Here is a 55784-nt window from a genome sequence, read left to right on the forward strand (position 1 = left end):
CGAGGTGCGCTACACCGGCAATCCCATGCCGGTGCGCAGCCCGTGGGGCGGCCTGGGCTGGGAGGAGCTGGCCGACGGTGCGCTGGTGGCCAGCCAGCCGGTCGGTGCGCCGTCCTGGTACCCCTGCAATGACCGGCCGGCCGACAAGGCCTCCTACCGGGTGGCGATCACCACGCCGTCCCCGTACGCCGCGATCACCGGCGGCCGGCTGCTCAGCCGCACCACCCGGGCAAGCAGCACCACCTGGGTATACGAGCAGCCCGCCCCGACCTCCGCCTACCTGGTGAGCGTCTCCCTCGGCAGGTACACGGCCGTGTCGCTCACCGGCCCGGCACCGGCGGACGGACAGAGCCCGCCGGTGACGCAGACCGCCCACCTGCCCGCGCGGCTGCTGCCCGAATTCACCGAGGACTTCGCCCGGCAGACCCGCATGATGCGGTTCTTCGAGGAGGTCTTCGGGCCGTATCCCTTCGGGGAGTACACGGTCGTGATCGCCGACGAGGAACTGGACGTCCCGGTGGAGGCCCAGGCCATGGCTACCTTCGGCACCAACCATCTCGACGGCGCACGCACCTGGGAACGCCTGATCGCCCATGAACTGGCCCACCAGTGGTTCGGCAACAGCGTCTCGGTCGCCGACTGGCGGCACATCTGGCTGAACGAGGGCTTCGCCAAGTACGCGGAGTGGCTGTGGTCGGAGCACGCGGGAGGCGGTACCGCGGTCGCTCACGCCACCGTCGCGCACCAGCTGCTGGCCACGCTTCCGCAGGACCTGCTGCCGGCCGACCCGGGCAAGCAGCTGATGTTCGACGACCGGCTCTACGAGCGGGGAGCGCTGACGGTCCATGCGCTGCGCTGCGCCCTCGGCGACGACGCCTTCTTCCGGATGCTCACGGACTGGACCCGCATCCATCGCCACGGCTCCGTGAGCACCGCCGACTTCACCGCGCACGCCCAGCAGTACGCAGCCGTGCCCCTGGACGGCCTCTTCGACGCCTGGCTGCGAGAGCCCTCCCTGCCCCCGCTACCGCAGCCCACGGGGCCACACCATGCCGCGAACTTGCAGATCAACCCACTGTCGCCGGACTGACTGCTCATGAGGCAGATTCCGGAAACCCGTTGACTCCGCATTCACGTGGACAGCCCACCACGGTGACCCGTTCGGAACGCGTGGCCGCGCCCGCCGCTGCAGCGGGGTGAACACTCAGGTGCTGTAGGTCTCACGGAAAGCGAGAACACCATGGCAGCATTTCCGGTCCCCGGCTCACGGCGTCGAATACGTCGCACACACGTCATCGCGGCCGGGTGCGCCATAGCCCTGTGCACGTCCGTGGCGGCACCTGCCACCGCGGACGGCGGCACGACCACGACCACGGCCAAACCCACCATCGTGCTGGTGCACGGGGCGTTCGCGGACGCCTCCAGCTGGAACGGGGTCGCCGAACGGCTCGAACAGCGCGGTTACGCCGTCATGGCCCCCGCCAACCCGCTCCGCGGGCTGTACAGCGACTCCACCTACATCGCCTCCGTGCTGGACAGCATCAAGGGTCCGATCGTGCTCGTGGGCCACTCGTACGGCGGCTCCCTGATCAGCTCGGCCGCCGCGGGCAACGGCCGGGTGAAGTCCCTGGTGTACGTATCGGCGCTGATGCCCGACGTGGGCGAGAGCGGTATGTCCCTGGCCGCCAGGTTCCCCAGCGAACTCGGCACTGCCACGAAGTCCGTTCCCTACCGGGCCGGCGGCGTCAGCGGGACCGACCTCTACCTCAAGCCCGGCAAGCTCCACCAGGTATTCGCCGCGGACCTGCCGGAGAGCACCACAAGGCTCATGGCGGTGACCCAACGGCCCGTGGCCACGACCGCGTTCTCTCAGAAGGCCAAGGTGGCGGCCTGGAGAAACCTGCCGTCGTGGTTCCTCGTCGCGAAGCAGGACAAGACCATCAACCCCGACCAGGAACGCTTCGAGGCGAAACGTGCGGGTTCCCACACGGTGGAGATCGACTCCTCCCACGTGGCCATGCTCTCCCACCCCGAAGCGGTCACCGACCTCATCCTCCAAGCCGCCACTGCGGCCGAGTCCACCCGTCCCGCGCTGCCCGCCACGGGGGCTTCCCGTGATGCCCGGGCCGCGACCGCACTCACCGGCATCGCCGCCGCCTCGCTGATCGCCGGCGCAGGAGCCCTCCTCCTGGGCCGCCGGCTGAGACGCCCCGCCCCCTGACGGCGCACGCCGCCGCGCCGCCTCGCGGCTGGGGCGTGCCCGGCGGCTCGGGAGCGTCCCCGGCAGTTCCCGACAAGGAACCGCGGACCCGATTTTGCCTAGCAGAGCTTGATATTCACCCATAAAATGGGCACTGCCGGCGCACCGGTGTGCCGGACAGGCATGTGAGGCCGGTGCGGACGGGCAATCGGCTCGGGGACGGTGATCGACCCGGGGACGGGATGCCTGTGGAGCAGACCGCCGGTCCGGTGCGGACCGTCATCATGACCGTCGACGACGATCCGGGCGTGTCCCGGGCCGTCGCCCGCGACCTGCGGCGACGCTACGGCGCGTCGTACCGGATCGTCCGCGCGGAGTCCGGCGAGTCCGCGCTTGCCGCACTGCACGAGCTGAAGCTGCGCGGCGGCCCCGTCGCGGTGATCCTGGCCGACTACCGGATGCCGAAGATGAACGGCATCGAGTTCCTTGAGCAGGCTCTCGACATCTACCCCGGCGCCCGGCGGGTGCTGCTGACCGCGTACGCGGACACCAACGCGGCCATCGACGCGATCAATGTCGTCGACCTCGACCACTACCTCCTCAAGCCCTGGGAGCCACCCGAGGAGAAGCTGTACCCCGTCCTCGACGACCTGCTGCAGTCCTGGCGGACCACCGACAACCGGCCGGTGGCCGTCACCAGGGTCGTCGGGCACCGCTGGTCGGCGCGTTCGTCGGCCGTACGGGAGTTTCTGGCCCGTAACCAGGTGCCGTACCGCTGGTACTCGTCCGACGATCCGGAAGGCCGGCGGCTGCTGTGCGCCGCGGGCGAGGACGGGCTCCGGCTCCCGCTGGTGATCACTCCGGACGGCACGGCCCTCGTCGAGCCCGAGGACCAGGAGCTCGCCGCCCGGGTCGGTCTCGCGACGACCCCGGCCACCGACTTCTACGACCTCGTCGTCATCGGTGGCGGACCAGCCGGTCTGGGTGCGGCGGTGTACGGGGCCTCCGAGGGCCTGCGCACCGTGCTCGTGGAGCGCTCCGCGACCGGAGGCCAGGCGGGCCAGAGCTCACGCATCGAGAACTACCTCGGCTTTCCGGACGGTGTGTCCGGGGCACAGCTCACCGACCGGGCCCGGCGGCAGGCGGCGAAGTTCGGTGCCGAGATGCTGACCGCGCGCGAGGTCACCGGGCTGGAGGTCAACGGCGCCTCGCGCGTCGTCCGGTTCTCGGACGGCTCCGCGGTTGCCGCGCACTCCGTGATTCTCGCGACCGGCGTGTCGTACCGACAGCTGGACGCGCCCCGGGTGACCGAGTTGACCGGCTGCGGCGTGTTCTACGGTTCGGCCCTGACCGAAGCGGCAGCGTGCCAAGGCCATCATGTGTATATCGTCGGCGGCGCGAACTCCGCGGGCCAGGCCGCGATTTACCTGGCCCGGAGCGCCAAGTCGGTCACCGTACTGGTACGTAAGCCCTCCTTGACCACGTCGATGTCGCACTACCTCGTCCAGCAGGTCGACGAGACGCCCACGATCTCGGTGCGCACCAACACGGTCGTCGACGCCGCCCACGGTGCGCATCAGCTGGAACAGATCACCCTGCGCGACACCGTGACCGGCCACACCGAACTCGTCGACGCCCAGTGGATGTTCGTCTTCATCGGCGCGGCCCCGCTGACCGACTGGCTGGAGGGCACGGTGCTCCGGGACTCCCACGGGTTCATCCTGACCGGCCCCGATCTGACCGCGGACGGGCGCCCGCCGGAGGGCTGGGAGCTGGACCGGCCGCCGTACCACTTGGAGACGAACGTCCCGGGCGTGTTCGTGGCCGGGGACGCCCGCGCCGAGTCCGCCAAGCGTGTCGCTTCCGCAGTGGGCGAGGGAGCCATGGCGGTCATGCTCGCCCACCGATATCTGGAGCAGTCATGAACGGCCGGCCGATGCCGTGCAGCCAGGAAGAACTCGCCTCGCTGTTCCTGTTCGAGAAGCTGGCCCCCGACCAGATCGCCCGGCTCTGCCGCGAAGGCCGTGTGGAGGAGTTCCCGCCCGGGCCGGTGTACGGGGAGGGCGACGCCGCCACGTGCTTCTATGTGCTGCTCGAAGGGACCCTCGCGCTCTCGCGCCGGATCGGGGACTACGACGTCGAAATCACCCGGAGCTCCAGCCGCGGGGTGTACGCGGGAGCCTTCCAGGCCTACCTGGGTGACCGCCTGCGGCAGGTGTACAACAGCTCCCTGCGGGTCATCGAGCCCGCACGCTTCTTCGTGCTGCCGGCGGAGACCTTCGCCGCGATCATGCGCGAGTGGTTTCCCATGGCCGTGCACCTGCTGGAAGGCCTCTTCTTCGGGGCCAAGAGCACCCAGGAGGCCGTCGGCCAACGGGAACGGCTGCTGGCTCTCGGGTCGCTGTCCGCGGGGCTGACCCATGAGCTCAACAACCCCGCCACCGCGGCCGTGCGCGCCACGTCCGCACTCCGCGAGCGTGTGGCCGGGATGCGCCACAAGCTCGGCCTCATCGCGGCACGCCCGTACCGGAGCGAAAACCTGCAGACGCTCATCGAAGTCCAGGAACGCACGGCCGAACGCGTCGCCAAGGCCACCTCCCTGAGCCCGCTGGAAGCCTCGGACCGGGAGGACGCCCTCTCCGACTGGCTGGACGACCACGGCATCGGGGACGGATGGCAGCTCGCGCCGACCTTCGTCCAGGCGGGCCTCGACACCGACTGGCTGGACCGGATCGCGGCAGCGGTGGACGCGGACACCCTCGAAGGTGCCGTGCGGTGGCTCAACTACACCGTGGAGACCGAACTGTTGATGAACGAGATCGAGGAGTCGACCCACCGCGTCTCGGCACTCGTCACCGCGGCCAAGCAGTATTCGCAACTCGACCGGGCGCCCCACCAGGTCGCAGACGTGCATGAACTGCTGGACAGCACCCTGCTGATGGTCTCCGCGAAGATCGGCCCCCGCATCACCGTGGTCAAGGACTACGACCGCAGCCTGCCGAAGATCCCGGCCTACCCCAGCGAACTCAACCAGGTGTGGACGAATCTGATCGACAACGCCGTCTCGGCGATGAACGGCACGGGCGCCGACGGCACGCTGACCGTACACACCGCCCGCGAGGGAGACCATCTGCTCGTCGAGTTCCGCGACACCGGCCCCGGAGTCCCCGAGGAGATCCGTGACCGCGTCTTCGACCCGTTCTTCACCACCAAACCGGTGGGTGAGGGTACCGGTCTCGGTCTCGACATCTCATGGCGGATCGTCGTCAACAAGCACAACGGGGACCTGCGGTTCCACTCCGTCCCCGGCGACACCCGCTTCCAGGTGCGCCTCCCGCTGGCCTCCGCCGACTCCTCTCCCCCACAGGAACCGACATGAATTCCCGGACGGAATCTCCCCTTGGTTCCCTCCGGCAGCACCTCCGCCCCACGCCGACCCGGCCCTGAAAAACGCGTACGGTCCGGATACCGTCCTGCCATGACAGACGAAGACCCTGATGACATTGCCTTTCACGTCGCCGCATGCTCCTTCACCCCGCGTCTGGTGGAGCAGATCGCCGGCCTGGCGGAACTGCCGTTGGGCGACTGGGCGGTCTCCGAGGCGGCGATGCGGCGTCTGGGCTGGTGCGAGGCGGGCGACGACGTGCCGTGGGAAGACACGTTCGTCACCGCCGAGGGGCACCTCGCCCATCTCGGGGACGCCCTTGCCGTGTCCTTCGCCCACTTCTACTGGGTCGACGACGACGCCTGGAACGAAGACTTGTGGGGCTCGTTGCCCGGCTGGTCCGGCCAGGCAAACGCCGAACGTGAGGTGTTCGACGCGCACATCGACGCGACTGTCGCCGCGTTCACCCAACGGCTCGGTCCACCGGAGCAAGACGTCACGATCGAAGGCGGCACGTCGGCCATGGGAGACGGCGGCTGGCGCCACGCCGCCTGGCGTTGCGGGGACAACCTGCTCGTCATCGGCCCACGCCATGAAGGACTCTCTTACTTCCAGTTCGAGGAGGCCATCGTCTATATAGGCTCGATCGAGGCGGCCGCTCCATTGCCCGCCCTCTGCGACTTCGTCTCCCCCTGACCACCCTCCGGCGCCCTGCCTTCCCCATCCCCCGCAACAACCCTAGGGCTCTCTCCCGAAACGTTGAGCCAGAAGGACCATGCCCTCATGGAAGCATGAGGCCCACGAAGGGCCCCTGCGGCGTCAGGAAAGCGGTCGGCAGAGCAGGGCGTCGGGGCGGCCCCGGTGTCCGGGGCGGTGGGTGTAGGCGATACCTGCCGCGTAGGCATCGGAGGGGCACTGGCCTTTGTAGTGGCCGTAGGCGAAGTCGCCGCCGGGGGCGCCGGGCGGGCGGTGGTCACCGCGGTCGAACCACAGGGTTTGGGCTGTGGTGCCCAGGGAGGTGCGGGCGGGCGTGCACAGCGCGGCGGAGACCGTCTCCCCGCGCAGGCTGTATCCGGTGAGGAAGTGATCTGCGGGGCACTGCAGTTTGCTGTAGCCGGGTGCCCAGTCGCCACCGGCCGGGACGTACCGCTCATCGCGTACGACCTCGGGTGTGCTCCCGGGAGTGCGCAGATCCCGGGCCGCGGGGGCGTCGGTGCACAGGCCGCGGCCCTGGGTGTGGCTGATGCCGATCAGCCGTTCTCCGTCGGGGCAGGCCGCTTTGCGGGCTCCGCCGTCCCAGTCGCCCAGGGCTCGGGTGCTCAGCGACTGGACGAAATCGCGGTGATCGAGGGTGAGTTGGTGCCAGGCCGGAGTCGGTGGCACAGGGCCGGTCCGTTGTGGTGCCGTCAACAGCCGGTTCCACGCCGTCGTACGCCAGTCGTTGCCGTCCAGGATTCCGCTGCGGCGCCCGGCGCGGTCGTAACGCAGCATGGCCCAGTTGTCCCCGGCAGGGCGGCCCTGGGCGTCGGTGCTCCAGCCGACGAGCGGCCAGTAGGCGAAGTCCGTGTCGTTGTCGGCGAGGACATCCGTCAGGTGGGCGAACCAGGCGCGGGCCGCGGCGCCCGGCTCGTCGGCACCGATGCCGAATTCGCTGATCCACAGGGGCGCGGTGAAGTGCTGTCCGGACTCGGCGGAGACGAAGAACGCCTGATCGTGCAGTACGGTGCGCAGCTGGTCGCGGGCCAGGTCCTGATAGCGGGGGTCGCTGGTCTCCCCCACGCCGGTGGCGCCGCTGTGGTGCGGGCCGGTGTAGCCGTAGAAGTGGGCCGAGTAGACGAGCTTCCCGGAGCGGACGAGGGTGTGCGAGAGCGTACGGACCGGGGTGAGGGTGGGGCGGCCGTGCGGCAGGCCGTCCACCGGCAGTCCGGTCCAGTTGATGCCTTCGATGATGAGGAGAAGCCGGGGGTTGGCCTCGGTCTGGATCCGGTCCGCCGCTTCCTGGGCGGCGGCCTGCCAGTCGTGGTTGTCCCCCAGGCCCCAGTTGGGGTCGTCCCAGATGTCACGGCGCACTTCGTTGTAGAGGTCCGCTCCCACGACACGGCGGTTGTCCTGGTAACGGCGGGCCAGGAAGACCCAGTCGTCGGCCCATTGACGAGTGCTCTGGCGGCTGTTCCACCGCTCGTTGCCGTCGAGGCCGCAGCACCAACGGGTGGTGTTCGTGTGGTTGTTGAGGATGACGGCGAAACCGTCCGCGGTCAGGGCTGCGACCACGGCGTCGAAGACCTGCAGCGGTGTTCTGCCGCGTAGCTGCGGGTTGGCGGCCACCGCGGCATCCGGCACCGGGGCGTCGGAGTGGATCATCTCGTTGGAGAACGGCAGCCGGATGCTGTTGAGGCCCAGGGCCCGGAAGTCGTGCAGCAGCGAGGCGATGCCCACGCGGTCGAGGCCGAGCGGTATGCCGTGGGAGTTCTGACCGCTGTGGTGTGCGGCGGCGTCGTTGATGTCGCCCGAACCGTTCCACGAGCCCTGCGCGCCGTCCCAGTTGCCCGACTTCAACCGGAACCGCTTGCCGTCGGCGTCGACGATATAGCGGCCTCTGGTGGACAGCGGTGCCGTCCATGCGGCGGCGGGTGCGTGGGCGGCCGACGCCCGCGCGGCGGTGCGGACGGCCGACCCCGCGGCGGGTATGCGGACGTCCGACGCAGCGGAAGCGTCCGGCCCGGCAGGGGCAGCGGCCGCGCCGGGGACCGGGCTGCCCGTGAGGACGAGGGCGAGGCACAGCGCCGCGGCACCGCACGCCGAGCGTAAGAGAGGCTTCACGTCATCCGCCTGCTTCATCGGGGGTGCCCGTCGGGTCGGCCCGGCGAGCAGCCCCGCGGCAGACGCACCGCCGGCGGGGCACCGACAAGTTACCCGTGAGTGGCCGGCGGGGCCATACCTCTGCGGCCGTTTCCGGCCCGGTCGTACGGCGGCCCGGCCGCTTGCCGTACGACCGGGGCACGAGACCGCATCTGCCCGTCAGATCCCAGAGCTCGTGGCTCACGGACTCAGGGGCTCAGATGCGGAGGCGCGGACGCAGGCGTGTGCCCAGGCGCAGGCGCAGACGCAGGCGTCGTCCAGGAGCGGAGCGCGGCTGCCACCTCCTCGATGTCGGGGGCGGTCCAGGCGCGGGCGATATAGCCGTCCGGGCGGATCAGCGCGGCGGACAGCCCCGACCACGGCAGGGCCCTGGCCACCTCGACTCGGGCCGAGTGAAGCGGCGCGAAGACGGCGTCCGGTGTGAAGTCGGCGAGCAGGAACCGGTCGACCGTCAGCCGGCGGTGCAGGGTGCCGTCCGACAGCTCGAGGTCGGGAGCGCGGCAGCCGTCCAAGGGATGCCCCGGGACAGGAGGGGGATAGGACAGGCCGAGTCCGGACAACCAGGCGGTCAGGTCGTCCGCGGTGTCGCCGCCCTTGGCGATCAGCCCACTCATCAGGTCGCGCAGCGCGGCACCCGCCGGGGTGAAGGTGGTCATCAGGGCTGCCTGAGCCAGGGTGTTGTCGGCCAGTCCGGCGGCGACGGGGGCACGCTCGCTTTCGTAGCCGGCCGCGCCACCGGTGATCACGGGCGGAGCCCAGGCGTGGATCTCGGCGGCCAGTTTCCACGCCAGATTCGCGGCGTCCTGCAGGCCGACGTTCAGCCCCTGGCCGCCCGCGGGCAGATGGACATGCGCCGCGTCACCGGCCAGAAAGACGCGGTTCGCGCGGTACGTCACGGCGTGCCGTGTCGTGTCGTTGGCCGTGGACAGCCACAACACGTCACGCAGTCCGTGGTCGCTGCCGGTCATCCGGCGCAGGATGGCGCGCAGTTCGTCGAGGGTCAGGGAGCGCGCCTGGCGTGCGCGTACCTGGTCGGAGGTGAGTTGGGTGTCCGCGGCTTCGGTGCCGAACACGCGGTACGTACCGTCGGGGAGGCCGTACGTACCGTCGGGGAAGGGGAGGAAACTGAGCTGGCCGTGCCGGTGGTCCCAGTAATGCATCACCCCGTCCGGAGGGTCGGTCAGGGTGACATCCGCGACGAAGCCCACCAGGGAGGGCGGGGTCCCCGGGAAGTCGATGCCTGCGTGCCGTCGTACGAGGCTGTGCGCCCCGTCGGCGCCCACCAGATAACCGGCCCTGCGCACACCGTCGTTGACGGTCACCTCGACCCCGTCGGCATCCTGGGTGAACCCGGTGACGTCGTGTCCGTGGTGCACAGCTATGCCGCGCCGGCGAAGGTGAGCCGCCAGCACTCGCTCGGTGGTCGTCTGCGGGACCATCAGCACAAAGGGATAGGGCGTGTCGAGCTGCGCGTAGTCGAGCAGGTCGGGTAGCACGGCGAAGTGCGCCTTCGGTACCGGGCGCCCCAGCGAGACCAGTACATCGGAGAGCCGCCGGTCGTCTTCGGTGCGCAGCAGGGTGAGGACTTCCAGGGTCCGGGGATGCATCGTGATGGCCCTGGCCTGCTCGCTCTGACCGGCCCTGCGCTCCAGCACCTCCACGGTGACCCCGGCGGCATCCAGCAGGGCGGCGGTCAGCAGCCCGACCGGCCCGCCGCCCACCACGATCACCTCGACGCTCATCGACTCCCCCGCTCGGGACGCAGCAGCCAGATACCCGCGGCGAGACCGGTGGTGGAGGCGATGTGCACCGCGAGCGCCTTCTCGTTGGGCGCCCAGACACCCGTCGTGGGGCCTCCGGACCACATCGCCGCCGCAAAACCGGCACCGGCGGCCGCCATCGCGCCCCACAGCGGCCGGCCGCGCCGCGGTCCGGCGAGCACGCCGATCCCGATGGCCGCCAGGCTGCCCGCAGCGATCAGGGCCTCGCGGGCCATGTGGTACTGCACATGGCCCGCGCCGTCCCGCACCTCGGGCGCCCGGTAGGTGTCATCCGTGATGTGGGTGACGGTCTGCCAGACCGACGGCAGCGCCGCCGCCATACCGGCGACGGTGACGACTCGGCCGAGCTTTTCACGCCTGGTGGGCGCCATGTCTTCTCCCCTTTCGCTGGGCGGTACGCCATACGCGGCAGGTGTGAGGCGTGAGGCGTACGCGATTCGCTTAACGTGAAGATAATTAATGTTCGCCTTTTTGTCAACGCGCTGATAGGATCCACCGCGTGACCGAAAGCTCGCCCCGCGACCGCGTCGACGGCATGATCGACGTCATCTCCGGCGCACACGACCTGGCCGACCTGGAATCCAAGGCACTGGTGTACCGCCTGCGGAGGGTGGCTCACCACATGGAGACCGAGCTCAAGCGCGAACTGGCGCAACACGGGATCGAGTTGTGGGAGCTGGAACTGCTCGCCTGCCTGCGCAGGGCACCACACCACCGCCTCAGCGCCAAGGACCTGCTGGAACAGATGCAGCTCACCACCGGAGCCGTCACCAACCGCGTCTCACGACTCGAAGCAAAAGGGTGGGTCAGCAGAGAGCTCGACCCCGCCGACCGCCGAAGCGTTCTCGTCACCCTCACCGAGGGCGGCCTCAACCGCGCTCTGCAGGTTTTCGCCACCAAGACCGAGGCCGAACGCACCTTGCTCTCCGCGTTCACACCGGAGCAACAGCGCGAGCTCAATGGCACCCTGCGCACGTTGCTGATCAGCCTGGAGGGCCAACACCCCTGAAAGGGGCCGGGCGGCCTACAACCACAGGGCCGCGCGGGCTACAACCCACCCCGATCCGACCCGGCACAGCGCAGCCACTACCGAAACAGCACGATCGAGCACATAGAGTAACCGCTCCATTGCGGGATCGGGTGCCCCCGGCCACCCGGCCGCACCGGAGAAAGGGACCTGCATGCGCGCTCGCCCTCTCGCCACCGCTGCCGTTCTGGCGCTCACCACCGCTGTTCTCGCAGCCACCCCGGCCCCGGCACGTCCTTCCGCCACCGCACCCTCCGGCAGCAGCCGGCCCGCGGCCGCCCGCCTCGCCGGAAACACCGAGGTTCCCGTCGAGGGCGGCTCGGCACGCTTGGCCGTACCCCCGGCTCTCCTCACTGCCCTCCACACCCGCGGCGTGGCGCTCGCGGAGATCGACACCCAAGGCCGGATCAGCCCGCACTTCTCCACGGGAGACGTGCAGCTGGGCATCAGGAGCGGTGCGGTCACCAACAGCGGCGGCAAGGTCGGCGGCGAGCTCCGGTTCACCCGGGCCGGGATCGCGCTGATCAACATCAAGACCGACAAGGCCGTGAAGCTCACCGGCTTCGTCGGTGATCTCAGCCAAGGCAAGCTCAGCGCCGTCATCGACCGGGGCCCGAGAATCGCCCTGGGTACGTTCCCCCGGCCCCGCACCGCATCGTCCGTCGACACCGAGCCCGCCGCACTGCACATGAACACTGCCATCACGGTGTCCGCGGTCGCCGCCGCCCGCCTCAACGCAGCCCTCGGCGCCGCCTGCTTCACCGGTGGCGGATCGCTGCTGCATGTCCGTATCGACGCCGCACTCGACCCGTCCGTCGACCTCGGCACCGCCCTCAACCTGAGCCATCGCACGCGCGGGGGCAACGACGGTCGCCGGACGGACGACGACGCACAGGGATGACGAAGACGGCCGAGCCACGTGCCGTTACCCGCCGCTCGTCCACCGCAACGATCAGGGGCTTTGCCCCAGGTGACGTTGTCCCAGGCGTGCCGGGGGCATCCCCAGCCGTTGTCAGGCCGAGGCACTGAGGCCGGCCTGCCTCGGAGCGGTGCGGGGGCTGCCGGCCTGTCGGCGTCGTACCAAGAAGCACGCGAGGGCGCCGACCGCGATCACGATGATGGGCAGTGCCAGGGTCGGCCGCATCGCGTGCACGACCCCCTGTTCGAACGTGGCGGCCGCCACCTGCTCGATGTGGTGGACCAGACCCGTCGGCGTTCCCTGCGGCGGGTGGACCACCACGCCGCTCTGCCCGACGCCGACCAGAAGGCCAGGCATACCAGCGTTGCCGCGGCGAGCAGGACGCCCCCGACGTCCAGCTTCCGGCGGCTGCCGTGCCGCTCGTCCGCCATGGGCGCTCGCCACAGCCCACCGTGCGTCACCGGGGAGCCACCGGGACGCTACGGGGGCGCCACCGAGGGGGCGGACCCTGGCGACGGGCAATGGGTGTGCCCAGTTCCGGGCCCGTTCAAGTTCTGGTCACGCCCGCCGCCCAGGATCTGGAATGAGACATTCCGCTTGGTGACACCGCTGTGGTCAGGTACGCCGGCCACGGCACGGAGGGCCTCATGGCCGGTACTGAAACCCACATCCCCACCAACCGTCGTCGCTTCCTCCTCAGCTCCGGTGCCGCCGTCGCCGGAGCCGGTGCCGCATGGGCACTGCCGAGCCGGCGCAGCAGCAGCGGGGCCCCGGGCACCGCACACGCACAGCCCCTCACCTCTACGTCGCCGGCCCGTCCCGGTGGGCGACGCGCGGCCCCGTTCGGGACCACCACCCTCGACACCACGGCCCGCCTCGTCGGCAGCGGCGGCTACCGCCGGATCACCTCCGGTCCCGGATGGCCCCTGGTCGTCCGGGGTGAGCTCGCCTCCGCCGCGTCCGGACGCCAGGACCGGCGGACCGCCCTGGCGTGCTTCGTCCAGTTCACCGACCTTCATGTGGCCGATGTCCAGAGCCCCTTGCGCACCGAGTACCTGCGCGTCGGATCGCCGGGATCGTGGCGGGCGCAGGAGGCGCTGTCGGTGGCCGGTGCGGTATCGCTGGTGGAGCAGGCCAACGCGGTCCGCAAGGGACCGCACACCGGCCGGCCGCCGGCCTTCGTCATGTCCACGGGCGACAACATCGACAACCACTCCATGGTGGAACTGGAGTGGTTCCTGACCCTCATGAGCGGTGGCCGCATCACACCCAACACCGGTGACCCGACGTCGTACGAGGGTGTACAGAATTCCGGCCTCGCGCTGTACTGGCATCCGGACAACAACCTGCGCGACCAGGACAAGAGACGCGGCCTGCCGCCGATCCCCGGCTACCTCGAAGCCGCGATGCGCCCGGTCATCAGCCCCGGCCTGCGACTTCCCTGGTACTCGACTCCCGGCAACCACGACGATCTGCCGGGTGGTTGTCTGGCCCCGCAGGACCCCGTGCTGACGGAGCACATCACCGGGGCACGCAAGCTGTTCTCCGTACCGGATGCCGATGTGGCCGCCTTCCGCAAGGTGCTGGACAGCGGCGACGACCCCAAGAGCACCGTGCTCAAGGACATCCTCCGCCGTAACGCCTCCCGCGCCCGCACCGTGACCGCCGACGAGCGCCGCCGGATGTTCACACCCCACGACTACCTGCGGGCACATCTGAACCCGGCCTTCGCCGGAGCGGGGCCGGTCGGACACGGCTACACCGACAACCACCTCGACGGTGACCGGATGTACTACTCCTTCACCATCGCCGAGGGTGTCATCGGCATCAGCATCGACACCACCTACCGCAGCGGCCACTACGAAGGGTCCCTGGGCACCGAGCAACTACGGTGGCTGGAACGGACGTTGGCCGCCCACAGTTCCCGCCATTACGACGAGGACGGACGGCTGGTGCGCAACACCGGTGCCGATGACGCGCACATCCTGGTGTTCAGCCATCACCACAGCCCGAGCATGACCCGGCGCCCCGACGCGGCCCGATCGGAGGAGAAGCGGCACGACGGCGAAGAGGTCATCGCCTTGCTGAACCGGTTCCCGAACGTGGTGGCATGGATCAACGGCCACAGCCACATCAACCACATCACGCCGCATGCCCACCCGACGGCCGCCCGCTCCTTCTGGGAGGTCAACACCGCCTCACACGTGGACTATCCACAGCACGCGCGGATCGTCGAACTCGTGGACAACCACGACGGGACGCTGTCCCTGTTCACCACCCTCATCGAATCCGCCGCCCCGCACCACACGGACTTCGACGACCTCTCCTCGGTCGGCCTCGCCTCGCTCTACCGAGAGCTGTCCTACAACGCTCCCGGCCTCGCCGCGGGCCTGACCGACGGCGTCCACGAAAAAATGGCGGGCACCGCGGCGGACCGCAACACCGAACTCCTCGTCCGCCGGGCGTGAGACGGGAGCCACCCCACGGGCCTCGGACCGGCTTCCGCCGGCCGCCACCGATCCCAGCAATCCCACCAATCCCACCGACCGCCTTCACCGATCCCCGCTGCCCCCGGGCCGATCCTCCCGAATGCGACCTATCGCGCCCGTTCGTCGTGCTTAACCGCGGCGTCCCGAGGGCACGGGCAGCGGGCCCGCCGCACAGGTCACGTCATGGTCCGGAGCGGCTTTGCCGAGGAGATAGGCGTTCACGATGCCGTCCACACACGCATTGCCGTTCTGGTACTGACCATGATCGCCCCCGCCCGTCACCGTGACCAGCCGTGAGCCGCGCAGCGCACGGTGTGCCGCACGTGCGCCCTCGTAGTACGTGGCAGGGTCGTGAAGCGAGTTGAGCATCAGTGTGGTGGGCAGACCCCGGCCGGTGACCCGGACGCGCGGCGCGTCGGAGACCGGCCAGGCCGCGCAGGTCGCCGCGTAGGCCAGCTCGCGCGCCCCGACGAGCGGAGAGGCGGCGGTGTCCTTCGCGCTGCGGTCGAGCCAGTAGTCGAGGTCGCCGTGCCACGGGGTGTCGTTGCACGTCACCGAGGAGTACACGGCGGCGAATCCCGGTGACAGGTAGCTCGCGAAGAGCTTGGCGACCCGGGTGCGCTCGGCCGGTGTGGTGGACGGCCAGTGATCGAGGGCCCTGAGTGCGGCCGCCAGCTGCGGGAACTGCCGCGCGTTGTACATGCTCTGGATCGTGGTGTTGTCCAGCTGATTGGGCCCGATCGTCAGCGCACCGACGGTGAGCGGGTGCTCGTGCAGGGCGCGACGGCGTGCCTCCCACCTCGCCTTGGCCGCGGCCGCCGTGCGTCCGTAGTGGTAGGTCGTGTCGTAGCGTGCGATCCAGGGCAGGAAGTCCTGCTCGAAGCGTCGCTGGAAGCTATGCGGCAGACCGCCTTGGGCGTGCTGCCATGTGCCGCTGAAGTCCTCGTTGCTGTCCAGTACCGCGCGCTCGATACGCTGCGGGAATTCCGTCGCGTAGTAGGCACCCAGCCAGGTGGCGTACGAGGGTCCGTAATAGGAGATCTTGCGCACGCCCAGCAGTGCGCGGAACAAGTCCATGTCGCGCACGGCCTGGTCGGTGGTCAGCCGGCGGACCAGATCGCCGCTGCGCCGCAGGCAGCCGGCGACGAGCTGCCGCGAGCGGGCCAGGACACCGCGGAGGGCCGCGGGCGAGCGATCGCGGAAATCGTGAGCGTAGAAGTCCCGGAACTCGGCCTCGGTCTGGCATTGCGCGGGCGTGCTGCTGCCGACGCCGCGCTGGTCAAAGCCGACCACGTCGTACGCGGCCCCCACGGTGGGCGAGCGCGCGACGAAGTCCGCGGGCCGGGTGAGTCCCGAGGCCCCGGGCCCGCCCGCCGCCATCATCAGCACCCCGCGCCGCCGGGAGGTGCCGGCCGCACGGTGCCGGGACACCTCGACGGTGAGGTCGGCCCCGGTACCCGGATGGTGCCAGTCGCGCGGCACGGTCATGCGTGCGCACTCCAGTGAGGGTTTCGCCGCGCATGGCTGCCAGTGCAGCTGCTGATGGGCGTAGCGCGCCGGCACCGGCGGCCCGGTCCGGTCCGCCGCCCGGGCCGGCGGCACGGTGGGCGGCACCGCCGAGATCAGCACGGCGGCCACCGTTCCGGACAGGGCGGCCACCGGCCACCGCGGTTTTCTCCACGCGGACATCGATCCTCCCGTCGGCGCGCAGGGTGCGCTGCCATGAAAGGGATCCTCGGGGGTCAGGGGTCCGGTTTCGATCACACTGGTGCCCCCTTCCGGGGTGGCACCAGGACCACCCCCGACGGGCCGGTGCGCTGGAGCGTCCGGGGGACCGCGGGGTCCCCCGGCCGACGCCTGCGGCCCCGTGGTGGCGGTGAGCAGTACCTTCAGGGGGATATAGCGGTAGATACACGACAGATCAACACCATCGGTGGAGTCTGCATGTCCCCCTCCGTCACCCCTCGGACCTCCCGCGGGCGCCTCGCCAGATCCCTGGGCATTCTGCTGGCCGTCGGTGTCGTCCTCACCGGTCTCGTCCAGGTCGCGCCCTCCCCCACGCCCCCTGCGCTCGATCCGCGGATCACTTCGATCATGCGGAAGCCGGATTACCGGTATGCACGGTGGGGGCTGCTCCAGCGGGACCCGAAGACCGGCAAGATGACGCAGTCCCGCAACGCCGACCAGTTCTTCATCCCGGGGTCAACGGCCAAACTGTTCAGCGTCAGCGGCACCTGGCACACCCTTGGCGGCGACCACCGCTTCCTCACGCCGGTCCACGCCGTCGGGCAGCGTCACCACACGACGCTCAAGGGCAATCTGGACCTGGTCGCACAGGGCGACCTGACCCTCGGTGGCCGGACACGCAAGAACGGTACCGTCGCCTTCACCGCCATCGACCACACCTACGCCAACGATGTCCCGGGGGCCACCCTCACCCCGCAGGATCCGCTGGCCGGCATCGACCAGCTGGCCCGGCAGGTACGCCACTCGGGGATCCGCCGGGTCGACGGCGACGTGGTCATCGACGCGCGCCTGTTCCGGCCGGATCCGGTCCTCGCGCCGACCCCCACACCGCTGATCATCAACGACAACGTCATCGATCTGCTGACGTCCCCCGGCGCCAAAGCGGGCGCCCCGGCCGGCCTGGACTGGCGCCCGAAGGTCGCGCCCTACCACGTCACGTCCTCCGTCCGCACCGTCGCGGCGGGCACACCGGCCGACATCAGTGTGAGCAGCTCCGCCGACGGCACCCGGATCCGCCTGTCCGGCACCATCGCCGCCGGTTCGGCTCCCGCCCTCCGGGTGTCCGCCATCAAGGACCCGAACGCCTTCGGCCGGACCGCGCTGATCGAGGCACTGAAACGGGCCGGGGTCGAGGTCCGCGCCAAGGCGATCGGGCCCAACCCGGTCCGGCAGTTGCCGAAGTCCTACCGGGGGGTGCCCACGGTGGCCCGGTACACCTCACCTCTCTACGCCGAGTACGCCAAACTCATTCTCAAGGTGAGCCACAACCTCGGGGCAAACCTGGGGATCTGCCTGATGGCCACCAGTAAGGGAAGCACTACCTGCGAGGACGGCTTCCCCGTACTGGCCACCTTCCTGGACCGTGCACGGGTGGAACGCAAGACCGTGCAGCTCGCCGACGGCCGCGGCGGCAACCCGGCCGACCGGACCACACCACGCGCCCTGGCCCAGATCCTGACGTACTGGCAGCACACCTGGGAGGCGCAGCGCTTCCGCACCTCGCTACCGGTCCTGGGCGTCGACGGGACCCTGGCGGATTCCTGCCAAAGCTGCCCGTCACGCGGCAAGGTCTTCGCCAAGACCGGCACCGCGGCCGGCGATGACGCCCTCAATGACCGGCTGGCCGTGGGCGCGGAGACCGCGGCCGGCTACTTGGAGACGCGCCGGGGCCACTTCGAGGTGTTCTTCGCCGGAGTGAACGGCGCCGCAACCCCCGGCATCGCCGTCAACGGCGTCCTGGCCATCGGCAACGACGTGGCCGACGTCGCCGCCTACCTCCAGCAACAGGCCTCCGGCCACCACTGAACGACGAGCCCGCCCGGCGGCGGAGCGCCGTGCCGCGCCACCCCTCGGGGTACGTTCGGCCCAGGACCCGCTCGTGCGGGAACATGGATTGCGCCGGCCGACCGGGGTCAGAAGACCAGCCTGACCCTGGTGTCGATCAGCTGCGGTTCACGGTCCTCCGCCACACAGCGCAGCGCTTCTCGCACAGCCAGGGCTCCGAGGCGGAGGAACACCAGCTCGCAGGTGTCGACATAGTGCCAGGACATGGCACGCACGAAGACCCGGGCGCTCACCGGGGCGCCTCCCCGGACTTCGGGGTCCTCGGTGTCCGTGCCGGAGAGTTCCCGCAGCACGCCCTGGGCGAGGAAGTCTTCGAACTCCGGTGCCGGTTCGGGTGAGACGGCGCAGGCGAACTCGACGGACGAGGTGACCCCTGCGGGCAGGGGTTCGAAGTCGAGCTCGATCCTTCCGTACGTGGGCGCACAGCCGCCGAGCGTCTGTCGGGAGTGCACCCTCACTCCCCGTACGGGACGGGCGAGTCCGAGGGCCGGTGTGGAGGTCATGGCAGGCACCGTAGGGGCGGTGAGACCCCTGTGTCGCCGCATTTGCGGGACGCTGCCGCGCCCTGGCACGGCAACCGTCCGGCACCGGTCGGTATGGGCGAGTTGGGGATTATCGCGGCCATCGTGCCACAACGGTCACTCGCGTACCCGTCACTCCGTGGGCCGAGCAACAACCCGGCGAACCTCTACGGCCACGGACCAGCCAAGAACGCCTGATTACGCTGTCACCATGACCAGCAGAGAGGCGTCCCGGTGAGCCAGTACTACGTCATGGGCGACCAGACCCTGTGGAACCCGTCCCATGGTGTCTCCCGGCTGTTCCTGCACCAAGTACCCCTCCATGAAGCCGAACTTGGCCTGCCATCCGGCGTTGGACCGATGGATGCCGACGAGTGCCGGATCGACCCCACCGACTTCACCGCGTTCGTCGACGCACTGCTGGCGCGACATCGCGATACCGGCCATGCCGTCATGATCGCCCTGTCCGAAGGGTTCGTCGCTACGGTGCTGGTCCTCGCAGAGAGGGCCGGCATCGAGGCCGACTGGGAGGCGGCCGGCCGCAGCACCACGGGCGATGACCTCAGGGACATCCAGGTGCCGGCGCCTCCGGCTCCTGATCAGGAGATATGGGCATCCGCCCTGCGCCGGAAGGCACGCGAACTCGACCGTTTCATGGTGCGCTGAGTCGCGTCTTCATGGTCCGCTGAGCCGCGTCCACAGGACTCGGGAAGCCGTCGGAAACGAGGCATGGAGCTTGCCCGGGCGACCGCCATGGCGTGCCACGACGCAGAGGGTGGCGCACGCAGCCGCCGGCTCAACTGCCGCTGCCGGCCGCCTCCCCCCTCGGGGCCGGGCCGTGGCGACATGTCCGGCTCTGCGGGCCCCCGTTACGCCTCGTCTGCGAAGCGCAGGACGAAGCGTCGTTGCCATGGGGTTTCCACGGCGCGAGGGTGGTAGTGCCGACGGACGTAGGCGACGGCTCGGTCTGGTGGCACCCCGTCCAGAACGGCCATACATGCCAGTGCTGTTCCCGTCCGGCCGCGGCCGCCGCCGCAGGCCACCTCGACGCGTTCGTCCGCTGCCCGGGTCAGCGCCTCCTGGAACACGAGACGAGCCTGGCGGCGGTCCTTGGGAAGCCGGAAATCGGGCCAGCGCAGCCACCGGGCGTCCCACTCGGTCCGCGGGGGCTGCTTGCCGAGGAGAGAGACGGCGAAGGTGGGTGTGGGGCCTGAGGGGAGGGGATGGCGCAGGCCCCGGCCGCGTACCAGGGCGCCCGAGGGGAAGCGGAGGACTCCTGGGTCTGATGCACTCCAGTGCTCGGTCATACGCGCACCCTATCGATCGACCACCGTGTGGGCCGTACATGCGAGACGACAACTCGCCCCGTACTGCGCCGGGTTGACCTGGCCTGTACATGGTCCGTGCGGGGGCCTGCGTTGCCTGTGGCCTGGTGCGGACAGCATGATGCGGAGAATGACAACGAACCCGTCTTCAGTGTCGCCTGCCGTGGTCCGGCTCGCGCGGTATGCGACTACGGAGCTGAGGGAGATCGTCGGGGACGACGATGACCCTTTCGGCGTTTCCGAGGCCGGTCTGACCTGGCTGCCCAAACAGGAGCACTTCGCCATCCGAAGGGACGGCCGCCTCGTGGCGCACACGGGTCTGGTCACGCTTCCCCTTTCGGTCGGCCCGGTGGAGACACAGGTGGTGGGCTTCGGTGGGGTGGTCGTCGCTCCTGGTCTGCGGGGGCACGGGCTGGCACGGCTCGTGGTCACCTCCGCTCTGGAACACGCCCGCACGATGGGGCCGCAGTACGGACTCCTCTTCTGCCGGCCGCACCTTGTCTCCCTCTACCAACGCCTCGGCTGGCGGACACTGCAGGAGGACGTCCAGGTCGAGCAGCCGGACGGGCCCGTGGTCATGCCGCTGCGGTCCCTGTGGGTACCACTGCACGACGGGGCACAGTGGCCCGTGGGGCCGGTGCGTCTGCGGTCCCTCCCGATGTGAGCGGCCCCTTCCCGCCTCGGGGGTGTGGCATCCCTCCGTGATACTTCGTGGCCGCCGGCCGGTGGGGCCGGCGGCCACCTGTCACCTCCGCCACGCCCGCGGGCTCACCGGCCCGGAGCGGGCAGCGGGACCGCCTGCCCCGTGACCCGCACCTGCGGGTCATCGGGGTCGACGTCGACGTAGAGGTCGCTGGGCCGGCCCATGTCCTCGCCCTGCCGGATGTGCACCCGCAGCGGCTCGGTGACCAGACCCAGGGCGCGCAGGTACCCGCCGAAGGCCGCGGCAGCGGCGCCGGTTGCCGGGTCTTCCACGACACCACCGACCGGGAAGGGGTCGCGGGCGTGGAAGTCGAGGCGTCCGGGGGCCGCGCGGTGGACGAGGTGGACGGTCGTCCAGCCGTGCTGCCGCATGAGGTCGCACAGCGCGTCGAAGTCGTAGTCGAGGGCGGCCAGTCGTGCCCGGCTCCGCACTCCCAGGACGAGATGGTCGTTGCCCGCGAAGGCGATGTGCGGCGGGAGGCCGTCGTCCAGATCGTCCCTGGTCCAGCGCAGGGCCCGCAGCACCGGCTCGACCTGAGTGGCCTCCTCGGCCGGGTGGGAGTGCGCCGGCACGCTGGTGAGCGTGGCCTGGGTCAGCCCGTTGACCAGGCCGGTCCCCACCCGGATCTCACCCGCGGGCGTGTCGAACAGCAGCTCGCCGGTTCCGTAGCGGGAGGCGAGGGCCACGGCCGTGGCGATCGTGGCATGTCCGCAGAAGGCGACTTCGGCGCGAGGGCTGAAGTACCGCAGGCGGTAGCGGCGGGCGGCGATGTCGTGGGCCGTGACGAATGCGGTCTCCGAGTACCCGACATCAGCGGCGATGGCGAGCATCCGCGCATCGTCGAGGGATGCGGCGTCGAGCACCACACCGGCCGGGTTGCCACCCTCCGGGACGGTGGTGAAGGCGGAGTACCGCAGGACTTCAACGGTGTCGGAGCTCCGGAGGGTGTCCGAGCCCCGGACGGCGTCCGGGCTCGCGAGGGTGTCCGGGCGCGGCCCCGGGCCGGCGGGGGACGTTTGGGGCAACGTATGGGGCGACATGGGAGAAGTCATGGCTTCACGATGGCAGCGCGGTCCGATCGCGTCCAACGATGGTTTTCGCTCGGGCCCATCGGATATCGCGATAACGTACGTCCGGTGGACACCAGACTTCTGCGTACCTTCGTGACGCTCGCCAGGGCGGGAAGCTTCACCGCCACAGCTCGCGCACTCCATCTCGCCCAGTCCACGGTCACCGTCCAGATCCGCACCCTGGAAAAGGAGTTGGGGACCCCGCTCTTCGACCGGATGCCGTCGGGGACGGTCCCGACCCGGGCCGGACTGCGGCTGCTGGAAGAGGCCGAAGAAGTACTCGACGCGGTGGCCCGGCTCCACGCGACGGCCGCGTCCGGGCAGGGTGACGTGGCGGGCGGGAGCATCGAGGGCCAGGTTGCCGTCGGCGCGGGTGATTCGCTGTGCTCCTCCCGGCTGCCCGCGGTGATTGCTTCCTTGCGGCACGCACACCCTCACCTGGATGTCCATCTGCACGCCGCCGGCACCGCCACGGCTGTGGACGGACTGCGCACCGGCCGGCTGGACATCGCACTGTTGCTGGAGCCGGAGATCGGCGAGAGCGATCTGCTGGCCCGCAGGATCGCGGACGAACCGCTGGTGTACGTGGCGGCGCCCGGGCATCCGCTGGCCGGACGGGCAGCCGGCTGGCAGGAGTTGGCGGGTGAATGTTTCTTCGTGCACGAGGAGGGGTGCTCGTACAGCGACCGGCTCGTCCGCACACTGCTGGGCCTGCCCGGAGCCCCTCCCCGGATCACCCGGTTCGGCAGCATCGATGCCGCCCGGTCGTGTGTCGCGGCCGGCCTCGGTCTGACGCTGCTCCCCCGCGTGACCGTCGAACGCCACCTTCAGGAAGGCCAGTTGGCGGTGGTGGACGGCCCGAAGGCGCAGCCGGTGCCCGTCCAGCTCGTCCGGCACCGCAGACGGTGGTTCGCGCCGGGCGCGCAGATCGTGGCCGAGGAGCTGACGCGCACCTTCGCGGAGGCGTGAAGCCGTGGCAGAGGTGACCGGCAGCGCCGCTCCCCGTCACCGCCTCTTCACCGTCACCGCCTCTTCGCCGTCAGCTCAGGAGCCCCACGAGAGTTCGGTTTTGTCCTTCGTCCGCGTGGACGCCCGGCGCGTCGTTTGGACAGGCCCCAGCCCTCCGACACCGTGAGGGCGTGCGCCCTCTACTCCTTCGCCTCGCCGCAGCGGCAGTCGTCCTCCTGGCCACCAGCAGCTGCGTGTCCCTTCCGGCCGGCGGATCCTTGCACGGTCCCGGCCGCGCGCCCGGCGGACGCACGGTCGCTCCGGCCCGGCCGTCGCCGTTGCTGCTGCCCACGCGGGGCTCGTCGCACGAGCAGGTGGTGGATGTTGCGTCCGTGAGGCGGAAGGCGAAACGGCACTCGAAGATACACAAGGGGGATGAGGCCGCCCCCCGGCATACGGTGCCGGGAAACCAACGGTCACGGGGCACGGGACGGACACTGCCGCGCCCCGCTCAGGCCGCGCCGCCGAGGTCACGCCCGAAGCCGGTACGGACGGTGCCCCGGCATCGGCGCCACACGGCCAAGGCCCCGGCCCCGGCCCCGCGAAAGCTCCCGCGGGCCTCGCACCCCCGGTCGGCCATGAACGCCGGCGTGGTGTGCCGGATGGCGTCCGGCCATGTCCGTTCGGATCTTCTGCGGTTGTGCCGCCGGACGTACGGACGCTGAGGCGGCCCGTTCGCCCCTGTTCCCGTACACCCGGTGAGGCCGGTGAGGCCGTCCGTCTCATCCGGATCGCGGCAGCGCAGCCGCAGCCGTCGGGTTCGGGATCAGCTTGCGGCCGACAGCTCAGGGTGGACCTTCGCCCTGAGCTGGATGCCACCGGGCAGCAGCATGGGTCACTCCGGCCGGATCAGTGTGGATCAGTCCAGTCCCGATGCGCGTGCATCAGTCCAGCCGGATGTCCGTCCCCGCCGACTGCTTACGGGCCGCGGCGACGACGAGGGCTGCGGCCGCCGCGTCCTGCACTGCCACGCCGACGGATTTGTAGAGGGTGATCTGGTCCGGCGAGGAGCGGCCCGGTTTGCTGCCCGCGAGGAGTTCGCCCAGCTCGGCGTGCACCTGCGCTTCGGTGATGACGCCGTCGCGAAGGGGGATCAGCAGGTCGTTGCTGCCCGCGGGGAAGGGTGCCAGCGCAGCCTGCCGTGACTCGACGCATACCAGTGCTTCGGCCACCGTGGCATCGTCGATCTCCCGGCCCTCCGGGTTGAATCCCACCGAGGTCACATGCACGCCCGGGGTCAGCCAGGAGCGGCGGATCACGGGGGCGACGGAGTGGGTGGTCGCGGCGGCGATCTCCGCGCCGTCAAGGGCCTCGGCGTAGGTGGCGCTCGCCTCGGCGGGGATGTCGAGTACGGAGGACAGGTGGCCGGCCAGGGCGGCCGCCTTCGCCTGGTCGCGGCCCGCCACGCGGATGTGCCGGATCGGGCGGACCCGGCACAGAGCCTCGGCATGCGACCGGGCCTGCGCTCCGGTGCCCAGGACCGCCAGCACCGAGGCGTCCTCGCGGGCCAGCAGGCGTGCCGAGAGCGCCGAACAGGCAGCGGTCCGTGCCGCGGTGATGGCCGTGCCGTCCAGCAGCGCCGCCGGTTCTCCGGTGTGCGGATCGAAGACGACGATCAGTGCCTGGTGGGTCGGCACGGGGGTGCCCCCGTTGTGCGGGAAAACGGAGACCAGCTTGCTCATGAGCACCCCGGCCGACGGTACGTAGCCCGGCATGGCTGCCAAGAACCCGTCCCGTTCCGGTACCAGGGCGGCGACGCGGTCCGGCGAGGAAGCGCGGCCGGCGCTCAGGTCCGTCATCGCCGACGCCAGGGCGTCGATCAGCGAATCCATGTCGAGCAGCGCCTCGACCTGCGCACGCCCCAGTACCAGCATCCGTCTCAACCTCCTGATCACAGCGGTACGGCCGACGTTACGCCGAGCCGTGGCGGCGGCCGTAGTCCCCTGCGTGTTGCGTTCGGTGAACGATCGGCGGGCGGCCTTGAGGCCCGCCCCCAGGGCGGGTGCGCCCTACCAGCCGGTCAGGTCCACGAGGCGATCGGCGCACTGAGCGCCTGGGGGAGGAGTGCCGCGGCTAAGCGCGGGTAGGCGCCGCGACAGCCCTGGGTAACGGTGGTCCCGCCGCGCCGGACCTCAATGCCGGCTGACGATGGCCATGGCGATGGGCGACGACGGCGATGACGGCGATGACGGCGATGACGGCGATGACGGCGCATTGTGGTCACAGGAGCGGGCACACGAGGGCAACGAGCACAACTAGTACAACAAAAGGCCCGGGCAAGGAAGTTGAGGTCGTGCACAGATAGCCCCGGCGCCTCGAAGTGAGGGACCCGACCGCGCTCGGCCGCGGAGAACGGAGGTAGCCATGGACTGGCGTTACGACGCGGTGTGCCGCGAAGTGGACCCGGAGATTTTCTTTCCCGTCGGCAACACCGGCCCCGCGCTGCTGCAGATCGAGGAGGCCAAGGCCGTCTGCCGCCGCTGCCCGGTGATGGGGCAGTGCCTGCAGTGGGCGCTCGAATCCCGTCAGGATGCGGGTGTCTGGGGCGGGATGAGCGAGGACGAGCGGCGCGCCATGCGGCGCCGGGCCGCCCGGAACCGGGCGCGCAGCGCATCCGTGTAGCCGTAGCCCGGATACCGGATGCCGGCTAGCGGGCGCCCGCGCCGACACCGGCGTCGGCACCGGCACCGGCACCGGGACCGGCACCGAAACCCGGATCGACGGGGATCGACGGGATCGGTCGTTCCGCTAGCTGCGGCGCAGATCAGGTCATGGCGTGTGGCGGGTACCGGGTGCGCCACCTGTGCGCCTGTACGCTTTCGTCGCCCCCAGGCGGTGGCCGTGTGTGCGGCAATGGCACACGCTCTCCTGTGCCGGAAGGACGTCACCATGCCCACGGATGCACACCCCGGACCGCTGCGCGTCCTTGTTCTCGGCGCCGCGCTGCGGACAGGGTCGACCAATGCCCGTCTGGCTTCCCTTGTCGGACACATGATGACCGAGGCCGGCGCCGTGGTGGATCTCGCCACGATGCGGGAATTCGATATGCCGCTGTACGACGGTGATGTCGAGGCCGAAGGAGGGCTGCCGGACGGTGCTCTGGCACTGCGTGACCGGCTGGAGCGCTGCGATGCCTTTGTGATCGCCTCCCCCGAGTACAACGCTTCCGTGCCGGGGGTCGTGAAGAATGCGATCGACTGGGTTTCGCGGGTCCGGCCGCAGCCATTCAAGACCAAGCATGCACTTCTGGTCTCCGCCTCCCCGTCCCTGGTCGGTGGCAACCGGGGGCTGTGGGCGCTGAGGGTTCCGCTGGAGCATCTGGGCACCCGGGTCTACCCCGATATGTTCAGTCTTGCCGCAGCGCATCAGGGGTTCACCGAGGACGGGCAGCTGACCGATCCCGCACTGCAGGAACGCCTGCGGGAGACCGTGACGGCCTTCCTCCATCTGGTCGAGGCCGATGCGCGCTATGTCTGTCTGCAACGCCGTTGGTACGAGTTCCCGGGCGACCGCACCGAGGCTCCCGTCACCCAGCGGGCGGAGGACTGAGCCGTTCTCCCCGCGGGCACGGCCCCCGTCCCGCGGGCACCGTCCCGCGGGCACCGTCCCCGACGGAGTGGTCGATCCGGGCTGTTTGCACCGACAGACCCGGCGGGTGAGGCCGTATCGGAGGGCGTGCCGGGCCGTCCGGTGTCGGGGCGGGCGTCAGGCCATCCAGAAGAAGACCGCCGTCATCCGCTTCTCGTCCAGGGTGGTGCCCCAGTAACGGGTCGCCGTGTGGATCAGGTTGGCGGAGTAGAGCAGCAGGCGGTTGGCGCGGTGCGGGATGCGCACGTCCTCGGTGAAGGAGTCCGGCGTGACGAAGCGGGTGCCGAGGGCGTCGACCAGGTTGTTGTGCGGTGGAGCCACCTGGTTGCCGCCGAGGGTGCCGCCCGGCAGGCTCTGCCGGTAGAAGCTGGTGCCGCAGTCCTTGGGGACCAGGGGGTTGAGGTAGAGCACAGCCGCGTACCGGCAGAGGTTCCGGGAATCGGTGTGGGGACGTGGCTCGCCCTCGCCCTCGCCGACGACCTGGACGCAGTTGTGGTGAAAGGTCCCGCCGCCCGCGGGGTGTTCGGCCCAGATCTTCGGGGTGCCGGTCGCCCTTCGCACCAGCTTCTCGACATGGGCCAGTTCGCCTGGTGCGAGCGCAGGCGTGGTGCGCAGTCCCGGCCAGCTCTCAGGCTTGTGGGGGTAGCCCTCGGTCCAGTCGCTCCTGGCCAGACAACGCTCCCGCACGACGTCCGGGTCCGGCAGCACGTCATCCAGCACCCAGTAGTCCCGGCCGCGCGTCGGCTTGCGGTACGGGAGCACGGGCAGGGCGGGGGTTCTTCGAGGCATGGAGGGAACGTAGTTCGCATCCCGTCAAGAGCTCGCCACGCAAGCGGTCAACCTTCAGTCAAGGGTTGCTCATCCCGCGGTTGACCCTCCGCGTGGCCTTCGCCGCCCTTCCCCACCTCATCAGCGGTGCCGGCGCCATCGTCGCCGTCCTGGCGGTCGCGATCCTCTACACCGCCGGCGAGCTCGTCCACTCCGCGCCCTCGCAGGGCATGTCGGTCCAGGCCGCCCCACCTCACCTGCGGGGGCGGTACCTGTCGGTCTACCAGCTGTCCTGGGCGGCCTGCCGGACCACCGCGCCCCTGCTGCTGGGGTTCCTGCTCGACGCCGGGCAGTGGCAACTGTGGACCGTTCTGGCACCGATGGTTCTGACCGGCGCGGCGGTCCTGCTGTACGCCGAGCGGATGCTGCCGGCACACGTGGTGCGTACGCCGGAAGCCACCACCAGCGAGGCGGGCAACTTCCGCTCATGGACGATGCGTTCACGGCGACGTACCACTCCACCGTGATCCGCCACTCGGTGATCTTTGAAGACGGACCCTGACGGAAATCCCAGGACACCTCGCACCTTATGCGCCACTTCAGTGACTTGAGCGTGGAACCTTTTCACAGTGCGAGTCCTCTTATATGAGGCGCAGGTGTGCACATGCACGCATCTGCATGCGCACTCACGCAAACCATGAGTCATGCACGGGCACGGCCTGGACATGACGAACGTCAACCTGTGCCGCTCAGGCGGCACTTGGAATACGAAAGGTCTGCTGGATGAAGATTCGCCGCGCCCTGACGGCCGCCGCAGCGGCTGCCGTATTAGCGCCCGCCGCCGTACTGACCGCGCCCGCCGCCGCGTTCGCAACGGAGCCGGTGTCCGAGACCGGTCCCCGCACCTCCGCTTCTTCCGACTCCCCCGACGCCGCAACACCGGCGGACCGGCCGGCGGCTTCCGCAACGAGCATCGGCGGAACGGGTAACCCGGACGAGCCGCGGCGCCCGGGCGAAGCCGCCGCCGGCGGCTCGGCATCCCAGGGCCGCAGCGGGGCCGCCCGTCCCGCCGCAGGGAAGCCGCCGAAAGCCGCCGGGACCGCCGAAGGAACCCACAGGGGGACCACCGGCGCGGGTGGTGCCACCGGTGGAGGCAAGGACGCCGGTGACTCCGATGGCGCGGGTCAGTCCTGCGCGTTCGAGTCCGACCAGTTGCAGGCGGCCGTCCACGGGCTGCCGCGCCAGCTGGCTGCGGGCGGCGCCTGGACCCCCTTCACCATGACGCTCACCAACACCACCGGCAAACCCCTGGAGGAGGTCCAGCCCTCCCTGCTCGTGTCCTCCGCCCAAGATGTCGACCGGCCGTACTGGGAGCTGGAGACCGAGTACCGCGACGCCAAGACGGGGAAGTGGAAGACCTTCCACGACGCCCTGCCCCAGGACCTGTTCGGCTTCTTCGCCATCGGTCCGCACCGCAGCATCACGCTCCAACTGCGCACCCACGCGGTCAAGAACGCCAAGCCCGGCGCCGGGTACGCGCTCGCCGCCGGCGACTACCGCAACCACGACGGTTCCTGTGGTTCGGCCAAGGAAGCCTGGTACGACTTCACCATCCTGCGCGCGGGCGCGAAGCCGACGCAGCCCCCGACCGACAAGCCGGGTGAGGCGGGTGGCACGGCCGGGCCCGGCCACAGCGCCGCGTCCGGCGGCGGTACGGGTGGTTCCGGTTCCACCGGTGGCCTCAGCCCGCAGGGCGGCGGGCAGCTCGCCGCGACCGGCGCCTCGTCCGCGCTCCCGTCGATCGCTCTCGCCGGCGGAGCCGCGATGGTGGCCGGCGCGGGTGCGGTCATCGGCGTGCGCCGCCGGAAGAGCGTGGCCGGTCCGGGCGCCACGGACGTCACCGCGTAAGCCCAGCCCTTTCCCCAAGAAGCTGTCAACCCACGGATCCACGGCCTGGGAACCCAACGACACGGGAAACCCGGGCTCCAAGGGTCCGACGAACCAGGAAAGAGATCTTCATGAAACTGCGCCGCGCCCTGTCGGTCTCGGCCGCGACGGTCGCCCTGCTCCCGTTGGCGATGGCCGCCGCGCCCGCCGCCCAGGCGGCCCCTGCCGCGAAACTCCCGAAGTGCTCCGACCTCGACACCGGGGAGCAGCACAACACCTTAGTGGGCCGCTCGTTCGGCATACCCAACTCGATCGCTCTCGGCACTCAGTGGGCGACCTACACCGCCACGCTCACCAACGCCTCGACGAAGGAGCTGAAGTCGTTCGAGCTCAGCGCCGAGCTGGGAAGCTATGTCTACAACGAGGGCGAGCGCGACCTGAGCCCGTACGGCGATCTGCAGTACTGGGACACCTCGCAGCACGTCTGGAAGACGCTGCGCCAGGCCGACGGCAAGGCCGGCGGCACCATCCCCGGCCCGACGACGCTGAAGCCCCGCGAGTCCGTCCACGCGCAGCTACGGTTCAGGGTGAGCAAGGACCTGCCCATGGACCACGCGTACGACGCCTTCACCGGCATCACCGGCGCCTTCACCGACCGCTACCGTGACACCGACTGCACGGCCCAGGTCCACGAGGTCGGCGCTTTCTCCCCTCGCGAAGGCTGAAACCCGCGGGGAGGGCTGCCGCCGTCGCGGGGCGGCGGCAGCCCCCTGGGGTCCGTCTTCGAGCGGACCTTTGCCCAGAGCAGGAGTGATGTGAGTGTGACCGCTGCTTCGTAGGAGGTGGCGGTCTTCTCGTATCGGGTGGCGATGCCGCGGAAGCTCTGGAGCAGTACTAGCGGTCCGCGGCCGCGTCGGAGTCCGCGGCGGCCGCTGCGCTCTCGGCACCGTCCAGCAGTTTGCGCATGTCCGTCAGGCCGGTGGGCGCGGGTGTGGGTGCGGAGGGCGGCGGTGTCGCGTGAGGGGCGTCGCCCTCGGTACGTACTCCGTTTCCGCATCCGGCGACGAGCAGTCCGCACAGCAGGGTGATCACAGCGAGCACCGCGGCCTGTCCGCTCCGGGTCACGACGAGGTCGTGTTGTGGTGGGACCGGCACCAGGTGGCGACCTTGGCGAGGTCCTTCTGCCGCTGCTGGAGCGTGGGGACGAGGGACTTGCGGTGGGCGAGCTTGTGGTTGAGGAAGGTCGCGATCTCGGTGTGACCGGCGGCCTTCGCCTTCTCCGCACGCTTCTCCAGTCGGGCGACGGAGCCACGGACTCCGGCCTTGCCCTGCAGACGGTGAAGTGCCCGGTGGAGGCGCTTGTCGATCTTCGGGACGCGCTTGCAGAGCGCCTGTGCGCCGTCGCCCGTACGGCTCTTGGCGGAGGCGGAGGCGGACGGTGCGGGGGTGCTGCTTTCCGCAGCGGCGGTGCCGGCGACACCGAGCAGGGCTGTCGCGGCAGCCACCGAAGAGAGGGCGATGCTCCGGGTACGCATAAAGGTCCTCCTCACGAGCGGGACGGGCACGGTGCCCGTCCGCGAGGAGAAGTTAGGGATGCTCTTTGTGGAAACCTTGTGGGCGGTCCGCGGGGTCCGCCAGCCAGTCCCGGTGCGCCGGGAGCGCCGTGTGCTGAGGACGGTGGGCGGGTGCGGCGGGGAAGGTGACCTCGAAGCGGGCTCCCCGGCCGCCGGGGCCGTCCAGAATCCGCAGGCTCGCCCGGTGCAGGGCGGCCTGCTGGGCGACCAGAGTGAGACCGAGGCCCGAACCCGGGCTGTCCGGGCGGCGCTGGAAACGTTGGAAGACCGCCTCCCGGCGCTGCTGCGGCACACCCGGCCCGCGGTCCTCCACGCCGAGGACGACGCAGCGGGATCCGCTGTCCTCACCGGCGCGGAGGGAGAGCGCGACATGGGCGCCGCCCTCGGCGGGCCGGCCGTGAACCAGCGCGTTCGTCAGGAGGTTGTCCAGCAGCGAACGCAGCCCCGGCTGCCATCCGTGGATCGTCAGTCCCGGGCTGCTGTGGACCACCACCTCGGCCCCGGGGTACCTGCGCCGGACATCCGCCGCGGCTTCGTCGGCGAGATCCGCCATGTCGATGACGGCAAACGAGTCCGCCTCGACCAGATCGCCTTGGGCAAGTGCCCGCAGCATCACCAACAGGCCCAGCAGACGGGCGTGTTCATGCCGCAGATCGTCCACCGTTTCCGCGCGGTCGGCGGCGTCGAGGTCCTGGAAGGCGTCGAGGATGTCGAGGTTGGTCTGCATGCTCATCAGCGGGGTGCGCAGTTCGTGGGACGCGGCGGCGGAGAACGAGCGTGCCGAGGCCAGCGCCTCGGCGGTGCGGGCGGCTTGCTCGTCGTACCGGGTCAGGAAGGTCTGCAGGGTCCCGGCGAGGTCGTCGACCTCGGTGATGCGGGTCGGGGCGTGATCCAGCCGCGCGGCGCTGGTGTGCGGGTCGAGTCCGCCGGCCGCCTGCTGCAGACGCCGTAGCGGCCGGGCCGCGCGGGCGGCGAGCAGCCAGGCCGCGGCACCGGCCGGCGGGGCCGCGAGCAATGCCACCATGATCACCCTCCGGCGCACCATCCCGAGCTGTGCCTCGCGCGCCGTATCCGGGGAGAACAGCCACAGCATCCCCTGCGCCCCGGTGCCGCGGGCGGTGACCGGCACGGCCAGCACCCGCCAGCTCCTGCCCTGTGACCGCACGGTGGACGGATGCCGTGTGCCGGCGGGCAGCGGAACCGAGGCGGCGGGTTGCGGACCGTCCATGACGGTGGTCTCGGGGCCGGACAGCCGGACGCCGACGTCCAGGGCCGCGGTGAACAGCTTCCGCTGGCGGGCCTGTTCGGCGCGGGGCCGGTCGCGGGAGCTGGCACGCAACAGGCCACGCGCCGCCACGGCCACGCTCTGCGCACGTTCGGTGAGACGCTGGTCCGCCTGGATGCGCAGATCCTTGCCCACCAGCTGCACCAGGAGCCAGCCGGACACCACCACCAGCAGCGGCACCACCATCCCGACGACGAGCGCGATCCGGGTGGACAGCCTCATCGCGCCGACCCGCTCTCGTCGTCCCGCAGCACAAAGCCGACGCCCCGCACCGTGTGTACGATCCGGCTCCGCCCGCCCGCTTCCAGCTTGCGCCGCAGATAGCTGACGAAGGTGTCCACCGCGTCGGTGCGCACCTCGAAGTCGTAGCCCCATACGCGTTCCAGCAACTGGTCGCGGGTGAGCACCTGCCCGGCGTTGCGGGCCAGGACCTCCAGCAGGGCGAACTCGCGTCGGGTCAGCTCCACCTCCCGGTCGTCGAGCCGTGCGCGGTGTGCCGCCGTGTCGAGCGCCAGGGAGCCGACGCGTACGCCGTCGGTGGGGGCGGGCGGGCGGCGCCGCAGCAGCGCATGCAGGCGCAGCACCAGTTCGTCCAGGGCGAAGGGTTTGACGAGGTAGTCGTCACCGCCTGCTTGCAGCCCCGCCACCCGGTCGGTGACCTCGTCGAGCGCGGACAGCATCAGCACGGGGAGGTCGTTGCCGTGCTCCCGGAGCTGCCGGCACACCGCGATGCCGTCAAGGTCGGGCATCGAGATATCGAGGACCATGACGTCCGGCGGCGCCTCCGCCATCCGCTCCAGCGCGGCCCGTCCGCCGTCCGCCAGCCCCACGGTGAAGCCGTTCAGCCGCAGCCCGCGCCCGAGCGACCGCCGGATCGCCGCGTCATCGTCCACCAGCAGGACCCGGCCGGTGCTGCTTTGTCCGTACATGCTTGCCTCCGTGGGGGACACCGCCTCACGGCATCATCCGTCATGGGCTCCAGCGGGTGTCAGCCACGGTCCGGGATTCGGGATCCGGGATCTGAAGGGGCCGGGTTGTGCCGGCCGTCGGCGTCGTGTGCCGGACGCTGGACGCCGGACAGGGTGGGGGAGGCGGCGCGCCGGGAGCGCGGCCCTACAGCAGGTGTTCGATCCTGATCGGCAGCTCGCGGGCGCGGTATCCGGTCGCATGGAAGACGGCGTTGGCGATGGCTGCCGCGGCGCCGACCATGCCGACTTCTCCGAGGCCCTTGACGCCCAGCGGGTTCACGACCGTGTCCGGTACCTCCACGAACTCGATGTCGACATCGGGGGCGTCGGCGTTGACCGGCACCAGGTACTCCCCCAGGCTCGCGTTCGCCCAGCGGCCGTCGCGGGTGTCGACCACCGTGCCCTCCAGCAGCGCCTGGCCGATGCCCCAGAGCATGCCGCCCATGACCTGGCTGCGCGCGGTGGCGGCGTTGAGGATCCGGCCGGGGGCGAAGGCCCCGACCATCCGGCGTACGCGGACCTCACCGAGGTCCGGGTCGACGGCGACCTCGGCGAACTGCGCGCCGAAGGTGGCGAGCCCGTACGGCACGTCCGGGGGCGGCGGGCTCCAGCTGCCGAGGGCGTCCATATCGGTCATGAAGTGGCGCTGCATCAGGTCGCGGTAGGACTCACCGCTGCCGGGCCGGTCCGGTAGCTCCATCCGCCCGTCACGGACGACGACGGCGGCCGGGTCCGCCTGGTGCAGGGGGGAGGCGGGGTCGGCGACCGCCTGCTCGATCATCTGGTCGCGGAGCGTGGTGGCCGCGGTGTGCACCGCGGCGCTGATCATGCCGGCGCCTGCCGAGCCGACCGTCGCCGCGACGTTGGGCAGGTCGGTGTCGCCGTACTCGAAGCGGACGTTCTCCACGGGGATCCCCAGGCCGTCGGCGGCGACCTGGGTCATCGCGGTGGCCGATCCGGTACCGAATTCCTGCGTGCCGGCCTGCACCACGGCGAAGCCGTCGGCGTAGAGACGGGCCCGGGCACGTTGCGGCTGCATGGGGAAGAACACCGGGTATCCGGCGGTGGCCATGCCTTTGCCGATCAGCCGGTTGCCGTCCCGCTGGGAGCGGGGTTCGGGGTTGCGGGAGTGCCAGTCGAAGCGGGCCGCGCCGCGGCGGTAGCACTCCTCCGCGCCGTCGCTCGACCACGGATGGCCGGTCCGGGGGTCGGACTGTGCGTGGTTGCGCAGCCGGAGTTGTACGGGGTCGACGCCGATGCGGTGGGCGAGCTCGTCCATCAGGCATTCCATGGCGTACATGCCGGTGGTCTCGCCCGGCCCCCGGGTGAAGGTGGGCGTCATGGTGTTGCCGCGGATCAGCCGGTAGACGCCCTCGTAGTTGGGGCAGGCGTACGCCTGCGAGGCGATGCTGAGCGAGGGTTCGGCCCACTCGTCGAACGGCGAGGTCAGCGAGAGCTTGTGGTGGCGCAGGGCGGTGAGCCGGCCCTCGTCCGTGGCGCCGAGTTCGATGCGCTGCTCCTGCTCCTCGCGGTGGCCGCAGGAGGTGAACATCTGCTCGCGGGTGAGCGCCAGTTTGACGGGGCGCCGCACATGGCGTGCGGCCATGGCGGCCAGGGTGACATGCGGCCAGATCATGGCCTTGCAGCCGAATCCCCCGCCGACGTACGGAGCGCGGACCCGCACCTTCGACGGGGGGATGCCCAGCAGCGCCGCCACGGTGCTCTGGCTCGCCACGATTCCCTGGGTGGCGTCGTAGAGGGTGAGCCGGTCGCCGTCCCAGACCGCTGTGGTGGCCGACGGCTCGATGGGATTGTGGTGGTTTGCCGCGAAGTGATAGGTCGCGTCGAGGCGTTGGGTCGCCGCCCGGAAACCGGCCTCGACATCTCCGCGCACGCTGCGTGCGGGGAGGAATCCCGCGAAGATCGCCTCGGGTTCGTAGGCCTGGTCCCGGCCCTCTTCGAGGGTGGTGACGGAGGCGCTGCGCTCGTAGTCGACATGGACCTGCCGGGCCGCGAACTGGGCGCGTTCGTACGAGTCGGCGATCACCATGGCCACCGGCTGCCCGAAGTAGTGCACGGCGTCGTCCTGCATCGGGAAGAAGCTCTCCCCGGGGGCGGCATGACCGGCCAGTGACGGAAGCAGATGGGGCGGGCCCGCGATTTTCGGCAGGTTCCGGTGGGTCAGTACGGCGAGCACGCCGCCGGCGTTCTCCGCGGCGCCGGTGTCGATGCCGGTGACCCGGCCGCAGGCGGTGCGGGCGCCGACGAGGGCGGCGTACACGGTGCCGGGCAGGGTGTACTCCGCTGCGTAGCGGCCGCTTCCGGTGACTTTGGCCCGGCCGTCGACGCGCGGGAGCGGCCGGCCGACGGCCCTGAGGGTGGCGCCCGTGGTCATACCGTCCCGCCTCCTTGCGCGGCAGCGGTCTGCAGGGCACGGACGATTGTCCGCCGGGCGAGTTCCGCCTTGAACGCGTTCATCGGGCGGGTGACGGCGGGGGCCAGCTCCGCGCCCGCGGCCCGTGCGAACACCTCCGCCTCCGCGCGCCGCCCCACGAGCAGGTCTTCGGCCCGGTGCGCGCGCCACGGCTTGGTCGCCACGCCGCCGAGGGCGAGCCGGACTTCACGGATCGCCCCGTCCTCCAGCGCCAGCGCCGCGGCTGCCGAGGCGAGGGCGAACTCGTAGGACTCGCGGTCGCGCACCTTGAGATAGAGCGATCCGCGCGCCACGGGGGCCGGGGGCACCTCGATCGCGGTGATCAGTTCACCGGGTGTGAGGGGGTGCTCCCGCTCGGGTGTGTCCTCGGGGAGCAGGAAGAAGTCGTCGACCGGGATACTGCGGGAGCCATGGGCGCCCTCCACGTGTACGACGGCGTCCAGGGCGACGAGCGCGACCGCCATGTCCGAGGGGTGAGTGGCGATGCAATGGTCGCTGGTGCCGAGGATCGCGTGCCCGCGATGGGCTCCCTCCAGAGCGGAACAGCCGCTTCCCGGAACGCGTTTGTTGCAGGCGGATTCGGGGTCCCGGTAGTAGGCGCACCGCACACGCTGCATCAGGTTTCCGCCCATGGAGGCCATGTTCCGCAGCTGGGCGGAGGCCCCGAGCAGCAGTGCCTGGGAGAGCATCGGAAAGCGCTGCACAACGGCCGGCGCCTCGGCCACCTCGCTCATCCGGGCCAGCGCGCCGATGAGCAGTCCCCCGTCGGGACGGGCCTCGATCCCGGCCAGGGGAAGTCGGTTGATGTCCACCAGGCGATGGGGCCGCAGCACATCGAGGCGGAGCAGGTCGACTTCCGTGGTGCCGCCCGCCAGGTAGGAGCTTCCGGGGTCGCTGGTCACCGCCCGGACCGCGGTGGTCACATCCGTCGCACGGGTGTAGCTGATGGCACGCACGTCACTGTCCTGTCCTGTGGCCGTACACCTCACGGATGGCGGAACGGATGTGGGGATAGGCCGCGCAGCGGCAGATGTTGCCGCTCATCCACTCGGCGATCTCGCTGTCGGATCCGGCATGTCCTTCGTTCAGCACGGCGACGGCCGACATGATCTGCCCGGGTGTGCAATACCCGCACTGGAAGGCGTCGTGCTCGAGGAAGGCACGCTGCATCGGGTGCAGTTCCCCGCCCTCGGCGAGGCCTTCGATGGTGGTCACTTCCCGGCCTTCGCAGGTGACGGCCAGCGTCAGACAGGCCAGCACTCTGCGCCCGTCGACCCAGACCGTGCACGCCCCGCAGGTTCCCTGGTCGCAGCCCTTTTTGGAACCGGTGAGAGCCATGTGCTCACGCAGCGCGTCCAGCAGACTGACACGGGGTTCCAGGTCCAGGACGCAGGAGACGCCGTTCACGACCAGGGCCATTTCCACGCTGTCGGGCCCTCGCGTTTGCATGGCCCAGGACTCGGCGACGGACATTGACGCGCCTTTGTCTGCCACGACACTCACCTCGGAGTCGGTGCCCTACGTCGAGCCTCCGTCCGGTCGTACGGGCTCGCAACCGGACGAAGGGCGTGGCGGAGGGCGTGCCGCAGGCGTTCCGGGCGGGCGGGCGCGGGTGCACCCGGAGATCCCGGACGGGGACACCCGGAGGCCCCGCACGGGTCCCCTTACGGGATAATGCGCAGCATGCGGATCTCAGCCAGAGCGGACTATGCCGTGCGGGCGGCGCTGCAACTCGCCGCTGCCCGGGATGCGGGGCCGCTCAAGGCGGAGGCCATTGCCCAAGCGCAGGACATTCCGCATAAATTCCTCGAAGGCATCTTGAACGACATGCGCCGCGGCGGGCTCGTCCACAGCCGGCGCGGCGGCAACGGCGGCTACCGGCTGGCCAAGCCCGCGGAGGAGATCAGCATCGCGGATGTCATCCGGGTCGTGGACGGCCCGCTGGTGTCGGTACGCGGAGTCCGCCCACCGGAGTTGTCCTACACGGGGCCCGCCGAGTCACTGTTGCCGCTGTGGATCGCCCTGCGGGCCAATGTCCGCCAGATCCTCGACGGCGTCTCCCTGGCCGATGTCGCCTCGGCCGAGCTGCCGGACCCGGTGTCCGCACTGACCGAGGACCCGGCGTCCTGGTCCAACCCTTAGGGCATCCTCGGGACTCTCAGAGGGCTCCCTCAAGGCTCTCTCAGGGGTCTCTCAGGGCTCCGGGAGCCCTCTCCACGACGGTCCGGATGCCAAGACCGGCCTGTCCGCCCCTTGAACGCCCCTTGATCCGCCCGCAGTCCGGAAGCATTCTTTTCCCTATTAATCCAGTGGGAAAACTAGGGAATCAGGGGTGGGAGAAATGGGCGTGCGGACACCGGTACGTACCGATTCACCGGCCGGCGGTCCGGTCTCCCCGACCGCGCCGGAGGCACCCGACGGGACGGTGAACGGTGCCGTGCCGAAGAAGTCCGCTGCACGCCCCGCCTTCGCGGAGCCCCACCCCCCTGCCGAGGAAGGGATCCGGCTCCGCATCACCCGGGAGATCGCCGATGACCTCGCCGTCGACGCGCTCAGCCGCGACCGTGCCGGCAAGCCTCCGTTCGACGAGGCCGCACGGCTGCGCGAAGCGGGTCTGCCCGGTCTGCTGACACCGCCCGGACCGGCCCGGCGCGGCACCGACTGGCGTACCGCCTGCGCGGTCATCCGGGAGATCGCGGCGGCCGACAGCTCCATCGGTGAACTGCTCGCCCGGCACTATGTGTTGTCGTGGAGTGCCCGTTTCTTCAGCACCCCGGAAAGGGCCGACGGGCTCGAACTCCGGTCAGTGGCGGAGCAGTGGCTCTGGGGCGGCAGTACCGATATCCCGGACCTGGAGCCGACGGCGGGCGCCGACCTGACGCTCACCCCGGCCGGCGGCGGGTACGTCCTCCACGGGTGCAAGGCGCTCGCCTCGGGCGTCCAGGTCGCCGACCGGCTGATGCTCGGCACGGTATGCGCCAAGAGCGGTGAGTCGCTGATCGTATGCGTCGATCCGGCCCACCCGGGGGTGGCGGCCGATGCCGAGCACGACCGCCTCGGCCAGCGGCTCACGGGCGCCGGGCGCCTGAACTTCGACGGTGTCCCTGTCCCCGCCGACCAGGTCCTCGGTGTCGTCCCCCACGATGAGCACGCCATCTCCCCCTTCGCCACCCTCGCCCCGCTGGCGCTCCGGCTCGCGCTTGCCCATGTCAGCCTGGGGACCGCCGAAGGAGCGCTTGCCGAGGCACGGGACATCGACCGGGCCGCGTCGCGCAGCCGGCCGGCCACGGGTCCGGACGACGGTGCGTACCCGGATGCGTACCCGGACCGGACGGGTGCGGATCCCTACCTGCTGCTCGCCTACGGGGAGTTGGTGACGGCCGCCCACACCGCCGCGGCGGTGGTCGAATCGGCGACCGAGGCCTTGGCGCGGGGCCTTCTCACGGGGCAGGAACTCGGTGTGGACGAGCGCGCGGACATCGCGGTCCTGGTCGCCGCGGCCGAGGCCGTCACCAGCAGGTCGGCGATGGACATCACGACCCGTGTCCTGGAACTCACCCAGGGCGCCGACTCCCCGGCCCGGGCCCTGGGGTTCGACAGGTTCTGGCGCAACGCACGTCTGCTGACGGCGCAGGCCTCCCCCGCCCACTCCCTCCGCGACATCGGCGACCACTATCTGAACGGTACGCACCCCGCCCTGACCTTGCACGCCTGACGAGCTGCCGCCGACCGGGCGGAGTCCTCGGCCTGACGAGCTGCCGCCGACCGGGCGGAGTCCTCGGTTCCGCGGGCACCGGGCGGAGTTCTCGGTTCCGCGGGCACCGGGCGGAGTTCTCGGTTCCGCGCGATACCGCGGGGCCACACCACCGCGCCACAGGGGTAATTCGCCCGGCACGGTCGGCGTAGCTTCGGACGGATCCGTGCCGGGGGCTGCTAGATCTCGTGGGGGCCTCCCCGAGCGGGGCAGCCCCGTCGGTCCTGGGAGGTGGCGCCGTGTCCGTATTGCGCAACGATTCCCTGCCGCCTCCCAGACGGGGGGAGCCGCTGCAGCGCTTGCTGTTCGGCGGGGTGTACGGCTCGGTGCTCGCCAGTGCGCTGGCGGCCGCGCTGGGCCATGAGGGGAACCCGGCGGATCCCGGGTACGACGCGTTGTGGGTGGCGCTGTCGGCGGTGGCATCGGCCGCCGCGCACGGCTACGCCCACTCCATCGCGCACCGGACGGACGAGGACACCCAGGTCACCGCCGGCGCGGTGCGTTCCATGCTGACCGAATGGCCGCTGGTGGCCGCGATGGTGCCGACGATCGCGGTACTGCTCGGCGCCCAGGCGAAGTGGTGGGGCGAGGCGAGCGCGATCGACGTCGCCCTGGGCTTCAACATGGTGGCGCTGTTCGGCTGGGGGGTGTGGGCGGCCCGGGTGGCGGGCCGGGGCTGGCCGGGCTCCTTCCGGGTCGGCGGGGTGGATGTGCTGATCGGGTTGTTCATCGTGGTGGCGAACGTCTTGAGCAAGTAGGGGACGGCGGTGGCCGCCCGGGACGCGCCGCCTTCGGAAGCCGGTGCGCCGGGGCCGCGTGAGCGAGGAGCAAGGGGCAAGGGGCAACGAGACGGTCTCGCCCCTGCCCTCGCGGCACCGCGGCCCCGCGGCCGGCCGCCGCCGGGGAATCAGGTGAGGGGTTCCACGGTCAGCCAGGCGGCGATGGCCTGAGCAATGGGCTGGTCGGTCTCCAACTGGACGAAGCCGAACTGGCCGCCCTGGTTGCATTCGAGGAACCACCATGTCCCGTCCGGGTCTTCGGCGAAGTCAAATGCGCCATAGGCAAGGTGGGCGGTGGACATATAGGTGCTCACCGCCCGGTGGACGGAGTCCGGCACCTCGGCAGGCTCCCAGGTGCCGTGCTGGCTGAAACGACTGTCCACCTCGTCGGGATCGGCTTTCTTGCGGGCGGCGAACAGCTGCTCGCCGACGCAGGTCAACCGGATATCGGCCTCCTTGTGGATGTGCTGCTGGAGCAGGGTGGGGCCGGCCGCGACCCCGCTGAAGTCCGCGTCCGGGCTGATGCGCGTGGTGGGCAGCACGAGCGGCGGGTCACCGGGGTGCTTCCCGCTGACCGACTTCACCACGAGGTCCTGGTGGGCGGCGGCGAACTGCCGGGCGACCGCCGGGAATGTGGTGATCAACGTGGGGGGCACGAGGAAACCGCTGCGATGGGCGATATGGAGCTGCCAGGGCTTGTTGCGTGCCTGCACGGACGCGACGGGGTGGTTCATCCAGCGCGCCGGGGTACAGGAGAGCATGCCGTACAGCGCCTGCTCGGATTCCGCCGTGATCCAGGCGGACTGTTCCGGGGCGCGTGCCCCGGGGGTGCCGGGGCGGCGGACCCATACCGAACGCAGGCTGCTGAGGCTCACCATGCGTGTGCCCGCTTTGAGGTAGCCGTGGAAGTCGTCCCCGGCGTACTCCGCCGACAGGGCGACCCTTCCGGGCAGGTCGGCGGGGTCGAGGCGGACGAGCGGGACACCGAGGTCCTGCAGCGTGGACACCACGATATCCGCCGTCAAGTCTTCCTCGCAGGTGAGGACCAGGACGGTCATAGGGGCGCTCAGTCGTCGAAGTGGGTCTTGGAACCGGCGGTGGAGGCGGTGGTGCCGGTTGCCAGCAGCACCGCCCGGCTACAGGTGGCCGGGCGCCCGTCCGGGAGGACGTTGAGTTGCCGCGTGGCGTCATAGCTGTAGGGGGTGGTCGTCGGTGATTTCACCGCCGGACGGGCGTAGCTCAACGCAAACGGTCGCATACCTTCTCCTTCGAAGCCCGGTTTCCGAGCCCTTGGCGCGGGGCACACTTGAAGACCCCGTTTGATGACTCTGCACGGAAGACGCGACAATCTGGTCAGTAAGTTGCTTCATTTGCTCGTTTTCGGCGATCTTCTTGACTCAAATGCGGCGATCACGTACTCGCCGGCCGTGCCAAGTACCGCCGTCGAGGTACGCCCTGACGGCCCGTTCAGGGAAGAGCGCACACCGATTGCCCACCCTGAAGAAGACTTCCCCGCACGGGACTTGAGCACGCGGAAGGGCCCCGGCACGGCCATCCGGGGCGGGGCGGAACTGCACGCCGGATCGTGTGCACCTCTCACTCCGCACCCGCCGCGTGGGCGACGGGCGGGACGTGTGCACAAAGGTGTGCCGTGTGGGGCTGGTGTGCGGGATACGGGCCGCTATCCGGGCGACGGCCTCTCTTCGGCCGGCACCGGCAACGGCCCGCCGGCCAGGATGGCAGTGACGAGCTTCACAGTCAGCCGGTGCCATTCGCGGGCGCCGCGGAGCATGGTGTGGCCACCGCGCGGCATGGCGACCGTGTGGGCCCGGGCCCCCGACTGCCGGGCGCGGTCGGCGAAGAGCCGGGAGCCTTCGGCGTCGGTGATCCGGTCGCGGTTGTCGTGCAGCAGGACGACGGTCCGGTCGCGGAGATGGGAGACGGGCTCCCCGGGCGGGCACCACGGGGCGAGCGCGACGATGCCGCGGACCGCCGGGTGCCCGCCGGTGTGCAGGGCGGCCCTGCCGCCCATGGAGTGGCCGACGAGCACGACCGGCACGTCGGCGGCGAGCGCGGCCAGTTCGTCGAGCGCCCGGCGGGCGTCCTGGGCGGCGTCCGCCTGCGGGCCGTTCCAGCCGCGGCAGCGGTAGCGCACGGAGGCGAGCAGCAGTTTCCGCCCGTCCGGGGCCCGGGACATCGCGGAGCCGAAGGGACGCATCCGCAGTGCGGGGAGGTTGAGCCGCGGCGGCGGAGTGCGGCCGTCCGCCCGGCCGCCGTGCATCAGCAGCACCGCGGCCCGTGGCGGGTCCGGGTGGCGGTGGACGAGCAGCGGCCGGTGCGGGCTCCGGCGTCCGCCGTCGATGCCGCTGTCGTGGTGGGTGTCGCTGCTCCTGCCCCTTCCGGTGCCCCTCTCCATGCCCAGGCCATTGTCGTTGCCATGGGCGCCGCCCTTGCCATCGCCGTTGCCGTTGCCTGGCTCCGTGGGCCGTTCCGGTCCGGTGGTCATGGGCGGGTGTCCTCCGGGTGGGGGTGTCGGCGCGGTGGCAGTGGAAAGAAACCGCTGGTGCGGGCCGTGTAGGCAGCGTAACCGGGGCGGTCGGCCAGGTGGTTCTCCAGCAGTCGCTTACCACTGCCGTAGAGGAGCAGGTACGACATCACCAGTGGCGAGACCACGGCGACCGCGGCGCTCTGCGGGGTGCCGCAGGCCGACAGGAACAGCCCCCACCAGACGAGGAAGTCGCCGAAGTAGTTGGGGTGCCGGGTCCAGGCCCACAGGCCGCGGTCCATGAGGCGGCCCCGGTTGCCGGGGTTGGCTGTGAACCGGACAAGCTGGAAATCGCCGACGCTCTCCAAGACGAAGCCGGCCGCCCACACCACCCCGCCGGCAACGGCACTCGGCCCCAGCGGCACCGCAACGTACTGAGCCACCTGCACCGGGAGCGAGATCAGCCACACCAGCCCGCCCTGCAACAGGTACACCGTGCGCAGGGCGTAAGCGTCGCGGCTGCCGGGGGCCTTGGCCAGCAGCCGCTCATAGCGGGGGTCCTCGCCGTGCCCGCGCCCGCGCCGGGCGATATGGACGGACAGCCGCAGCCCCCACACCGCCGTGGCGACGGTGACCAGGAACCGCCGGCCGTCGTCCCCGTAACCGGCGGACAGGACGCACGTCGTCAGCGCCACCGCCGTGAACGCCGCGCCCCAGGCGATGTCCACCAGCCGGTGCACCCCCTTGGCCCGGGCGACGGCGAACGTGGTGAGCAGGACGGCGAACGCGGCACCGGCCGCCACGGCGAGGTTGACGGCAAAGGCCGCCCAGGGGAATCCGGTCATTGCCGCGCTTCCCGCGCGTACCAGTCGTGGGGTGTCGCCGGCATACCGGCCTCCCCGTCCGGTGTGGTGCGTACCGCGAGGATCTGGTCGACGCCCATACGGCGCTCGGTGAACGCCAGGCCGGCACCGGCCGGACAGAGCCGCCACACCCGGGCGGTCAGTTCCCCCGCCGGCGCGACGCACTCCTGCCGGCGGGTCTCCCGCGTGTACTGCCGGGCGGCGATGGTCCGTGCGTAGTGTTCCCGCAGCGACTCGGCCGAGCGCACCTCCAGCCCGCCGGCCTCCAGCAGGCCCACGGTCTCGCCCAGGTCGTAGTGGTGGCTGAGGGCGGCCCGGTCGCGGGCGGTGCTGTGCAGCGTGCCCCGCAGCGGTGCCTGCGGGACCCCGCGCGCGGGCGGGCGCGGGCCCAGGGCGCCGAGCCGCAGTGCGGTCAGGGCCATCCTGGCCAGTCGCCGGGGGCCGGGAGCGGTGGGAGCCGGGCCGATCTCCCGCACCGAACGCCACACTCTGCTCAGACCGTCGGTCAGGCCGCCCCCGACGTCCAGATCGCCGGCGAGGTACGCCTGCGCCAGGCCGAGTTCGCCGGGCCGCCACAGCAGACGGCGCACTGCGCGGGGTGAGCGCAGCACCACGACCGGCGCGGCCTTCGGCCCGGCTTCGCTGCCGTCCCAGGCGCGCAGCCGCACCGCCAGGTTCCCCGCGAAGTGGCCCGCGAGCAGTGCGGCGGGACGGGGCGCGACCCGCGTCATCGGGGGCCTCCGTTCCGCGCCGTGGTGGCGGCCTTGGTCAGGAGCAGCTGGCGTACGTCCAGGTAGCCGGCGCGGAATCCGGCCTCGCTGTAGGCCAGGTAGAACTCCCACATCCGGCAGAACACCCCGTCGAAGCCCAATGCGCCGACCGTGGCGGGCTGTTCGGTGAAGCGCTCGCGCCACAAGCGCAGCGTCTCGGCGTAGTGGCCGCCGAATCCGTCGTTCTGCTGGACCCGCAGGCCGGTGGGTGCGGCACACTCCTCGATAGCCTGGACGGAGGGGATGAGACCACCGGGGAAGATGTACTTGTGGATCCAGGTGTAGGTGGTGCGGGTGGCGAGCATCCGGTCGTGCGGCATGGTGATCGCCTGGAGCGCGATCCGGCCGCCGGGCGCCAGCAGGCGTTCCAAGGTCTCGAAGTAGACGGGCCAGTAGTCCTCGCCGACGGCCTCGATCATCTCCACGCTCACCACGGCGTCGTGGACCCCGGTCACCTGCCGGTAGTCACACAGTTCGACCGTGACCCGGTCCGCGTATCCGGCTTGCGCGATACGGGCCTGGGCGAGCGCGCGCTGCTCGTGCGACAGGGTCACGGTGACCACGCGGGCGCCACGGGCGGCGGCGCGCAGGGCCAGCTCTCCCCAGCCGGTGCCGATCTCCAGCAGGCGCGTGCCCTCGCCGACACCGGCCAGGTCCAGCAGCCGGTCGATCTTGCGGTGCTGGGCACCGGCCAGATCGCTCCATGCGGCGGGGCGCCGGGGGAAGAGGGCCGAGGAGTACGTCATGGTGCGGTCCAGGAAGAGCGCGAACAGGTCGTTGGACAGGTCGTAGTGACGGTGGATGTTCTCCCGTGCGCCCTCCGGTGTGTTGCGCTGTGCGCTCGGCCGTCGGTGCGCCCAGGCGCCGCGCAGCCGCTGCAGGGGACGGGGCACCAGCGAGGTGAGGTGGGAGGCGAGGACGGTCAGCGCGCCGACCAGCTCGTCCGTGTCCCACTCCCCCGCCATGTAGGACTCGCCGAAGCCGATCAGCCCGTCGGTACCGATCCGGCGGAAGAACGCGTCCGGGTCGTGTACCCGCAGCAGGGGCCCCTCGGCGCCCGTGGCGGGTGCGCCGCCGAGCGCGACCCGCAACGGCAGGGCGGTCAGGGCCCGTTGGAGGAGGTGCCGGGTCACAGCGGTACGGGCGGCCGAGCCGCGCGGACGGCGCGCCACATCCGGCCACCTGGCCGCGTCCACCCGCTCCCGGGCCGTGGTGGGTGCGGCGGCCGGGGCGAGGGCGGTACCTGCTTCGGTGCGGAACGGGACGGAAGTCTTCACTGCATACCTTCCTGGGTACGGTGGCGGGGGCGGGTCCGGACGGGCAGACCTCGCAGGAACAGGGCGATGCCGTGGCGGCGGATCCCGGCCGTGACCGCGGCCGTCGACCAGGGGTGGCGCAGCACGGTGGCCAGCAGGTGCCCCGGGGTCGCGGGCCGCCGGGTGCCGCGCACGGTCGCGGTGAACGGCCTGGTGTCACCACGCCGCAGCTGCACGGTCAGATCGAGCCGGCCGGCCGGTTCGGGCAGACGCATCCGGTAGGCGCCGTCGACCGGGAAGAACGGTGAGACATAGAAGTCCTTGGTGACGTCCGCCCGGCCCTGCGCGTCGGTGTGCAGCAGGTAGCAGTGGCGCTCGCCGTAGGTGTTGTGCACCTCGGCCACGACACAGACCTGTGCACCGCTCCGGTCGTGGCACCAGTACAGGGTCAGCGGATTGAAGACATGGCCCAGGACCCTGGCGTGCGCGAGCATCAGCACCCGTCCGCCGTCGAGGTGCACCCCACGGCTCGTCAGGAACCGTTCCAGACCGGCCCGGAGGGACGGTGCGGTGCCGGCGAAATGATCCCGGGGGTCGAACCGGGCCAGCGGGCGCAGGGCGGGCGGAAGCCGCGGCGGGCGGTCGAGGTCGACCAGCCAGAGGTAGGTGCGGTGGCGCAGGGAGTGGTGCACCGGGGCCGTGCGGGCGTGGGAGACCACGCACTCGTAGAGCGCGGGCGTGCGGACGCCGGTGGCGGGGGCGGTGGCCGGGACGGCCGTGCGGGGTGTCACCAGCGCACTCCCAGGGCCTGCGCGGCCTGCACCCCGGAGCGGCAGCCGTCCTCGTGGAAGCCCCAGCCGTGGTAAGCGCCCGCGAAGGCGGTGACCGCCGTGTTCAGCCGCGGCAGGCTCTGCTGGGCGGCGACCGACTCGGGTGTGTAGAGGGGGTGTTCGTAGACCATGCGCGCCAGGACCCGGTCCGCGGCGACCCGGTCGGTGGCGTTGAGGGTGACGAGGAAGTCGTCCGGGGTGTCCAGCCGCTGCAGACGGTTCATGTGGTAGCTGACCTGCACCTTGTCCGCGGGGGTGGTGCAGGAGGCCATCAGGTAGTTCCAGGAGGCCCGGGCCCCGCGTGCGCGGGGCAGCAGCGAGGTGTCGCCGTGCAGCAGGGTGGTGTTGCGCGAGTAGGAGAACGCGCCCAGGACCCGCCGTTCGTCGTCGGTGGGGTCGGCGAGCATCCGCAGGGCCTGGTCGGGGTGGACGGCCACCACCACCGCGTCGTACGCGCACTCCGTGCCGTCCTCGGTCACGACCCCGGCCCGGTCGTGCCCGCGGTGCACCGTCCGCACGGGGGTGCCGGTGCGGACCGCCGTGAGCTGCTTGGCGACCCGGCCGACGTACTCCACCGAGCCGCCGGTCACCGTTTTCCACTGCGGGGAGCCGCCGACGGACAGCAGCCCGTGGTGTTCGAGAAAACGGAACAGGTAGACGGCCGGGTACTGCATGGCGGTGGTGGGGGCGCAGGACCACACCGCGGAGACCAGCGGAGTGACGAAGTGGGTGGTGAAATACCGCGAGAAGCCGCAGTTGCCGAGGAATCCGCCGAGGGTCAGCGTGTCCCCGCGCTCCGCGGCGAGCGTGGTGCGCGCCGCGCGGTGGAAGGCCCGGATCTCGGTCAGCATCCGCAGATAGCGCCCGCGCAGGGCGCTGCGCGGCTGGGCGAACAGCCCGGCGGGACCGCGGGCGCCGGCGTACTCCAGGCCGCAGCCCTCGCACCGTACGGACATGCTCATCTCGGAGTCCTGGGTGGCCACCCCGAGTTCGCCGAACAGCCGCAGCAGCAGCGGGTAGGTGCGTTCGTTGTGGACGATGAAGCCGGTGTCGACGCGTACCACCCGGCCGTCCGACGAGGCCGTGTCGTGGGTGTGGGCGTGACCGCCGAGACGGTCGTCCGCCTCGTACAGCGACACCTCGCATCCGCCCTGCTGCAGCACATACGCGGCGGTGAGTCCCGCCACCCCGCCGCCCACCACAGCTATCCGTCGGCGCTCCACAGCAGATGCCTCCTCATGTCGGGGCGGGCCGCGTCCGGGGTGCGGCGGCCCGCTCACTGAGGATTCGGTGCCGGGGGCGGGGCGGATTGGTCTCGATGTTCCGGGCCACCGCGACGGGTGGACGGACACCGGCGGCCGGCCCAGGAACGGCCGGCCGCCGGTGTCACCCGTCGTGAAACGTCAGCTCATACCCGCAGCAGCCCCAGCGGCGGGCTGGTGGGGCTGCTGGAGCCGCCCGGGGGTTCGGCCGTGACGCCGACGCCGTCCGCGCCCTGCGGTCCGCCGGTCAGCAGCATCGTGCCCGAGGAGCGGCCGGGCTCGACGAGTCCGGCGGGCACCATCGTGCCGTTGCGGCTGTACCAGAGTTCGTACACGCGCTGATCCGGCAGTGCCGGCAGGCCGTGGTAGAGGAAGGCGGTCCGTCCCATCCGCCGGGAGGCCACCACGGTCCCGCTGCCCCCGCCCTTGAAGGCCGTGGTGTGGAAGGTGGCGTCCGGCGCGGTCATCAGGGCACTGACCTCGGCTGCCTGCGCCTCGGCGCGGGCGGTCCGGTCCCGCTGCTGGTCGGCGTCGTAGCGGGCGTTGACGGCCAGTCCGCCGGCGACCGCGGCGACGGCCAGGCAGGCGGCGGCCGCGAGGTAGGGCAGGCGGCGGCGTGCGCGGCGGCGCAGCGGGACCACCGTGGCCTCGCGCTGTACGGGGGGAAGCTGCCGGACCTCGGGAAGGGCCGCCATCACCCGCATCCGGAGATCCGCCGGGGGCACCTCGGCGACCGCCAGCGCGAGCCGGGCGGCGGTCTCCTGCAGCTCCCGCACCTCCCGGGCGCAGGCCTCGCACTGGGCGAGGTGGCGGGCGAACTCCGCGGCCTCCTGTCCGGACAGCGCGCCCAGGGCGTAAGCACCGGTGAGCGTGTGCAGATCGACGGTGTTCATGCCGACACCCCCAGGCAGTCGCGGAGCCGGATCAGTCCGTCGCGCAGCCGTGTCTTGACCGTGCCCAGCGCCGTGCCCAGCAGGTCGGCGGTCTCCCGGTAGGTGTACCCGCGGTAGTAGGCGAGCGTCACCGACTCCCGCTGGAGTTCGGTGAGCTGCCCCAGGCAGCGGCGCACCTGCTCACGCTCCAGCCGCCGCTCGACCTGTTCGCTGACCTCGTCGAAGGCCGCGGTGTAGCCGTGCACTCCGGCCCGGTGGTCGCGGTCGGCCGCCGCCTGGGCCGAGCGCACCCGGTCCACCGCGCGCCGGTGGGTCAGGGTCATGATCCAGGCCATGGCGCTGCCCTGCCGCGCGTCATAGCGGGCCGCGGACCGCCACACCTCGATCAGCACCTCCTGTGCCACCTCCTCGGACTGGGCGGGGTCCCGTACCACCCGGCGCACCAGACCCAGCACGGAGCCGGCAACTGCTGTGTACAGACTCTCGAATGCTTGCTGGTCACCGCGGGAGACGCGGTCGAGCAGTGCTTCCAGGGCACCGAAATGCGGCGCTGAGGATCGGTCGCCGCGGGCTGCGACGGGCATGGACACCTCCGGACGGTGACAGGGTCACCGGTGATTCGGCGCCGGGCGGCACCCGGATTGGTCGGAAAGGATTCTGGCCTACGCCGCGGCGGGCACCGCGGGCGGGCCCGGCCGCCACGGCACCGGTCCGTCACCGTGCGGTCCTGCGGTCCTTTGCTTCGTGTGCTCCTGCGCTTCCTGTGCTCCTGACCGGTGGTCAAAGCGGCCAGGAGGCGGAGGCATCGACCGGCCCACCGGTTTCCCGCGCGTCGGACACCGCCTCCCGGCCCCTTGCTGCGGAAGGATCACCGTCGGGCTCATCGAGGCACAGGGAGGTCCGGCGTGCGGGACGCGGATGCCGTCATCGTCGGCGCGGGAGCGGCCGGGCTGTCGCTCGCCTACCGGCTGTGCGCACCGGCGGCGGGCAACCGGGAGCCAAGGGTGCTGCTCATCGACGCCCCCCACGGGCCGCTCACCCCGCAGGAACGGACCTGGTGTTACTGGGAAGCGCCGGGCGGCGCCTTCGACTCCGTGCTGACCGCTTCGTGGGAGCGGCTTCGGGTGCACGGCCCCGACGGGGCGGCGACGGTAGGACGGCCCGCGCCCTTCCGGTACAAGATGCTGCGCTCACCCGACTTCGAGGCCTTCGTCGGCGCCCGCCTGGCCGGCCGGAGCGGCGTCGTCCGGGTCACCGCGACGGTGGAGTCCGTACGTGACGCCGCCGGCGGCGCGGAGGTACGGGGGCGCGACGAGGCCGGACGCCCGGTGGTCTTCCGGGCGCGCTGGGCCTTCGACTCCCGGCCGAGCGTCCGGCTCCCACCGGCCCGCACCACTCTCCAGCAGCACTTCCGGGGCTGGTTCGTCCGCACCGGACGGCCGGCGTTCGATCCCGCGATCGCGGATCTGATGGACTTCCGCACCCCGCAGCCCGCTCATGGCCTGTCCTTCGGGTACGTCCTGCCGCTGAGCGAGCGCACCGCGCTGGTGGAGTACACCGAGTTCTCCCGCCGGATCCTGCACACCGCCGCCTACGAGCGGGCGTTGCGCCGGTACACCGCGCAGGTGCTGCGGCTGGACGGGTTCCGGGTGACCGCCGTCGAGCAGGGCGTGATCCCGATGACCGACGGCCGGTTTCCGCGGCGGGCGGGCCGCTCGGTGTTCCGCATCGGCACCGCGGGCGGCGCCACCCGCGCGTCGACCGGATACACCTTCGCCGCCGTACAACGGCAGTCCGCGCATCTCGCGGCCGCCCTCCTGGCGGGCCGGCCGCCGCTCCCGCCGCCCGCGCACACGGCCTGGCACCGGGCGATGGACGCCGTGCTGCTGCGTGCACTGGACCGCGGCCGGGTGGACGGCGCCGAGTTCTTCACCGGGCTGTTCCGCGAGGTGCCGATGGAGCGGCTGCTGCGGTTTCTCGACGGCCGCTCCCGCCTGTGGGAGGACGTCACCATCGGCCTGCACACCCCGGTGCTGCCCATGCTCCGCACCGTCGCCGAACTGCCGCTGCTGCCCCGTACGGGCCATGGTGCGGTGAAGGGGCCCGTCGCACGTCCCCGGAGACCGGAGGAGAGCCGGCCATGACACTGCCGCACGAGGGCGAACCGGCCACGGGATGCGCCCTGCCGGAGAGAACGTGATCTGCGGACGTGCGCGGGGCGGGGCCGCGCGGCACGGACGCGACCGCCGGGCGCAACGGGTGCCGGGGCCGCCGGGGCGGGAGCGGGCCGCGCCCGGCGGCCCCGGTGTGGCGGTGGTCGGCGGCGGGATCGCGGGCCTCGCCGCCGCGACCGCGCTGGCCGAGCGGGGGGTGCGGGTGACGCTGTACGAACGCGAAGCGGACCTGGGCGGCCGGCTGGCGGGCCGGCCCGTGCGGCTCGCCGACGGCTCGACGGCGACCATGAGCCGGGGATTCCATGCCTTCTTCCCGCAGTACTACAACCTGCGGGGGCTGCTGCGCCGGGCCGACCCGGGGCTGGACATGCTCCGACGGCTGCCCGACTACCCGCTGCGCCACCGTGCGGGATGGCAGGACAGCTTTGCGCGGGTGCCCCGGACACCGCCGTGGAGCGCACTGGGATTTGTGGCGCTCAGTCCCACGTTCACCTGGCGGGATCTGGCGCGGATGCGTCCGGGTGCGGCCCTGCCGCTGCTCGACGTACGGGTGCCGCAGGTCTACGAGCGGCTGGACGGCATCAGCGCCCAGGACTTCCTCTCCCGTATCCGCTTCCCCGAGGCCGCGCGGCATCTCGCCTTCGAGGTGTTCTCCCGGAGTTTCTTCGCCGACCCACGGGAACTGTCCGCCGCGGAACTGGTGTTGATGTTCCACATCTACTTTCTCGGCTCCAGCGAGGGGCTGCTCTTCGACGTGCCCGCCGAGCCCTTCCCGCAGGCGTTGTGGCACCCCCTCGGCCGGTATCTGACGGGGCACGGGGTGCGGCTGTGCACGGACACGGCGGTGACCCGGGTCGGGCCGGCGGCGGGCGGCGGGGTGCAGGTCGTCGCGCGGGGCGAGGCGCGCCGGTTCGACGCGGTGGTGCTGGCGCTGGACCCCGGCGGGCTGCGGAAACTCGTCGCCGCTTCGGACGGGTTGGCGGACGCCGCGTGGCGGGCGCGGATCGGGCGGCTGCGGACCGCGCCGCCCTTCCTGGTGTCGCGGCTGTGGCTGGAGCGGCAGGTGCGCGCCGACCGGCCCGGTTTCCTCGGCACCAGCGGCTACGGGTCCCTGGACAACGTCAGTGTGCTGGAGCGCTGGGAGGGGGAGGCGGCCCGCTGGTCGGCCCGCACCGGCGGCTCGGTGCTGGAACTGCATGCCTACGCCGTCGCCCCGGAAGCGGACCGGGCGGGCGAACAGCGTCGTCTGGTGGAGCAGTTGTACGCCGTCTACCCGGAGACCCGCGGTGTCCGGATCGTCGACCGGCGGCACGAGTGGCGCGCGGACTGCCCGCTGTTCCCGGTGGGCGGCTTCGGCGACCGGCCGACCGTGCACACGCCCGACCCCCGGGTGGTGGTCGCGGGCGATGCGGTGCGCACCCCGTTCCCGGTGGCGCTGATGGAGCGCGCGGCGACGACCGGGTTCCTCGCGGCCAATGCCCTGCTGAGGCGCTGGGGTGTACGCGGACAGACCCTGTGGACCGTGCCGGACAGGGGGCGCTCCGCGGCACTGCGGTGGGCGGCGGCGCGGTGGGCGGAGCGGTGAACGGGGTGCTCCCGGTCCGTCGAGGTGGCGGGTCCTGGGGCCGGTCTGCAAAGTCCCGCGAGGCAGACGGACTTTGCAGACCGGCCCCCGGGGCCGCCGGCCGGTGTCAGCCCGGGAGGCGTCCGCTGCTGCGCAGTTCCCAGCGGCGCTCGGCGTAGGCCAGGTCGTCGCGCCACAGCCGTCGCGAGCCGGCGCGCAGCAGCGGGCGCAGGGCGGGCGCGGCCGCGCGCGCGAGGGCGAATCCGGGGCGCCGGGACGTGGCGACGATCGCCTCGGTGACCGCGGTGCGCGGCCGCCCCCGGTCGTCCGGGCCCAGCGGGGTGGCGTGGGTCTCCACCACGGAGCCCCGGCCCTCGCCGGCCACGATCTGCATCACCACCGTGCGCGGCTCGGGGGCGGTGAAGTGGGCCGTGACCGGCGCCACGGCGCGCCCGGCGACCTTGAAGGAGACCTCGACGGCGATGCCGTCCGCCCCCTCCCCGCCGCTGTCCGAGAGGGTGCCGGCCACGGTGAGGTCGACGAAGGAGTAGGGGTGGAACCAGGCGCCGTGCCAGGGGTCGAGACGGTTGGCGATCACATCCTCGGGATCGCATCGGCCGGTGACGGTGTGCACCGCGGTGACGGCACCCGCTGTCCTCGGCCGGGCGGGCAGGACCGGCTCGGGCAGCGGCTGCTCGCCGCCGGCCTCGTCGAGACGTACCCAGGCCAGCAGCCCGTCGTCGTACGCGGGGAACGGCTCCCAGCCCGCGAACGGGGCGCCGTCCAGGGCGAGTCCGTGCCAACGGCAGCGAAGGATGCCACAGTGCACGGGGCTTCGGTCCAGCGGCGCGCCGAGGTGCGGACAGGCCCCTGGCCCTGCCATCAGCCGGCCGGCCGGGTCGCGCCAGGCGACGACCTCGACACCGGCGACGGTACGGCCGAAGGCCCGGTGGACGCCGATGCCGCCGCTCGCGCCGAGGACGAACCAGTTGCCGGACGGGCGGGCGAGGGCGGCCTTGACGGCGTCGGCGATACGCGCGGGGTGCGCGTCGCGCCAGGTGGGACGCTGCGCTTCCCACGGCACGGGCCGCGGCCGCAGCCGGAGCGGGAACCGCGGAGGCCTGCGGGCCGGTCGGGTCATGAGGTCTCCTCCTGCGGGCGGTGTGGCACCCCGGCACGTCGCACGGCGGGGCGGCGGGCGGCGATGCGGGCGGCGGCGACCCGGGCCAGACCGCCGGACGCGGTGGCCGCGCGGCGGCTGCGGGAGACCACCGAGCGGCGGTGCAGCACGGCGTACCCGTCGTCGCGCACGGCATCGAGGATGGCGCGGTAGAGGACGAACGCAGTGCGGATACACGGGCGCGACACCGGGTCGAGCAGGGCGAGGCCGGGTTCCGCCTCGCGGTAGACGCCGCGGGTGAGCTCGGCGGCCGCCGTCATGGCCGCGGTGATCCGCGGGTCGCGGTGGCCGGTGTCACGGCTCCACCGCAGCAGTGCGCGGTCGACGCCGTGCGCCGCCAGCAGGTCAGCGGGCAGATAGATCCGGCCCCGGTCGAGGTCTTCGCCGACGTCGCGCAGGAAGTTGGTGAGCTGGAAGGCGACGCCCAGGGCGGCGGCGTGCGGTGCGGCTTCCTCCTGCGGCACGACCGTGCCGAGCACCGGCAACATCTCCAGCCCCATCACCGCGGCCGAGCCGTGCACATAGCGCCGCAGGTCCGCGTATGTCGGGTAGTCCGTCACGGTCAGATCGCTGCGCATCGATGCCATGAAGTCCGTGAAGTGCCGGTGGTCGATGCCGTACACGGCAGCGGTGTGCGCGAGCGCGCGCACCACCGGTTCCGTGGTCTCTCCCCCGCGCAGGGCCTCCTCCAGGCAGCGCTGGAGGGCGCCGAGCGCCCGTGCGCAGTCGGCGGTGGAGCGGCCTGCTCCGGGTTCATCGACCAGGTCGTCGGCCCGCCGGGCGAAGCCGTACAGGGCGTGGACGGCCGGCCGCCGTTCCACGGGCAGCAGCCGGGTGGCGAGGAAGTAGGTCTTGCCGTGCCGGGCGTTGAGCCGACGGCAGTGGGCGTAGGCGTCGCGCAGAAGGGGGTCGGTGATGCCTGCGGCGTCCAGCTCGCGAGCGGTCATGCCGGGATGCCTCTCGGGGTGGGGCGGTGCGTGCCTGCGGGGGAACGGCCGGGCCGCGGGCCGGTGATCCGGGCCGCGGCGAGCTTGCCGGAGATCAGGACGGTGGGCACGCCGACGCCCGGGGTGGTGCCGCAGCCCGCCAGCACGGCGTTCTCGGTGCCGCGCACGAGGTTGCGGGGGCGGAAGGGGCCGGTCTGCGCCAGGGTGTGGGCGGCGGAGAAGGGTGTTCCGGCGGCGAGCCCCTGGGCGGCCCAGTCGGCGGGGGTGACCAGGTGGTGTACCTCGGTGGCGGCGCCGATGCCGGTGAGTCCCCGGCGCTCCAGAACGGAGAGCAGGCTGTCGCGGTACCGGGGGGCCAGGTCGTGCCAGTCCCCGGCGCCGGGGCCGGTCTCGGTGTTGGGGCAGGGCGCCAGGATGTAGTGCAAGTGGCGCCCTGGCGGGGCCAGTTGGGGATCGGTGGCAGTGGGGCGGCTGAGGAGCAGCGAGGGGTCGCTCATCAGCCGGCCGGTGCGGGTGAGTTCGTCGAAGGTCCGCTCCCACGCGGCGCCGAAGAAGAGCGTGTGGTGTGCCAGCCGCGGCCAGGTCCGGTCGGTACCGGCGTGCAGGACCACCGCAGAGGGCGCGTGGCGCAGGCGGAGCGGACGGCGGGGGCGCCGGCCGAGCAGCCGGTGGACGACCGGGAGGTCGGGGGTGAGGACCACCGCGTCACAGGGGATGCGCTCGTGCTCGGTGAGCACGGCCGTGATCCGGTCACCGCTGCGTTCCAGCCGCGTGACCGGGTGGCCGTAGCGGAAGGCGGCACCGGCGTCGGCGGCCGCGTCCGCCATGGCACGGGGAAGGGCGTGCATCCCGCCGCGGGGGAAGTACACCCCGCTGACCGTGTCCATATAGGCGATGACGGCGTAGGCGGCCAGGGCGCGTGCGGGCGGCACGCCCGCGTACAGCGCCTGGAAGGAGAAGACCCGGCGCAGCCGCGGGTCCGGCAGGAAGCGGCCGATGCGGTCGTCGAGCCGGCCGAAGCCGCCGAGCGCGGCGAGGCGGACCAGGTCCGGGTGCAGCAGCTGCAGTGGCGAGTCGAAGTTGGCGTCGATGAAGCGGTGCCGCTGGACGGCGTACAGCTGCTGGAGCCAGTGCCGCAGCCGTCGGTAGCCGTGGGCCGCCGCGGGACCGGCGAACCGTTCGACCTCCGCTTCCATGGCCTGCGGGTCCGTGTGCACGTCCAGCTCGCTGCCGTCGGCGAACCGGGCGCGGTACGCGGGGTGCAGGGCCCGCAGTTCCATCCGGCCGGTGAGGCGTTCGCCGACCGCGGCGAACGCCTCGTCGATGAGGTCCGGCATGGTCAGCACGGTCGGCCCGGTGTCGATGCGGTAGCCGTGGCGCTCGATCCGGCCGGCCCGGCCGCCGGGCAGCGCCTCGCGCTCGACGACCGTCACCCGCCGGCCGGCGCCGAGCAGATGCAGCGTGGCGGACAGCCCGGAGAGACCGGCACCGACCACCACGACGTGGTCGGTGGGGCCCTTGACGGTCCTCATGCACTGCCTCCTTCGGCTGAACTGCCCCCTTCGGCCCAGTCGTCCAGCACCGCGGCCAGGCGGGCGCTGAAGTACGCGGGGTCGGTCAGCGACGGTTCGTCGGAGCGCGCTCC

Annotated in this window: 53 protein-coding genes (2 of these 53 cut by a window edge); 22 read left to right on the top strand and 31 right to left on the bottom strand. The window is 71.5% G+C overall.

Features of this window, described 5'->3' with window-relative positions; all coding sequences use genetic code 11:
* The 5 genes from OHS81_RS00770 to OHS81_RS00790 all read left to right on the top strand — a co-directional run.
* Positions 1–1090, top strand: the 3' portion of a protein-coding gene (locus OHS81_RS00770; protein ID WP_328381439.1) for a M1 family metallopeptidase. The gene continues 308 nt to the left of window position 1, outside the view; only the last 1090 of its 1398 coding nucleotides appear in the window; its start codon lies off the left edge, out of view; it ends in the stop codon at positions 1088–1090.
* 150 nt (positions 1091–1240) lie between these two features.
* Positions 1241–2221 (top strand): alpha/beta fold hydrolase, encoded by a 981-nt coding sequence (locus OHS81_RS00775; protein ID WP_328381441.1) that lies wholly within the window; start codon positions 1241–1243, stop codon positions 2219–2221.
* Positions 2222–2442: 221 nt separating this feature from the next.
* Positions 2443–4125 carry an FAD-dependent oxidoreductase gene (locus OHS81_RS00780; RefSeq protein ID WP_328381443.1) on the top strand — a complete coding sequence of 561 codons (1683 nt, stop codon included), beginning with the start codon at positions 2443–2445 and terminating at the stop codon, positions 4123–4125.
* Positions 4122–5579, top strand: a complete 1458-nt coding sequence (locus tag OHS81_RS00785; protein ID WP_328381445.1) for an ATP-binding protein — start codon at positions 4122–4124, stop codon at positions 5577–5579. The genes OHS81_RS00780 and OHS81_RS00785 overlap by 4 nt, the downstream gene beginning before the upstream one ends.
* Positions 5580–5678: 99 nt before the next feature.
* On the top strand, positions 5679–6281 hold the full coding sequence (locus OHS81_RS00790) for a hypothetical protein (RefSeq protein ID WP_328381447.1): 603 nt from the start codon (positions 5679–5681) through the stop codon (positions 6279–6281).
* Between the two features lie 123 nt (positions 6282–6404).
* Here OHS81_RS00790 and OHS81_RS00795 read toward each other — a convergent pair whose 3' ends face one another.
* From OHS81_RS00795 to OHS81_RS00805, 3 genes are all read right to left on the bottom strand, one after another.
* On the bottom strand, positions 6405–8405 hold the full coding sequence (locus OHS81_RS00795; RefSeq protein ID WP_328381449.1) for a cellulase family glycosylhydrolase: 2001 nt from the start codon (positions 8403–8405) through the stop codon (positions 6405–6407).
* Positions 8406–8632: 227 nt separating this feature from the next.
* Complete coding sequence (locus OHS81_RS00800) at positions 8633–10186, bottom strand: FAD-dependent monooxygenase (RefSeq protein ID WP_328381451.1); 1554 nt, start codon at positions 10184–10186, stop codon at positions 8633–8635.
* Positions 10183–10596 (bottom strand): hypothetical protein, encoded by a 414-nt coding sequence (locus tag OHS81_RS00805; protein WP_328381453.1) that lies wholly within the window; start codon positions 10594–10596, stop codon positions 10183–10185. The genes OHS81_RS00800 and OHS81_RS00805 overlap by 4 nt, the downstream gene beginning before the upstream one ends.
* A gap of 128 nt (positions 10597–10724) precedes the next feature.
* Here OHS81_RS00805 and OHS81_RS00810 point away from each other — a divergent pair, with 128 nt between their 5' ends.
* Positions 10725–11234 (top strand): MarR family winged helix-turn-helix transcriptional regulator, encoded by a 510-nt coding sequence (locus OHS81_RS00810; RefSeq protein WP_328381455.1) that lies wholly within the window; start codon positions 10725–10727, stop codon positions 11232–11234.
* A gap of 172 nt (positions 11235–11406) precedes the next feature.
* A complete protein-coding gene (locus OHS81_RS00815) occupies positions 11407–12153 on the top strand; it encodes a hypothetical protein (protein ID WP_328381457.1) in 747 nt (248 codons plus the stop codon).
* A 111-nt stretch (positions 12154–12264) separates the two neighbouring features.
* Here OHS81_RS00815 and OHS81_RS00820 read toward each other — a convergent pair whose 3' ends face one another.
* Positions 12265–12528: a hypothetical protein gene (locus OHS81_RS00820; protein WP_328381459.1), complete on the bottom strand. Its 264-nt coding sequence runs from the start codon at positions 12526–12528 to the stop codon at positions 12265–12267.
* Positions 12529–12818: 290 nt separating this feature from the next.
* Here OHS81_RS00820 and OHS81_RS00825 point away from each other — a divergent pair, with 290 nt between their 5' ends.
* Positions 12819–14639, top strand: coding sequence for a TIGR03767 family metallophosphoesterase (locus tag OHS81_RS00825; protein WP_328381461.1), 1821 nt, complete (start codon positions 12819–12821; stop codon positions 14637–14639).
* Positions 14640–14789: 150 nt separating this feature from the next.
* Here the strand turns inward: OHS81_RS00825 and OHS81_RS00830 are convergent, their stop codons facing one another.
* Positions 14790–16349: an alpha/beta hydrolase gene (locus tag OHS81_RS00830; RefSeq protein ID WP_328381463.1), complete on the bottom strand. Its 1560-nt coding sequence runs from the start codon at positions 16347–16349 to the stop codon at positions 14790–14792.
* 255 nt (positions 16350–16604) lie between these two features.
* Here OHS81_RS00830 and dacB point away from each other — a divergent pair, with 255 nt between their 5' ends.
* Entirely contained in the window at positions 16605–18212 is a 1608-nt protein-coding gene (dacB, locus tag OHS81_RS00835) for a D-alanyl-D-alanine carboxypeptidase/D-alanyl-D-alanine endopeptidase (protein WP_328381465.1), read from the top strand.
* A gap of 107 nt (positions 18213–18319) precedes the next feature.
* Here dacB and OHS81_RS00840 read toward each other — a convergent pair whose 3' ends face one another.
* On the bottom strand, positions 18320–18754 hold the full coding sequence (locus OHS81_RS00840) for a hypothetical protein (RefSeq protein ID WP_328381467.1): 435 nt from the start codon (positions 18752–18754) through the stop codon (positions 18320–18322).
* A 252-nt stretch (positions 18755–19006) separates the two neighbouring features.
* On the opposite strand from OHS81_RS00840, the gene OHS81_RS00845 reads away from it, so the two are divergent.
* Positions 19007–19438 (top strand): DUF6086 family protein, encoded by a 432-nt coding sequence (locus OHS81_RS00845; protein WP_328381469.1) that lies wholly within the window; start codon positions 19007–19009, stop codon positions 19436–19438.
* 203 nt (positions 19439–19641) lie between these two features.
* On the opposite strand, the gene OHS81_RS00850 is transcribed toward OHS81_RS00845, so the two are convergent.
* Positions 19642–20079, bottom strand: a complete 438-nt coding sequence (locus OHS81_RS00850; RefSeq protein WP_328381471.1) for a protein-tyrosine phosphatase family protein — start codon at positions 20077–20079, stop codon at positions 19642–19644.
* Between the two features lie 148 nt (positions 20080–20227).
* Here OHS81_RS00850 and OHS81_RS00855 point away from each other — a divergent pair, with 148 nt between their 5' ends.
* Positions 20228–20761, top strand: a complete 534-nt coding sequence (locus OHS81_RS00855) for a GNAT family N-acetyltransferase (RefSeq protein WP_328381473.1) — start codon at positions 20228–20230, stop codon at positions 20759–20761.
* A 104-nt stretch (positions 20762–20865) separates the two neighbouring features.
* On the opposite strand, the gene OHS81_RS00860 is transcribed toward OHS81_RS00855, so the two are convergent.
* Positions 20866–21852, bottom strand: a complete 987-nt coding sequence (locus OHS81_RS00860) for a PhzF family phenazine biosynthesis protein (RefSeq protein WP_328381475.1) — start codon at positions 21850–21852, stop codon at positions 20866–20868.
* Between the two features lie 84 nt (positions 21853–21936).
* On the opposite strand from OHS81_RS00860, the gene OHS81_RS00865 reads away from it, so the two are divergent.
* On the top strand, positions 21937–22839 hold the full coding sequence (locus tag OHS81_RS00865; protein ID WP_328381477.1) for a LysR family transcriptional regulator: 903 nt from the start codon (positions 21937–21939) through the stop codon (positions 22837–22839).
* Between the two features lie 923 nt (positions 22840–23762).
* Here the strand turns inward: OHS81_RS00865 and OHS81_RS00870 are convergent.
* Positions 23763–24752, bottom strand: a complete 990-nt coding sequence (locus OHS81_RS00870) for an ornithine cyclodeaminase family protein (RefSeq protein ID WP_328381478.1) — start codon at positions 24750–24752, stop codon at positions 23763–23765.
* Between the two features lie 490 nt (positions 24753–25242).
* Between OHS81_RS00870 and OHS81_RS00875 the strand changes: the two genes are divergently transcribed.
* Positions 25243–25500 carry a WhiB family transcriptional regulator gene (locus tag OHS81_RS00875; RefSeq protein ID WP_328381480.1) on the top strand — a complete coding sequence of 86 codons (258 nt, stop codon included), beginning with the start codon at positions 25243–25245 and terminating at the stop codon, positions 25498–25500.
* Positions 25501–25767: 267 nt separating this feature from the next.
* Positions 25768–26427: an NADPH-dependent FMN reductase gene (locus tag OHS81_RS00880; RefSeq protein WP_328381482.1), complete on the top strand. Its 660-nt coding sequence runs from the start codon at positions 25768–25770 to the stop codon at positions 26425–26427.
* A 156-nt stretch (positions 26428–26583) separates the two neighbouring features.
* On the opposite strand, the gene OHS81_RS00885 is transcribed toward OHS81_RS00880, so the two are convergent.
* Positions 26584–27255: a DUF6445 family protein gene (locus OHS81_RS00885; RefSeq protein ID WP_328381483.1), complete on the bottom strand. Its 672-nt coding sequence runs from the start codon at positions 27253–27255 to the stop codon at positions 26584–26586.
* 80 nt (positions 27256–27335) lie between these two features.
* On the opposite strand from OHS81_RS00885, the gene OHS81_RS00890 reads away from it, so the two are divergent.
* From OHS81_RS00890 to OHS81_RS00900, 3 genes are all read left to right on the top strand, one after another.
* Complete coding sequence (locus OHS81_RS00890; RefSeq protein ID WP_328381485.1) at positions 27336–27761, top strand: hypothetical protein; 426 nt, start codon at positions 27336–27338, stop codon at positions 27759–27761.
* Positions 27762–28017: 256 nt separating this feature from the next.
* Positions 28018–29142, top strand: coding sequence for an LPXTG cell wall anchor domain-containing protein (locus tag OHS81_RS00895; protein ID WP_328381486.1), 1125 nt, complete (start codon positions 28018–28020; stop codon positions 29140–29142).
* A gap of 110 nt (positions 29143–29252) precedes the next feature.
* Positions 29253–29846 (top strand): hypothetical protein, encoded by a 594-nt coding sequence (locus OHS81_RS00900; RefSeq protein ID WP_328381488.1) that lies wholly within the window; start codon positions 29253–29255, stop codon positions 29844–29846.
* Between the two features lie 169 nt (positions 29847–30015).
* Here the strand turns inward: OHS81_RS00900 and OHS81_RS00905 are convergent, their stop codons facing one another.
* The 7 genes from OHS81_RS00905 to OHS81_RS00935 all read right to left on the bottom strand — a co-directional run bounded on the left by OHS81_RS00905 (position 30016) and on the right by OHS81_RS00935 (position 36831).
* On the bottom strand, positions 30016–30246 hold the full coding sequence (locus tag OHS81_RS00905) for a hypothetical protein (RefSeq protein WP_328381489.1): 231 nt from the start codon (positions 30244–30246) through the stop codon (positions 30016–30018).
* Positions 30243–30656: a hypothetical protein gene (locus OHS81_RS00910; protein WP_328381490.1), complete on the bottom strand. Its 414-nt coding sequence runs from the start codon at positions 30654–30656 to the stop codon at positions 30243–30245. Before OHS81_RS00910 ends, OHS81_RS00905 begins: the two co-directional genes overlap by 4 nt.
* Positions 30657–30708: 52 nt before the next feature.
* Positions 30709–32202, bottom strand: a complete 1494-nt coding sequence (locus OHS81_RS00915) for a sensor histidine kinase (protein ID WP_328381491.1) — start codon at positions 32200–32202, stop codon at positions 30709–30711.
* Positions 32199–32909 (bottom strand): response regulator transcription factor, encoded by a 711-nt coding sequence (locus OHS81_RS00920; protein ID WP_328381493.1) that lies wholly within the window; start codon positions 32907–32909, stop codon positions 32199–32201. The genes OHS81_RS00915 and OHS81_RS00920 overlap by 4 nt, the downstream gene beginning before the upstream one ends.
* 184 nt (positions 32910–33093) lie before the next feature.
* A complete protein-coding gene (locus tag OHS81_RS00925) occupies positions 33094–35343 on the bottom strand; it encodes a xanthine dehydrogenase family protein molybdopterin-binding subunit (RefSeq protein ID WP_328381495.1) in 2250 nt (749 codons plus the stop codon).
* Positions 35340–36338 carry an FAD binding domain-containing protein gene (locus OHS81_RS00930; RefSeq protein WP_328381497.1) on the bottom strand — a complete coding sequence of 333 codons (999 nt, stop codon included), beginning with the start codon at positions 36336–36338 and terminating at the stop codon, positions 35340–35342. Before OHS81_RS00930 ends, OHS81_RS00925 begins: the two co-directional genes overlap by 4 nt.
* 1 nt (position 36339) lies before the next feature.
* On the bottom strand, positions 36340–36831 hold the full coding sequence (locus OHS81_RS00935) for a (2Fe-2S)-binding protein (RefSeq protein WP_328390816.1): 492 nt from the start codon (positions 36829–36831) through the stop codon (positions 36340–36342).
* 234 nt (positions 36832–37065) lie between these two features.
* On the opposite strand from OHS81_RS00935, the gene OHS81_RS00940 reads away from it, so the two are divergent.
* The 3 genes from OHS81_RS00940 to OHS81_RS00950 all read left to right on the top strand — a co-directional run bounded on the left by OHS81_RS00940 (position 37066) and on the right by OHS81_RS00950 (position 39894).
* Complete coding sequence (locus OHS81_RS00940; RefSeq protein WP_328381499.1) at positions 37066–37524, top strand: RrF2 family transcriptional regulator; 459 nt, start codon at positions 37066–37068, stop codon at positions 37522–37524.
* A gap of 205 nt (positions 37525–37729) precedes the next feature.
* Positions 37730–39097, top strand: a complete 1368-nt coding sequence (locus OHS81_RS00945; protein ID WP_328381501.1) for an acyl-CoA dehydrogenase — start codon at positions 37730–37732, stop codon at positions 39095–39097.
* A 278-nt stretch (positions 39098–39375) separates the two neighbouring features.
* The gene (locus tag OHS81_RS00950) at positions 39376–39894 is read left to right on the top strand and encodes a hypothetical protein (RefSeq protein WP_328381503.1); all 519 of its coding nucleotides are present in this window, start codon (positions 39376–39378) and stop codon (positions 39892–39894) included.
* Between the two features lie 149 nt (positions 39895–40043).
* Here the strand turns inward: OHS81_RS00950 and tgmB are convergent, their stop codons facing one another.
* From tgmB to sigK, 10 genes are all read right to left on the bottom strand, one after another.
* A complete protein-coding gene (gene tgmB / locus OHS81_RS00955) occupies positions 40044–40973 on the bottom strand; it encodes an ATP-grasp ribosomal peptide maturase (protein ID WP_328381505.1) in 930 nt (309 codons plus the stop codon).
* A gap of 8 nt (positions 40974–40981) precedes the next feature.
* On the bottom strand, positions 40982–41173 hold the full coding sequence (gene tgmA, locus OHS81_RS00960) for a putative ATP-grasp-modified RiPP (RefSeq protein WP_030079154.1): 192 nt from the start codon (positions 41171–41173) through the stop codon (positions 40982–40984).
* A gap of 423 nt (positions 41174–41596) precedes the next feature.
* The gene (locus tag OHS81_RS00965; protein ID WP_328381506.1) at positions 41597–42421 is read right to left on the bottom strand and encodes an alpha/beta fold hydrolase; all 825 of its coding nucleotides are present in this window, start codon (positions 42419–42421) and stop codon (positions 41597–41599) included.
* Positions 42418–43245: a DUF1295 domain-containing protein gene (locus tag OHS81_RS00970; RefSeq protein WP_328381508.1), complete on the bottom strand. Its 828-nt coding sequence runs from the start codon at positions 43243–43245 to the stop codon at positions 42418–42420. Before OHS81_RS00970 ends, OHS81_RS00965 begins: the two co-directional genes overlap by 4 nt.
* A complete protein-coding gene (locus OHS81_RS00975; protein ID WP_328381509.1) occupies positions 43242–43994 on the bottom strand; it encodes a hypothetical protein in 753 nt (250 codons plus the stop codon). The genes OHS81_RS00970 and OHS81_RS00975 overlap by 4 nt, the downstream gene beginning before the upstream one ends.
* Complete coding sequence (locus tag OHS81_RS00980; protein ID WP_443058632.1) at positions 43991–45310, bottom strand: class I SAM-dependent methyltransferase; 1320 nt, start codon at positions 45308–45310, stop codon at positions 43991–43993. The genes OHS81_RS00975 and OHS81_RS00980 overlap by 4 nt, the downstream gene beginning before the upstream one ends.
* A complete protein-coding gene (locus tag OHS81_RS00985) occupies positions 45307–46080 on the bottom strand; it encodes a DUF1365 domain-containing protein (protein ID WP_328381511.1) in 774 nt (257 codons plus the stop codon). Before OHS81_RS00985 ends, OHS81_RS00980 begins: the two co-directional genes overlap by 4 nt.
* Positions 46077–47342 (bottom strand): NAD(P)/FAD-dependent oxidoreductase, encoded by a 1266-nt coding sequence (locus OHS81_RS00990; RefSeq protein WP_328381513.1) that lies wholly within the window; start codon positions 47340–47342, stop codon positions 46077–46079. The genes OHS81_RS00985 and OHS81_RS00990 overlap by 4 nt, the downstream gene beginning before the upstream one ends.
* 185 nt (positions 47343–47527) lie before the next feature.
* Positions 47528–48274, bottom strand: a complete 747-nt coding sequence (locus tag OHS81_RS00995) for an anti-sigma factor (protein ID WP_328381515.1) — start codon at positions 48272–48274, stop codon at positions 47528–47530.
* Entirely contained in the window at positions 48271–48858 is a 588-nt protein-coding gene (gene sigK / locus OHS81_RS01000) for an ECF RNA polymerase sigma factor SigK (RefSeq protein WP_328381516.1), read from the bottom strand. The genes OHS81_RS00995 and sigK overlap by 4 nt, the downstream gene beginning before the upstream one ends.
* Before the next feature lie 321 nt (positions 48859–49179).
* Between sigK and OHS81_RS01005 the strand changes: the two genes are divergently transcribed.
* A complete protein-coding gene (locus OHS81_RS01005) occupies positions 49180–50418 on the top strand; it encodes a lycopene cyclase family protein (protein ID WP_328381518.1) in 1239 nt (412 codons plus the stop codon).
* Positions 50419–50449: 31 nt separating this feature from the next.
* Entirely contained in the window at positions 50450–52033 is a 1584-nt protein-coding gene (locus tag OHS81_RS01010) for an FAD-dependent oxidoreductase (RefSeq protein WP_443058633.1), read from the top strand.
* A gap of 106 nt (positions 52034–52139) precedes the next feature.
* On the opposite strand, the gene OHS81_RS01015 is transcribed toward OHS81_RS01010, so the two are convergent.
* The 4 genes in view from OHS81_RS01015 to OHS81_RS01030 are tightly spaced (each overlapping or abutting the next) and all read right to left on the bottom strand, a layout consistent with a single transcriptional unit that may run on beyond the window.
* A complete protein-coding gene (locus OHS81_RS01015) occupies positions 52140–53153 on the bottom strand; it encodes a DUF5914 domain-containing protein (RefSeq protein ID WP_328381520.1) in 1014 nt (337 codons plus the stop codon).
* On the bottom strand, positions 53150–54139 hold the full coding sequence (locus OHS81_RS01020) for a phytoene/squalene synthase family protein (protein WP_328381522.1): 990 nt from the start codon (positions 54137–54139) through the stop codon (positions 53150–53152). Before OHS81_RS01020 ends, OHS81_RS01015 begins: the two co-directional genes overlap by 4 nt.
* Positions 54136–55671 carry a phytoene desaturase family protein gene (crtI, locus tag OHS81_RS01025; protein WP_328381524.1) on the bottom strand — a complete coding sequence of 512 codons (1536 nt, stop codon included), beginning with the start codon at positions 55669–55671 and terminating at the stop codon, positions 54136–54138. Before crtI ends, OHS81_RS01020 begins: the two co-directional genes overlap by 4 nt.
* Positions 55668–55784: the end of a hypothetical protein gene (locus OHS81_RS01030; RefSeq protein ID WP_328381526.1), read on the bottom strand. It continues 207 nt past the right edge of the window; the window shows 117 of its 324 coding nt (coding positions 208–324); its start codon lies off the right edge, out of view — the gene reads right to left on this strand; the stop codon is at positions 55668–55670. The genes crtI and OHS81_RS01030 overlap by 4 nt, the downstream gene beginning before the upstream one ends.

Source organism: Streptomyces sp. NBC_00400 (assembly GCF_036048035.1).
Classification (GTDB): domain Bacteria; phylum Actinomycetota; class Actinomycetes; order Streptomycetales; family Streptomycetaceae; genus Streptomyces.

Bases quoted from the DNA above. Each gene is read 5' to 3' on its own strand.
- OHS81_RS00775 (WP_328381441.1), top strand. From the start codon at position 1,241: ATGGCAGCATTTCCGGTCCCCGGCTCACGGCGTCGAATACGTCGCACA.
- OHS81_RS00780 (WP_328381443.1), top strand. From the start codon at position 2,443: ATGCCTGTGGAGCAGACCGCCGGTCCGGTGCGGACCGTCATCATGACC.
- OHS81_RS00785 (WP_328381445.1), top strand. From the start codon at position 4,122: ATGAACGGCCGGCCGATGCCGTGCAGCCAGGAAGAACTCGCCTCGCTG.
- OHS81_RS00790 (WP_328381447.1), top strand. From the start codon at position 5,679: ATGACAGACGAAGACCCTGATGACATTGCCTTTCACGTCGCCGCATGC.
- OHS81_RS00800 (WP_328381451.1), bottom strand. From the start codon at position 10,186: ATGAGCGTCGAGGTGATCGTGGTGGGCGGCGGGCCGGTCGGGCTGCTG.
- OHS81_RS00805 (WP_328381453.1), bottom strand. From the start codon at position 10,596: ATGGCGCCCACCAGGCGTGAAAAGCTCGGCCGAGTCGTCACCGTCGCC.
- OHS81_RS00815 (WP_328381457.1), top strand. From the start codon at position 11,407: ATGCGCGCTCGCCCTCTCGCCACCGCTGCCGTTCTGGCGCTCACCACC.
- OHS81_RS00820 (WP_328381459.1), bottom strand. From the start codon at position 12,528: ATGCCTGGCCTTCTGGTCGGCGTCGGGCAGAGCGGCGTGGTGGTCCAC.
- OHS81_RS00825 (WP_328381461.1), top strand. From the start codon at position 12,819: ATGGCCGGTACTGAAACCCACATCCCCACCAACCGTCGTCGCTTCCTC.
- OHS81_RS00830 (WP_328381463.1), bottom strand. From the start codon at position 16,349: ATGTCCGCGTGGAGAAAACCGCGGTGGCCGGTGGCCGCCCTGTCCGGA.
- dacB (WP_328381465.1), top strand. From the start codon at position 16,605: ATGTCCCCCTCCGTCACCCCTCGGACCTCCCGCGGGCGCCTCGCCAGA.
- OHS81_RS00840 (WP_328381467.1), bottom strand. From the start codon at position 18,754: ATGACCTCCACACCGGCCCTCGGACTCGCCCGTCCCGTACGGGGAGTG.
- OHS81_RS00850 (WP_328381471.1), bottom strand. From the start codon at position 20,079: ATGACCGAGCACTGGAGTGCATCAGACCCAGGAGTCCTCCGCTTCCCC.
- OHS81_RS00855 (WP_328381473.1), top strand. From the start codon at position 20,228: ATGACAACGAACCCGTCTTCAGTGTCGCCTGCCGTGGTCCGGCTCGCG.
- OHS81_RS00860 (WP_328381475.1), bottom strand. From the start codon at position 21,852: ATGACTTCTCCCATGTCGCCCCATACGTTGCCCCAAACGTCCCCCGCC.
- OHS81_RS00870 (WP_328381478.1), bottom strand. From the start codon at position 24,752: ATGCTGGTACTGGGGCGTGCGCAGGTCGAGGCGCTGCTCGACATGGAT.
- OHS81_RS00875 (WP_328381480.1), top strand. From the start codon at position 25,243: ATGGACTGGCGTTACGACGCGGTGTGCCGCGAAGTGGACCCGGAGATT.
- OHS81_RS00880 (WP_328381482.1), top strand. From the start codon at position 25,768: ATGCCCACGGATGCACACCCCGGACCGCTGCGCGTCCTTGTTCTCGGC.
- OHS81_RS00885 (WP_328381483.1), bottom strand. From the start codon at position 27,255: ATGCCTCGAAGAACCCCCGCCCTGCCCGTGCTCCCGTACCGCAAGCCG.
- OHS81_RS00895 (WP_328381486.1), top strand. From the start codon at position 28,018: ATGAAGATTCGCCGCGCCCTGACGGCCGCCGCAGCGGCTGCCGTATTA.
- OHS81_RS00900 (WP_328381488.1), top strand. From the start codon at position 29,253: ATGAAACTGCGCCGCGCCCTGTCGGTCTCGGCCGCGACGGTCGCCCTG.
- OHS81_RS00910 (WP_328381490.1), bottom strand. From the start codon at position 30,656: ATGCGTACCCGGAGCATCGCCCTCTCTTCGGTGGCTGCCGCGACAGCC.
- OHS81_RS00915 (WP_328381491.1), bottom strand. From the start codon at position 32,202: ATGAGGCTGTCCACCCGGATCGCGCTCGTCGTCGGGATGGTGGTGCCG.
- OHS81_RS00920 (WP_328381493.1), bottom strand. From the start codon at position 32,909: ATGTACGGACAAAGCAGCACCGGCCGGGTCCTGCTGGTGGACGATGAC.
- OHS81_RS00925 (WP_328381495.1), bottom strand. From the start codon at position 35,343: ATGACCACGGGCGCCACCCTCAGGGCCGTCGGCCGGCCGCTCCCGCGC.
- OHS81_RS00935 (WP_328390816.1), bottom strand. From the start codon at position 36,831: ATGCAAACGCGAGGGCCCGACAGCGTGGAAATGGCCCTGGTCGTGAAC.
- OHS81_RS00940 (WP_328381499.1), top strand. From the start codon at position 37,066: ATGCGGATCTCAGCCAGAGCGGACTATGCCGTGCGGGCGGCGCTGCAA.
- tgmB (WP_328381505.1), bottom strand. From the start codon at position 40,973: ATGACCGTCCTGGTCCTCACCTGCGAGGAAGACTTGACGGCGGATATC.
- tgmA (WP_030079154.1), bottom strand. From the start codon at position 41,173: ATGCGACCGTTTGCGTTGAGCTACGCCCGTCCGGCGGTGAAATCACCG.
- OHS81_RS00965 (WP_328381506.1), bottom strand. From the start codon at position 42,421: ATGACCACCGGACCGGAACGGCCCACGGAGCCAGGCAACGGCAACGGC.
- OHS81_RS00970 (WP_328381508.1), bottom strand. From the start codon at position 43,245: ATGACCGGATTCCCCTGGGCGGCCTTTGCCGTCAACCTCGCCGTGGCG.
- OHS81_RS00975 (WP_328381509.1), bottom strand. From the start codon at position 43,994: ATGACGCGGGTCGCGCCCCGTCCCGCCGCACTGCTCGCGGGCCACTTC.
- OHS81_RS00995 (WP_328381515.1), bottom strand. From the start codon at position 48,274: ATGAACACCGTCGATCTGCACACGCTCACCGGTGCTTACGCCCTGGGC.
- sigK (WP_328381516.1), bottom strand. From the start codon at position 48,858: ATGCCCGTCGCAGCCCGCGGCGACCGATCCTCAGCGCCGCATTTCGGT.
- OHS81_RS01010 (WP_443058633.1), top strand. From the start codon at position 50,450: ATGCGCCCTGCCGGAGAGAACGTGATCTGCGGACGTGCGCGGGGCGGG.
- OHS81_RS01015 (WP_328381520.1), bottom strand. From the start codon at position 53,153: ATGACCCGACCGGCCCGCAGGCCTCCGCGGTTCCCGCTCCGGCTGCGG.
- OHS81_RS01020 (WP_328381522.1), bottom strand. From the start codon at position 54,139: ATGACCGCTCGCGAGCTGGACGCCGCAGGCATCACCGACCCCCTTCTG.
- crtI (WP_328381524.1), bottom strand. From the start codon at position 55,671: ATGAGGACCGTCAAGGGCCCCACCGACCACGTCGTGGTGGTCGGTGCC.